Consider the following 57,671-nt stretch of genomic DNA (forward strand, 5'->3'; position numbering starts at 1 on the left):
CACTATACACCAATAATACTATAGGTTTGCCTGCTTGTTTGAGCGCGCGTAACAATTCACGTTGAGGAGCGCGCAAACGTATATCGGTGAGACAAGCAGATTCACCAGACCAGTTATAATCTTCACCTAAGGCTACCACTGCTACATCGGCAGCGCGTGCTGTAGCTACTGCTTTGGCAATATCGGCAGAAGTTGTAGCGGTAAGCGTACAACCTTTGGCATAGCTGAACTGCACCTTACTATCTTTATACACTTCTTGCAATCCTTTGAAAAGAGAAGCGCTAAGTTCACGGTCGCCACGACCTTGCCATTCGCCATTTTGGTTGATAGAATCTTTTACCATAGGTCCTATGAGAGCTACCTTTTTCACCATATCGGGAGTGATAGGCAATACCTCAGCATTATTCTTGAGCAATACCACCGATTTAGTAACGGCTGTGCGTGCTACTTGCAAGAACTCCGGTTTCATAAGGGTTGCTTTGGCGCGGTTCTCATCGAGGAACTTGTAAGGGTCGTCAAACAAGCCTAATACGAATTTCATTTCCAAGATACGGCGTACAGCGGTGTTGATAGCTTCTTCTTTTACTTTGCCCTCTTCAACTGATTTTTTGAGATGCTTGATAAAGTTAGATCCCGTCATATCCATATCGATACCCGCATTGATAGCCAATTCGGCAGCGTGTTTGTTATCGGCAGCAATACCGTGAGGAATGAGTTCGTTGATACCAGTATAATCAGTTACTACAAAGCCTTTGAAGCCCCATTGCTTGCGGAGGATATCCGTCATTAGGTAGCGATTGGCAGTTGCAGGGATACCATTCACCTCGTTGAAGGAAGCCATTACTGTACCCACTCCTGCATCGATAGCTGCTTTATAAGGTGGGAGATAGACATTCCACAGAGTGTGTTGGGAGAGCTCGGCGGTGTTGTAGTCGCGACCTGACTCGGCAGCACCATAGGCAGCAAAGTGTTTTACGCACGCCAAAATAGTATTGGTTTTATTGAGCGAGTGCCAATCGGTGCCGCCTTGAAATCCTTGTACGCGAGCTTTAGCGATTTCACTTCCCAAGAAAGGGTCTTCGCCAGCACCTTCCATCACACGACCCCAGCGCGGATCGCGAGCAATATCTACCATAGGAGCAAACGTCCATTTGATACCATCGGCGGCAGCTTCTTCGGCAGCAATGGCAGCGGTTTGGCTCATTAGGTCTAAATCCCAAGAGCAGGCTTCGGCAAGCGACATAGGGAATATGGTTTTATAACCGTGAATCACGTCGTAACCAAAGAGGATAGGAATGCCTAAACGAGTTTTTTTGACAGCAATATCCTGCATTTTGCGCACACCAGGTACGGTAACAGCGTTGAACACACTGCCCACAAGACCTTTTTCGAGGTAAGGCTGAAAGTCATCGGACATTACGGGACCTGTAACATCCCAATCGGCAGCAAACTGAGTGAGCTGTCCGATTTTTTCTTCTAAGGTCATCAGTGCTAACAAAGAATCTACTTTGCGTTCGATGTTTTTATCGCCACTGAAAGACTCCCATTTCACGGGGGTGTTATCGTCGGTTTTTGACGAATTATTACAAGCTACTACAGCGAATAAGATAGTAGCGGCACAGATTAATTTCTTCATAAAACTTATTTTAAGATGAGTTCGCTATAAACTCACGAATTTACAAAAATTATATATTATGTGGGCGTATACCATACGTCCGGACATGATGTGAGGGCGTATACAATACGCCCCTACATAAAAAGTTTGCGATTGAATTACTGATAAATTCTCACGTAATCGATTTCAAGGCTATCTTCGGTGAAATTATTAGCTACTTGACCTCCCAATGTTCCTCCCATTGCGACGTTTAGGATGAGGAAGAATTTTTGGTTGAATGGCAATTTAGCGTTGTTGTCCATTTCGAAATAGTTCTTGTTATCGACTGCAAAGATAATCTTTTTTTCTGTCCACGTCATCGTATAGATATGAAAATCGTTTGATGTACCTGTCACAGCTGTTTCTTTGTCGTAATCACCTTGATGGTTGCTATCGGTGTCATACCAATGGCAAGCGCCGAGAATATGAGTCTTTTTATTACCTTTTTGCTCGAGCATATCTATTTCACCACATTTAGGCCAGCCCTCGGTAGCAAAGTTGTTGCCCAAGAACCACATTGCAGGCCAAGTACCTTGAGAAGCAGGCAATTTGGCTTTTATTTCCACTTTACCATATTTGAAGCCATACAATCCTTCGGTTTTGAGGCGGGCAGAAGTATAACCACCATTACCATCGGCTTTGGCAGTGATTTTTAGCACACCATTTTCCACTTTCACATTTTCGGGATTTTTGGTATAGGTTTGCAACTCGTTATTACCCCAACCGTTGTTGCCACGACCTAAATCATACGTCCATTTTGTCGCATCGGGGGTACCCGCTTTGTTAAACTCATCAGACCACACGAGATTGGTAAAACTATTTTCGGAAGGTTTGGTAGTGGTGAAAATGTGATACCAAGCAAACTGACTATTAGGTTGCATCACGCGTACGATGAGTTGGGTATCGGTAAGGCTGATGATATCATAAGTGCTTGCACCAACCCACCAGCCGAGCATACCGCCATTGGAGAGCTCGATAGCTGTACCGCGATAGGCTTTGTTGTCATACTTACCTTGGGTAGCGGCTTTGGAAGTAGAAGGGACAAAGGACACTTGTTTTTCGCCTGTAATTGTAGGTACTACATCGGTGCCGTGACATTGGTCTTTAGTTACACCTAACACCTCGGCGTAAGCTCCTGGTATAAACACGTGATTGGCAGTTTGTTTATAGGTAATACCATTGGCTGTACGGGTGAAGATGAAGGAATTTTCGAACATACAAGTACGTGTAGCATCGAACGGTGTTGCTTGCCACCAAGCGGGGTAGCCATATTCGCCATTATCGCCACTTTCTTGAGGTCCTAAGCCTGCATATCCTGCTACATTGGCAGCCCAATACCAAGTTTTAGTATCGCCTACATTCTTACCAGCGAGCATATTTTCGGCTTCAGCATCGGAGAAGGAACTATATACTTCCAATTCTAAAGACACAGAACTCATAGATCCTCCTGCACCTACAGCACTTACTACTGCTGTAAATTTGTTGGTACCTACTTTAGTATAGCGGTGTTGGATTTTACCAGAGGGAGCCATTTCGGTCTTGCCATCGCCAAAATCAATGCGGTAAGAAATGGCGTTTTGGGCGGTTACTACAAAGTTCACCAAGCCCGTGCCATCGCCGTGAGGATGAGTGTTATCAGCCCCCACGATACTAAATGAGGCATTTACATTAGAAGGAGGTGTAAGGTCTCCAAACTCGTGCTTATCTTTACAACTTATAAAGACAAAAGCAACTAATAGGGTTAAAAGATTTAAGGTTTTCATTTTAATTTGTTAATTTGGTGCGAGTTGCACGAGCAATTAATTCAGTGTTATTTCGTCGTAGTAATAAGTGGTATCATCACCTTTTTCACCAAAGTCGAAGAAAACAACTACTTTAGTGTAGGTTGCGCTGGTATCAATGCCAGTAAAATCAAAAGAAAGTTCTTCCCAAGTATTCTTTTTGGTGATACGAGCATCTACTTCTTTAGAAATATTACCCGCAGCATTCTCTAATTTTACTTTTACAACAATACCTGTTTTAGGTGATAGCGCTTTCAATTTAAGGACTTTATGAGCGTTCATATCCAAATTTTCGGAAGTGAAGAACGCACCTGCCCACGTTTGGCTACCTTTGGTACGCACCATTTTTACTACTTTAGTAGATGTATTGCCTGTAGTATTGGGGTTAGCAACTACTTCTACATTTGCCATATCACCAAAGGTAGTAAATTCGGGAGCTGTACCTTCAAAGTTTTCGATTATCACGGTATTCGACTTTTTGTAGAAATACAAGTTATCAATAAATACCGTGCCTTGTCCTACCAATTTGATTTGGTGTACATCGGTGATTACAAATCCTTGTTTGGTATAGTCGGTTAGCGGAATATCGATGCTTGTCCACTTATCGGCAGTGAGGGTCTTTTTGACGAACTTCTCACCGTCAGCACCTGTGCTTTTGCTAATCAAATAGATATCTAAAGCGGTAGCATCGGCAGTCCAAACATCTAAATGTAAGAAGTCCATCGCTGATAGGTTGATTTCTCGGGCAAATTGGATACCTTGATAATTGAGGTGAGCGTATTGCAAGATTTCATCGGTGCCCAACTTAAAGAGGTTGTAGGCAGTAGCTTGCCCCCAATTAGGGTTGAAATCGGTGTCTGCCACATTGGTATATCGTCCACTGAAAAGTGAAACGACCTCTTGTGCTTTGCAGATTGGAGGTTGGGGAGCCGCAGTAGTAGGCTGTTGCAAAGCAATTACTCGTACCGATTTTTGTACTTTGGTAGTTTGTTTGCCAGCACCTTTCACCTCTATGGTAAGGGTGTAAGTACCTGTTTGTTTATAAATGTGTGAAACTGCTTCACCTATATTGCCAGACACTGGTTTTTCATCGGCGCTCTCACCAAAATACACATCATAGGTAATCGCAAAATTTGCTTTAGCCGTTACATTCACTTTTTTAGAAACTGCTTGGTCGTTAGCCACAGTTACTTCTACATTTTCAGGGGCGCGGAACGACACCTCTAAAGGCAAGGTCACTTCGGCTTCCTTGCCAGCGATGTTCACGGCTACGATTTTCACTTGGTAACTACCTTCAGCATAAGTGTGTGTTACCGAACCACCTGCTTTTACTGTAGTGGGAGTTGCAGTACTATCGCCGAAATAGACCTTATAGGAGGTTACTCCCGTAGCTATTGGGGTGATGGTTACAGCTCCTGAGTTATCAGTACTCACCTGAAATTTTGCTGAGACATCGGTAGGAGCCGTGGCATTTTGGACGAAACTGAGGTCGTCCTTATCTTTTTCGCAAGCTACCATTCCAATAAGGAACAGTAGTGCTATTAGGGTTTTGAGTGTTTTCATTTTAATTTAGATAAGAGATAAGAGGTAAGAGGTTCGTCATTAATATCCTTGGTTTTGTTGCCAGTTACCATTAGCAAAGCGTATTTCTTCGTAAGGCACGGGGAATACTTCGTTTTTATTGGCAGTAAAGCCTTGTATTTCGGTACCTTTGCCAGTACGCACTAAGTCGAAAAAGCGCAATCCTTCACCTAAGAACTCTACGCGACGTTCTTTCCATATTGCCTCAGTAAGTGCAGAGCCAGACACGGTAACATTGTGATTTTCATCACCAAAGGCACGTTTGCGCACTTGGTTGAGATAGTCGCGAGCACGTTCATCGCTGATATTACCACGATTGAGCGCTTCGGCAGCCATTAAGAGTACATCGGCATAGCGAATGGCACGATAGTTATTAGGGTTGGTAAGGTTTTGGTCGGGGCTATTGAGGTCGCCTTTGCGAGCAATATATTTTCTATTGAAATAGCCTGTATGTTTATACCCTTCGGCATAAGTAGCGTTGTTCGCTGCTGCCCACGCTACGATATCCAAGATAGCAACATCTTTGCGGAGGTCGCCAGCTTCAAAAGCATCGACAGCTTCTTGTACGGGCACATTGAAACTATAACCAGAATCGAAAGTAGGTCCATTATAGTTGCGGATACTGTTAAACCCTACTGCCACATTCCCTTCACTACATTGCAAACACTCAAAACCAGCACCTTCAGCATCAGAATACTGTACCTCGAACACTGATTCAGCACCATTTTCACCTTCTTTTTCAAAGATAGAGGCATAATCGGTTACGAGAGAATAAGTATTGCTATGTATTACAGTTTCTAATATTTGAGCAGCTTCAGCAAATTTGTTTTGGTATAAATACACCTTGCCGAGCAGTGCTTGAGCCGCTCCTTTGGTAGCACGTCCTACTTGACCATCGGGGGGTGTTGTAGGCAAGTGAGGAATGGCAGCCAAAAGGTCTTTCTCGATAGCAGCATAGACTTCACTCACAGGAGAACGAGGTATTTTTTGTTCGTCGCCGCGTTCAAAACGTTTGTTTTCTTTGAGCGGAATAGCTCCGAACCATTTCACGAGTTCAAAATTGTAATAAGCGTGGAGGAAGTGCGCTTCGGCAATAATCACCTCTTTGCCCTCAAAAGCAGTTTTGTTTTGGAATTCCAAAATATAAGCCGAGCGGTTCACGCCTGCGAACATCCAGTCCCACAAGTTTTTGAGTTGGCTATTGATAGGGGTGTGAATCATCTGATCTATTTGTTGAAAACCAGGTACATCGGAAGCACTTTCACCCCCACAAAGCGTATTATCGGAGGCTATTTCACCCATCAGTACATTTATATACGTAGAATGCAACAGGTCATAGGCTGCAATCAGCGCATTTTGGTAATCTTCTTTAGAATTAAAGTAACTTTCAGAGTTTATCTCGTACTGTTTGGTTTTATCGAGAAAATCATCGGAACAAGCAAGGGCAAAAGCGAGGAGCATTAGCCCTACTGTCCATTTCTGTAGTTTGTATATCGTTTTCATTTGTTTATGTTTTTATATGTTATAGAACAGCCCACAAACTTCAGCTTACGCTGATAGTTTTTTCGCCCACGAATCGCACGAATTTACACGAATTTCAGCTTACGCTGATGAGATTGGTGGCTTCGCTGTTAGATGGAACGACTTTTTAGAATGAGGTATTAAATCCTAAGATAAACTGACGAGCTTGTGGATAGAAGCCGTAATCAATACCTCCACCAATAGCATCGCCAGAGGTCGCTGAAGGGTCATATCCTTTGTATTTAGTGAATGTAAAGGCGTTGTTTACTGAAAAATACACGCGGAAACTCTTCATTTTCACACTCTCTAATACCGATGTAGGAATAGAATAGCCTAACTGTATGTTTTGAATGCGCAAGAAAGAGGCATCCTCAACAAAGAAACTTGAGAACAAATTATTGGTAGTCGCCCCTGTGGTTACGCGAGGCACGCTATTGCTGGTACCCTCACCGCGCCAACGATCGAGGTACAAACGCTGACGATTTACGTTAGGTTGTGAACGCTCGTAGTTGCGCACCATCTCTTTATCGAGCTCGGCATACATATAGGTGGAAAGGTCAAAGTTTTTATACTTAGCATTGAGGTTCAAGCCCATATAGTAAGTAGCGGTAGGTTTACCCAAATAAGTACGGTCTTTAAAATCGATTACTCCATCGCCATTTACATCTTTATAACGAATGTCACCAGGTTTGGCAGGCGCCCCTAAAGCGAGTTGTGAAGGGTGCGCATCTACCTCAGCTTGGTTCTGGAAGATACCATCGGCTTGCAAACCATAGAAGTAGCCAATAGGTTGCCCTACTTCCATACGTGCAGGTGCTAACTGACCCACGCTGAAAGCTCCTCCTTCAGGAATCACATCACCATTGATTGACACCACTTTGCCGTCTAAACGGGTGATATTGTAGTTGAAGCCCCAAGAGAAAGGTTTGGTTACATCACTTCTATAACCTAACGCTACCTCAAAGCCCTTATTCTCAGTATTTCCTGCATTCACAGTAGGGTTTGAAGCTCCTGGAGCTGCTGTACCTATAATTCCTGATACTGGAAAATTAGAGATGAGCAAATCGTTGCGTTTTTCTATAAAGTAATCAAACACTAACGACAAGCGGTTGCCGAGCGTATTGAAATCAAAACCAACGTCTAACTTTTCGGCTACTTCCCATTTGGCACTTGGGTTAGGCAATTTGCCCACAGCAGTACCGCGCACTATTTGTCCGTTGAACACATACACGGCTTCCCCATTTAAAATCGCCTTATAAAGATTCTTACCGGCATTGTTACCGAGTGTACCATAACTACCGCGCAATTTGAGGAAGTCTATCCATTTGCTATCTTTCAAGAAGCCTTCATCGGAGACTTTCCAACCGGCAGTTACTGATGAAAATAGGTCGGCACGATTATCTTTAGGAAAATCGGAAGAAGCATCACGGCGCAACATTGCTGATAGGAGGTATTTGCTCTTATAATCGTATTGCAAACGACCAAAGAAAGAGGTAAGGCGCGAATCGTTTACATAGGAATTGTTCGTTTTGCTACTGTTCGTACCAGTGGTGAGACCAATATCGGCAAAATCCCAAGAGTTGTTAGGCACATCGTAGCCTGTAGCACTCAAGCCGCTGCCCCAATTGCGTTGTGCACTAGTACCTAGAGTGAGTGAAGTGTTGTGGTTTTTCCAGAAAGTTTTGTTGTAAGTAGCGAAAGTTTCCCACGTATAAGCGTGAGTTTCATTCTTATCTTGCGTTACTGTACTACGGCTACGGTTGAAAATCTTACCTGTACCAAAGAAGCTCAGCGGTTGGAAATCTTTTTTCTCATCGTTATAGGTTTTAAAACCGATGCGTGAAGTAAGGTCTAAACCTTCGATAAGATTATAACTCAACTGAAAGTTACCTTCCAAGCCATTGCCATCGTACTGATTATAGGTATTTTTAATCTGTGCTAAAGGGTTGATTACCTCATTGCCCAAGAAGCCTGTTAAATCCTCATCGTCTAATTTATAAGTAGGTGAGAAGTTCAAAGCGTTGAAGAGCACTGCACCCAAACCGTTTTCCTCAATGGTTTTGCGCTTGTTGTTGTAATAGTTGGCAGTGAAGTTCATTTTGAGTTTAGAAGTGATATCGGCACCCAAACTCACTTTCACATTATTGCGTTTGAAGTTAGATTTTTCAGGAGCGACAATACCGTCCTGAGTGAGGTGAGAAGCACCAAAATAATAACTGAATTTCTCACCACCGCCAGAGATGCTGGCAGTTACATCGGAAATTGTCGTATTCTTGAAGACCTCATCTTGCCAATTGACACCTTTACCTAAAGCAGCTAAATTGCCAAAAGGTAATGGCTGACCGTTGGCGGCATAACTTTCGTTGAGCAAAGCAGCATACTCGGTAGCATTCATATAATCCAACTTTTTGGTAGTTTGCTGGATACCTGCATACGAACTGATTTTCACTTCTAAAGGTGTATTTTTACGTCCACCCTTAGTAGTTACAAGCACTACCCCATTGGCTCCTTTGATACCATAGATAGCTGCTTGTGCATCTTTTAGTACAGTAAGACTCTCGATATCCTCAGGATTGATACTATTGAGTGCCCCTTCATAACCATCGATAATTACCAAAGGCTCGTTGCTACCATTAGAACTCACCCCGCGAATGAGAATGTTGATTTTACCCCCTGGAGAGCCTGAAGCCTTGTTTACACTCACCCCTGAGGTAGTACCTTGCAGGGCAGTAGCGGCATCTACCGGTTTGAGGTCGTCGATAGTTTTCGCATCCACTACTGATACAGAACCCGTTACGTCCTTTACCTTTTGAGTGCCATATCCAATAAGCACCACTTCACCGAGGGTTTGAGTATCCTCTTCCAAAATGATATTTAGCGGATTGCCATTGGCTACCATTTTCTCTTGGGTAGTGTAGCCTACATAAGAGAAAACTAACAACTGACCTTTTTTGACGTTTTCTAAGGTGAAATTCCCGTCAAAATCGGTAGAGACACCGTGTGAAGTGCCTTTGACCACTACTGAAACCCCTATCATAGGAGTACCTGTAGCGTCTTTCACATTTCCTTTTATGCGATAAGTTTGAGCCATTGCCAAACTTGTACATAAAAACAGTAGAATAGGTAAGAAAAATGTTTTCATATATATTGCTTTTTCTTTCTTTTGGTTTATGTTTTAATTACAGCGCAAATATAAACGCAATTTTTCAACACACAAAAGATTTTACCTATACAAAAAATATACAAGGGTTATTTTTTTAGGTTTGTATAGTTGATTATTGATAAGTTTCATTTTTTAATTGATTGTAATATAGTACGTTTATAAATATTCTACAAAGTGAATGTAAAGGTAAAAAACAAGTAAAAGTATCTGTTAAAAAACGGGGTTGTATAGGTAATGTATAGGTGATAGAATGTTAAATAGCCTTTGCCAAAGTCTAAGGACTTTGGCAAAGTGTAGTGATAATTTTAGAGTTTTAAAATATAATCGGTGAGGTTTTGATTGCGTTCTAAAAGCATCTTTTTGCGGAGGCGATAACGCTTGATCTCTATACTTTGGGTAGAGATGTTTAGCAATGGGGCTATTTCTTTGCTAGAAAGGTTCAATCGCAGGTAAATACAGAGTTTGATGTCATTGGGGGTTAAATCGGGGTGGAGGGCTTTGAGGCGGGTGAGAAAATCACGGTCGGTTTGGTTAAAAATATCTTGAAAATGTTCCCAGTCGCCTTCACTGTTGATATTGTCGTCCACAATATGCAACACTTCTTTGCTATTACCACTGCTCAAAAGCGCTTCTTTGATACTCATCAGCAGTTCGTTTTTGCGCACTATGCTCATAGTAGTTGCTGCCAATTCACGGTTTTTGCTCTCTACTTCACTTTGGAGTTTATCATTGCGGAGTTGCATCACGGTGCGGTCGTTCTCTAATTGTATCAGGGCGAGTTCTTTTTCTTTTTCTTGCTCTACTTTTTTCTTATGACGCTTGTAATGCACTCTATACACGCGATGCACCACCAAGAGCAATCCGCATAGAAGTGCAATGTAAAAGGCTATCATCACATTGGTGGCATACCAAGGTTTGCGAATTACGAAATGAAAAGAGGCGGTGTTAGGTGATATGGCATCTCCCACTTTGGCTCTTACCAAAAAAGTATAGTCGCCAGCAGGCAGGTTTTCAAAACGCACAGTAGCCTCTTCACTCCAATCGCTCCAATGCTCATAAAGTCCTTTGAGTTTATATTGGTATACCGATGGAAACATACCACAATAAGCAGGCACGCTATAACTAAAAGTGAAGTTGTTTTCGGTATGATTGAATTCTATTTCTTTGGTATCTAAGGCTATAGCACGCAAAGCCCCCTCTACCCTACTGCTAGCAATGTGTTCTATATGCACCTCGTAGGGGGTATGGGTTACTTGGTTGAATACAAAACTCATAAAGCCCGTGCTAGTACCCAACAGACAGTCGCCTTCGCGGTATTCATAAAGATTTTCATAGCCTACAAGGTCTTTGCGGAAGGATGCTGAGAGAGGCATTTTTTTCAGTTGAGGAACATTGTCGAGTTTGCCTTGTGCTATCTTCACGATATTGTGCTGAGTAAATGCCCACAAGCCCTCGTCCTTGCCTTGCACAAGCGTACCCGATAGGTAACTATCTTGGTGGAAGAGCTGCTGTGTAAGGGCTTCATCTTGTACAAATTTATGCGTTGTAGTGTTGTATTTAAACAAACCTTTTTCGGTGAAATACCAAATCTCATTGCGGTATTTGGCAATTGCCGACTTGCGCCCCATTGGGGCAGAAGTTTCTTTGTGTACTTGGGTTACTTTGGTAAAATCATCATTCAGTTGCAAGCGGAAAACCCCTTTGTACTCGTGGCTCACCAATAGTTCGGTAGGTGAGATAAACTCAAAAAACCTACTCGACACGTTGAATCCCTCTATTTTATTGCGATACTGCCAACGCCCATCTTTCTTTTCAAGCAAATGCAAGCCTTCGTAATTGCCTTGCAAGAGCCAATTAGAATATCCTGCTATAGGTTTTACATCCCACGTACCCAATAGGTTACATATAGAGGTAGCTTGGTGATTCTCTATAATAAACGTACCCGAATTATGACCGCAGAACAGTGTATTTTCCACTACTTTTAGTTGCCATACCTGTCCGTTAGTTCCCTCAACAAGACTGAATTTACTATTCGATTGCAAGGGGAAGGGGGTGTAGAACAATCCTTGATTGGTACCCAAATACAAGGTTCCTTGATGTACGATGGAGGTGTAGACTGCCCCGAGTATCCCCTCATAATCTTTATACAAACGGAAAGGTGAAAAGAAATTCACCATACTGATACCATTGTCTAATCCCAGCCATACATTGTGTTCTTTGTCCTCAAAAATAGAGAGTACTGTGTTGTTTTGCAAGCCTTCTTTTTGTTGCAAATGTTCCAAAAGCTCGCCCTTAGCAGAAATTCTATACACGCCTTTGGCAATAGTTCCTAACACCAATGAGCCGTCGCTTAGTCGTTCGCAACTATATATATTGAGGGTGTTAATCAATTGAGAAGCGCTTACTTTCCACGCTTCAATTTGGGTAGGAGTACCTTCGTAAATTCCTTTGTCTTGGGTAACGAATAGAAAGTGTTCTTTTTGAGGAAGTAGATTGATGAGGATATGTTCGCGAAAGAGAGGATGATCGGTAACTAATACTTCTTCACCATTGACGAGCTTGAATAAGCCTTCTTTCATCTTTTGGAAATAGATATGTTCACCTATTTTGAAGATTTTAGGTAGGTGATGAGTAGCGCTAATTATCTTAAAACGCTGTTGTTGAGTGTCGTAAATAAAGATTTTATGCAGCGATTGGAACAATACCCAGCGATCGGAAAAGATGATTTTCCATATTTCTTCATCTTCTATATCGGTGGGGTTTAATTGGCGGCTTAAAGAGGTGTATTGCAGTTCGTTGAATTTGTTAGGTTGCCAATAGCCAAATTCGGCAAAACCTCCCGTATAAAGGGTGTTGCCTTTGGCACTTACGGCACGAGCAATGGCTCCGTTGGGCAAAGGGTAACGCTGCCACACTACCCCATTGAACTCCAAAAGACCTATGTTATTAGCAAAATATATCTTCTTATTGTCAGCTTGACATATTTTCCAATTCTGGCTTTCCCCCTTATATTCTGAGGGGGTATAGTTATAGATAGGAGGTAACAATTGTGCGTGTATCATCATTCCCCACCAACCTATCAAAATACATAGAAAAACACGCATACGCATAAGGTATAGAGTTTTAGTTGCTGGCAAAGGTAGAAAGTAATTTGTTAATTAACAAATTAGAGACTAGAAAAAAGGATAAATAACCTTTGTCAAAGGTAAGAGCCGCACGGGCAATTAAAAACTTTGGCAAAGATCGTAGCACGATGGGCAGAAAGTAAGAAGTTGTGGTTATTGCACCTTAAAGTTTAGTTTTTTGAGTCCTTGTTGTACTTCGGGGCAACTCATAAAGAGTTTCCATACGAAACCTGTGCGGTGGTTTTCTATCATTGGGGCAATAGTGAGCTGGTCGATTGCGAGATAGCGTTTAGGATACCAAACTGCTTGCTCGCTGAAAGCATCGTAGAAGCCGTATTTACCCCATATCACATCTCCTAAATCGTAATAGAAATGTTTGAGGGCTGCCATAGATTCTTGAGGTGTATAAGGGAAGCTGGAAAGGGCGGCAGTAGGCACAATTACCCCTAAATCGTTAGTTGGTTGGTGGGCTGAGTAGCCTTTTACTGAATAGCTGGCGGTAAGTCCCCAGCAGTTTGCTCCATAACCTTTATAACCTTTGGGGTTTTCTACACAATATTTGTAGTTGATAAGGGTGTGATTGCGGTTCAAATCCCAGTAATTGGCGTAATCATCGCTGAGTCCTTTGGGGTTCAAGCCTATGTACGAATAATGTGCCCAAAATAGAGGACCTCCGTATTGCTCTGCGCCGTTGTGTTTGAGAATCAATGGCAGATTGTAAGTTACCTGAGAGCTTTTGATAGCTCCTCCACGTGCCCAACCGTTGTGATAAGCCGAAGCAGGAATGGTGTGCGTAGGCGAAGATGCTGCCAAAATATAGGTAATCAGGCATTCGTTATAACCTTTGAGCGGGAAATTCATCTGCCAATCGTAATCAGGACTCCAATGCCAATAGAGTACCTCTTGTCCGTTGAGATACCAATCCCATTCCATTTCGCGCCACAATCTATCAATGCGCTGGGCTAAGGATTTTTCGGTATCGTTGCCATCTTTGAAATACTGACGCACGCAGAGCAAGCCCTGCATCAAGAAAGCACTTTCTACAAGGTCGCCCCCATTGTCTTTTTGCCCGAAAGGTTTGGTTTTACCGGTACGACCATCAATCCAGTGCGACCATACCCCGTGATAGCGGTCGGCTTTCTCCAAGAAAGTTACGATTTTAGTAAATCTTTCTACTGCCTCAGCACGAGGGATAAAACCGCGTTCTACGCCTACCAATAGCCCTGCAATCCCAAAGCCCGAACCTCCCGTAGTGATGATATGAGCATCATCGGAAGGGACATCTATATGATTGCGTTCAGGGGCTAAACCCGAATTAGGTTCTGCTCCCTCCCACATATAGTTGAGGTGCGCACGCTGGATATAATCTAAGAAAGCTTCATCGGAAGCAAATTCCATTGGGCGGTTCTTTTCGGTAGGTGGCTGAGGAGTAGGGTTTTCTACCATCTTTTTATTGTCCTTGCTACAACCGCAAGAAACAAAGAGCAGGAGGAAAGCTAAAAGTGAAAAGTGAATCGTGAAAAGTTTGTTTTTGTTCATAATAATATTTTTAAGATTTTAGTAAAAAACTTGTTTTTTGTAAAGAAAGTAGCTGAAAAAGTTCTATTTATGTGGGCGTTTGCAAAACGCCCGTACATAACATACTTCAAAAATTATTAATAATCAGAGTAGTCAACTTTGCCAAAGGTACAAGCCGTACGGGCAAGAAACTTTGGCAAAGTGTAGTGACAGATTTTAGTGAATCGTGAAAAGTTTGTTTCTGTCTATAAGAGCATTATTTCTTTTTAAAAGTCCATTGCAAGAAGTCTGGGGTGTTGAAAGCGGGATGCCAAGCGTTGTGATTTGCCCCGTAGAACTCTATATATTCGGCTTTTTTGCCGGTAGTTTTCAGGGCTTTATAGGCTTCACGCGAATAGGTTACCGGTATCACATCATCGATATCACCGTGATAGAAACGGAATTTTGTTTTCCCTTTGAACTCGCGCATACGCTCTATATTGGTCGCCCCGCATATAGAAACGGCTTTGGCAAAGGTATTGGGGAAGCGATACACCATATCCAAAGTAGCAATCGCCCCCATTGAAATGCCCATAATATACACTCGTTTAGGGTCGATAGGGTAAGTAGCTAAAGTCTCATCTAAAAGTTCCTTCACCAAGCGCAAGTGTTTGGTGATAGGCACTTCTTTAGGCAGTGGATTAGCCGTATTCTTATACCCTTGATCGGGGCGTTTTTCAAGCGACCAATACGCACCCTCAGGACATTGAGGGAATAGCACAAAGCAAGGGTATTTATCTCGGTTCGCAGGATTGCTAAACACTGTACCCCCATTGCGCAACTGACTTACATTGTCGCTCCCCCTCTCCCCTGCCCCGTGCAAGAAAAGCACTAAAGGGTATTTCTTGCCTTCTTTTAGTTGCTCGGGCTGCAAGAAACGATAAGGCATTGTGTCCTGCTGTGCGGTAATGTAACGCTTTTTAGCAAAGGCTTCATTTTGAGCAGAAAGAGGGAACGAAAGAAAGAAAAGTAACAAACATAGTTCTAAAAGTTTTGTATTCAGTCCTCGAACCACCAAAGAGGGACAAGCCGCAAAGGAGATTGGAGAAAAAGGGTTATTTTTTATGTAAATATCATTCTTTTTATTCATTATACAAGGCTTTTATCTGTTCATCGGTAAGGGCTTGATTGTAGAAACCAAAGTTGTCTAACTTGCCAGGGAAGGATTGTGCCCAATTTTGTGCTTTGTCTGACGATTGAGGAGGATCGGTTTGGAAACCAAAAGTTCCTAATACCAAATCACCCATATTGTTGTAGACAATTCGTCCCCAACCTGTAAGGGCACGCGTAAAAACAATTTCGCCATTTTTGAAAATGTGTAACACTTCTGTTTTGTGATTGTAACGGAAGGTCATAAACACCCAATCACCAATAGTACCAGGGATTTTGGTCTCTACCCAATTTTCTTTAGTACCATTGAAGAGGTGCATTTTAAAACGTCCTTCGCCAGCAGTATTGTTGCCATCTAAGAAAATATCGAGGTTACCCCAGAACTTTTTAGTATTAGGAATTGAAAAGACACCTGTACCTTTATTCACTTGAGGGGAATTCATCCAGAAAGCTACTGTAAAACTACCGAGGTTAGCTATCGTATCTTTCAGAGATATATCGCCAGCAAAGCGCGCCGTGCGAGGAGAGATAAACACATAAGTACCTTCACCCCCTTGGTAGGCTTTGCCTTTTTTGCCTTCTGTATAGGTAACATTGCCCTTAGGAAGTGTAGGAACCTTGTATCTACTCACATTTTTTGCATTACTCTCAAAGGTAAACAAGAGCTTTTGAGGGTTGTACTGAGGGATTACCTCCTCAGGATAATCGAAAGGCGGGTCTTGGTCTAAATCTTGATAGCAGCTGGTAAAAGCTATAAGACCTGCCATAAAGCTGATATAAAATATATACTTTTTCATTTTTAGATAAGAGATAAGAGGTAAGAGGTAAAAGATGACGTGATGTTACCTGACAGCTGACACCTAATACCTGAAACCTGTTAGCTAATTAATAATTAGGGTTTTGGATAAGCACTCCGTTGGAACGGTCGATTTGCGCTTGAGGCAAGGGCAAGAGGCGGTGTTTGGTTTGATAAGCGGTTTTGCCCGCGTTATGCAGGGTTTCCACATCTATATTCCAGCGCACTAAATCGTAGAAACGATCGAATTCCATAGCGAGCTCTACACGGCGTTCGTGGCGAATGGCAGTGCGCAAATCACTTTGGACAGTGGTTGTAACGGCAGGTAGGATTGCGTTGTTGCCTGCCCGTGCTCTTGCACGCACTTGCTCTAAATAGACGAGTGCTTGGGCACTGTTGCCGAGTTCGTTAGCAGCTTCAGCAGCCATTAAAAGCACATCGGAATAGCGAATAAGGCGGATATTGAACCAATGTCCGCTTTTGCTATAGGTACTGCGCAAAGCGGGATTGGTATAGGCTTTTTTGTTGTAATACTTGTTTACCACATTGCTTGCCGCTATAGGTTTCTCATTATAAGGCGTATTAGGTTGCATAGTAGCAGCTTCGGCTTCACTTTTGGCAAAATAGAGCAAGGTTTCATTTTTGCGAGGGTCGCCTGCTTCAAAAGCATCGGCTAAAAGCTGGGTAGGGCAATTCCACCCCCAACCTAAGTTCCATTGTCCCGAACCGCGCACTCCTTGTACTTGTGCAAACTGACTACCTACCTCATTAGAATCAGGGTATTGCGCATTGGCAGTACATTGTAGTTCCAAGATAGACTCGGGGCAGTTCTCGCCTTCTTCTCTAAACACTTTATTGAAAGGGGTACTGAGGTTGTACAAACCACTGTTAATTACATCGGTGCTAGCAGTGTACATCGCTTGCCAATTAGAGCGCATCATATAAGTTTTGGCGTGTAGCGCGCGTGCTGCCCCCCAAGTGAGGCGCCCTACGTACACGGCACCCCAAGTGCGGGGCAAAACAGCTTCGGCAGCTGTAAGATCGGCATCGATGAGTTCATAGATTTTATCAACGCTTGCCTTAGGTTTATTAGCATCCTCATCTTTATAGATGCGGAAATTGATAAGAGGCACTTCGCCAAAAGCACGCACCAAGTTGAAATAAGCAAAAGCGCGGAAGAAATGAGCCTCTCCCCTATTGATTTTATCGGCATCGGTGAGCGCACTTTGGTCGGCTTTAGCTATTTTGTCGAGCACGGTATTCGCGAGGTGTACTACTGCTAAATTATCTACATAATAACTATTGATATTGCCATTGGAGGCTACATAGTTGAAATCGTCGAACATTGCAGCCATACCTGCCCCATCGCTGGCAATAGAGCCTTTTTCGGCATCTTCACTACGAAAGCTGTGAATAGCTAAAGCTGTATTCCCTGAGGTTATAGAGAATCCGCGCAATTTGGCGTACAATGTAAAAACATCGGCTTCATAAGCGCCCGATACGCCATTTTGGTCGCCATCAACCCATTCGCCTTGTGGCTCTTGGTCGAATTTGTTGCAATGGGTAAAGAGAGCGAGACTCGCTGCCATCCATCCTATTGCTATGATATGATATATATTCTTTTTCATAATTATCAATTGTTAATTGTTAATTAAAACGTGAGGTTCACCCCGTAGGTAACAATCATTGGCATAGGGTAAGTACCATTATCAATACCAAAAGCTAAGGCACTACCGCCAATTTCGGGCACATAGCCCGTGTTCTTATGCCAAGTTTTGAGATTTTGCACATTGGCATAGAAGCGCAATTTCTGTACTTTGAAACGTTGTACTACTTCCTGTGGCAAGCTATAGCCCAACTGCACATTGCGGAAGCGGAAAAAGCTACCATCTTCTATATAATACGATGAATTTTGCTGATTGATAGCCCTGCTACTATCTAATATAGGTTCCCAATTAGAAGTACCTTTGCCGTGCCAACGGTTCAAACGGTGAGCTTGGTAGTTGAGGGCAGCATAGTTGCTCTCCCCCCAACCGCGGTAGATTTCGTTGCCATAAGCTCCCATAAACTCGGCAGTGAGGTCAAAACCTTTGTAGCCGAGATTTACACTAAATCCATAAGTGAAATCGGGGGTAGGGTTGCCTATCATCGTGCGGTCTTTACTATCGATTACACCATCGCCGTTTATATCTTCAAATTTGAGATCCCCAGGTTTTACAGTAGCTATATTGTTAGCAGGCGAAGTATCGATATCTTCATAAGTTTGATACACGCCTTTCACCTTATAACCATAGAAGTGACCAATAGGGTAACCTGCCAAAGTACGCGCTACAGAATTGTGTTCGTAGAGCGCATCATTATCTCCCCTACCGAGTGATAACACCTTGTTGTCGATAGTGGTAAGGTTAGCACTTACACCATAGCTAAAACCACTTTCCTTGCGTTGGTCTTGCCAAGAGGCTGAAAACTCCCAACCTTTGTTTTCAATCTCACCAAGGTTTTCCAAAGAGTTCTTAGCGCCCGCAATACCGCTGAGCAGCACGATGAGGTCTTTAGTTTTCTTGTGATAATACACAGGTTCTACGCTGAGGCGATTGCCCAAGAAGCGGAATTCGGCACCAGCTTCCCACGCATAAGTTTTTTCCCAACCTAAATTTTGCACTAAATAAGCAGGTGCATAGCCCGTGATGATACGGTCGCCAAAGACGGCACTGCCCGAAGATTGCAAGATAGGATAAGTAGGGTAGTTTCTACCGCCTGTATTTTGGTTACCCAAAACGCCCCAAGAGCCTTTGAGTTTGAGGTAATCTACCACTTTTTGGTTTTTCATAAAAGCTTCTTCACTCACTACCCAGCCAGCCCCGAAGGAATAGAAATTATCCCACGTATTGCCCAAGCGATGGAATACTGAAGCTCCATCACGGCGGAAAGAAGCGTTAAACAAATAGCGATTGCCATAACTATACAAACCGCGCACTAAATACGACATTGTAAAACGGTGATGCTGACTGCTGCCATTGGATAGATTGGTACCGCTGATAGAAGAAATCCACCATTTATCGGGGTTTTCGGGGATACCGAACACAATATCGTTTACGTGTTGGTTTCTGCCAGCAGAAAGTTCACTACGCTCAGTATAGTTCGTGGTAAGTCCGCCAGTGAGGGTGATATTGTGGTCGCCCATTTGCCTTTTGAAGGTGAGGATGTAATCCTGTTGCGTATCGACAGTAGTAGATTTAGATTGCTTGATCTCCTCGCGTTCGGTAAGTCTTTCTCTTTTTTGGGTATCAGGGTTGTAGACCCGAATGATGGGTGAGAACTCACGATTTTCACCTATGCGGTAATCCATAGAAAGAGTTGCTTTGAAAGTGAAATACTTCAAAAAATCCAACTCACCATATACATTGCCCGCCAAACGATGATTCAAACCTTTGTTGTGATTGGCACGTGTTTCTACATCGATAAGCGGATTCCACACTTGGGCACGCTGGAAGTTAGGCATTATATTTAGCAAACCCGATTGAGTGTCGTAAGGGGCTACAATAGGAGCTGCTTTTAGGGCTGTACCGACCCCTTTGGCATCGATAGGGAGGGTGCGAGAACCATTGGCTTGGAAGCCAAAGCGCAGATAATCAGTTACATTGTAGTCGCTGCTGAGGTTGAGGGTGTATTTGGTGAGTTTTTCGTGCTTGATAGAACCCTCTTCATCAGTATAGCCTGCTCCCATATAGAAGCGCCCTTTCTCACCAGAAGTGGCAATGCTCACATTGTGGTTGTACACCCACGCACGCTGAAAGATTTGGTCTTGCCAATCGGTATTGGCTTGATAGTGTGTATAATCAAAAGGGGCGGCACCTTTGTTAGCCAAATCCTCGTTGTAGAGCGTTTTGAAGCCTTCGGCATCGGTCATTGCAACGCGGTCTTCCACAGATTTAAGCCCTACAGAAGAATTGAGATTCACGATGGTTTGTCCTTTTTTGGCTTTTTTGGTGGTAATGATAATCACCCCATTAGCCCCGCGAACCCCAAAGATAGCAAGCGAAGAGGGGTCTTTGAGGATTTCCATAGACTCGATATCCTGCGGGTTGAGGTAGTTGATATTATCGGTAAAGAGCCCATCGACTACATAGAGAGGAGTATAGCCATTGATAGAGTTTGTACCGCGGATACGAATTTCGGGGTCTTGTCCTGCACGCCCTGTATTGACGATTTGTACCCCAGCGACCTTTCCTTGAATAGAAGCCAAGGGGTTAGCTGAAGGTCTATCGGCAAAGGCATCGGTTTTGAGGCTAGCGATAGAGCCCGTGAGGTCTCGTTTTTGAGCTGCCCCATAGCCTATAACAACCACTTCCTTGAGTTGTTGTGTATCATCTTTGAGAGCAATCTCTAAGTAGTGGCGTCCAGCTACTACTTTCACATTTTGGGTTTCCATACCTATGTAGCTAATTTCTAACACATCACCCGGTGAAACTTTATCGAGTGTAAAGTTTCCATCGAGGTCGGTTGAAACGCCGCGGGTCGTACCCTTCACAATTACATTAGCTCCTGGAATAGGGTTTTTAGTCCCTGCTTCAAATACTTTCCCTCTCACTATATTAGGTTGTGCATAAGCAGCAAGAGAGAGAAAGGTTATCAGGAAGAAAAACAACAGTTTTTTCATTTCCGTACGTTTATTAAAGAATTTATGTCGCAAAGTTCCTTATTCTTTCTTTTATATGCAAAAAAACAGGTTCGCTTTCACTACTACAATGTTAAAATAATTTGTTAAAGGACTACGTCATTACTACTACAACGTTTTGTAACTAATTTATAATCTTTTGGTTAAGGAGGGGATTTTTAGGGTAAGAGATAAGAAGTAAGAGATAAGAAAATGTTAATTGAATTGAGCGAAGAAATCGTAAAGATTATCTTCTTCGGCTAATTGGAGTTTTTTGCGCAATCGGTAGCGGGCAGTTTCTACCCCTCTAAGAGATACATTTTGCATAGTTGCAATTTCTTTGGATGTATAGTTAAGCCTGATAAGCACTGCCAAACGCAAATCGGTGGGGGTGAGTTGCGGATAGAGTTCTTTGAGTTTTTTGAAGAAATCTTTGTGTATAAGATCAAAGTTTTCTTGGAATACTTGCCATTGGTCTTCTTGAGAGATGTTCTCGCGTATGTGTTGCAAAATTAACCTACTTTTGGCTTTGCTCACTTTTTGGTTATCCATCAATTCTTCGAGTTCTGTAATGAGATTGGTAAGGAACTCGTTGCGGGTGATGTTCATCATAGTAGCTTCGGCTAACGATTTGCTCTTGTAGTCTAACTGAGCCATTAGCATTTGGTTTTGCAATTTAGTTACTTCCTGTTCTCGTGCTTCTAACAAGCGCTGACGGCGCAGGCGTTCACGCAAATACGAACGCTCTTTTTTCTTCATTTTATAGCGCAAATAGAGAGCTGTAACCAATGCTCCTGCACCTATAAATCCCGCCAAATACAATATATAAGCCCATACACTTCTGTACCAAGGAGTGGTTACCGAAAAAGGAAAAGTATAATGAGATAATGTTTCACCTAACTCGTTGAGCATCTTCACTTTTAGTTGGTAATGCCCTGAAGGAAGGTTTTGGTAATTCACTTTAAAATCATTAGTAACTTCTCGCCAGTGCTTGTCGTACCCCTCTAACTGATACCATAAATGACAATACTCTTTACTAAAATTAGGATATTGAAAATCAAATAATAAATTATTTCTACTATAAGGAATAGAAGCGTGAGGAGTGATACTTTCCAGTGTATATTGGTCGGTTGAGCGATTGTAGGTGCGGAAAGTTTTCAAGCTAAGGTTATTAGGAAATTTCACTTGAGGAGTTTTGGGTGTATAACGCGCAATACTGCCATCTAAACAGAAATAAGTATCCCCATCGGGGGTAACAAAAGCGGCAGCACGCTCCTCACTTGCAGGATGTTGCAACTGGCTAAAGGCTATTTTTTCCTCTATTTTATACTGACCATTAGCAAAGGATACTAAGTGATAATCGGTAGGGGTGATGAACCAAAATCGGTTGTCGTTCACGGGTACTATATGGCGAGTGGTTGCGAGTTGTGGCAATTGCTCATTGAGGAGTGTGTAAGGCAGAATGGTTTGCTTGTCGTCGTTGTAGTCATACCACTGTTGCCCATCGGCAAAGATTATTTTACCGCGTAATTTCAGTAATTTGAGGGATTCTTTGGTTTTGAGTTGGTCGTACGTTACTTTGTGTTGTACGCTTTTAAGGTCTTCGGAGAGAGAGAGTTTGCTCACGCCTCTATAGGTGTGGTTCGTCCATATATTACCAAAAGCATCTATTTCCACACGATAGGTAAGATCAAAATAACCATTTACGATATGAGAGGGCACCCAACGACCCGCAGCATCTTTTTTATAAATGGTAAGCACCGAGTAGGACGAGCCTACTAGCACTTCCTGACCGTGGATAACTCCTTTTTTCAAATCCATTCCTCCTACTCCTACATTATCAAGAGGTTGTAACTGATTGTCTTTAAGTTCTGAAACACCTTTGTTATGCCCTACAAACAGCTGGTGGTCATACTGCTTCACAAACCACACTTGATTAGAGAAATTAGGGATTTTGGAGAGATTCCCCTCTTTAAAAGTGTAGACACCTTTGTTAGATGCTAAATAATACACATTGTTTTTCAGTGCCATATCGCTTATGAGCTCTACATCGCCATTGAGGTTTAGATAGCGCAACTTACTTGGGATTTCTATCATTGCCAAGCCATTATCTAAGGCTGCCCATAGGTTGTGCTGGGCATCTTCATAGAGCCCCAAAACAGTGTTGTTATTCAGTCCGTTTTTCTTATGGATATGTCCAAGAATCTTTCCACTATGAGGGTCTATGGCGTATAATCCTTCGGTGAGTGTTCCTAAAATGAGCAGATTGTTAGCAGTGAGCAATGCTCGGTTGATACGAAGTGAGGGGAAGAGGGCATCCATTTCGGTAGGGAATTTGCGCAGTTCGGCGGTAGAGGGGTTATAGTGAAAAAATCCGTTTTTATTGGTTACCAAAAGCAATTCATTTTGGAAAGGAATGATTTCTATCACTATCCCGTTGAGCTGTTCTGCCGAGAGTTCCATACGAAGTTTTTGCTGAGCATCAATGAGATAAAAGCCAGCATTCATACCCTGCATATAGAGTTTGTTGCCGTAGGGAAACATTGCAAAGGGGGCAGGTTGAGAAGTGAATGCTTGTACCTGAGAGCCATCGTACACGAAATAAGAAGAGAAGGTTTGGAAATATATTTTTCCTTGGTATTTGAAGATTTGCCATACTTCGTCGTTGTGAAACGAATAACCTTTGAGCTGGTCTTTCAGCGAAGTATATACCAATCGGTTTTGAGCATTGCGCTGAAAATACCCAAATTCTTCAAAGGAGCCGACATATACGCGCGAGTTAGGGTTGCTACTATCGGCGAATACCGAACGCGCAATTTTCTTTTGTGGCAAGTAGTGCAGTTGCCATACTTGTCCGTCGAAAGTAAGTAGCCCTTGGTTGTTAGCTACATAAAGTACACCATCCTCACACTGAGTTACTTGCCAGTTTTGCATCCCTGCCTTATATTGAGTTTGAGAGTAGTTGTAGATAGGAGGCAGGAGCGAAAGGTTCTGACTTTGGGCAATAGTGCTAAAGAATGTAAGTAATGAGATAATGAAGAGTTTCATATCTATTGCATATTAGTGAGCGACAAAGGTAGTAATAATTTTTTAATTTAGCAATTTTAGGGGATAGGTATTAGGGGTTAGGTGTCAGGGGGGATATAAAAAAACTTTGCCAAAGGTGCGAGCTGTACAGCGGGGAACTTTGGCAAAGTTTGTAAGGGTTTTAATTGTTAGTCTGTTTTTAGTAAGTAAGGGTAAAGGTTTGCGTACGATTATCAATAGATTTAAGTACTATTTGAGTAGGTTTTTGCTCGTTGTTGTACTGATATTCACGTACTAAAGGACTTGTTTTAGGAAAATTCTTTTGTGTAGTATATGCAAAGAATTTCTCATAATAGTAATTCACTTGGCGTGCTCCTACTGAAATAGGTTCTTCGGCTACCCATCTGAAAGCGGGGTGTGCATTGTAGTTTTTACCAGTAGTGTAAGTAGCTGTTTGGGTATAACCATAAGCAACAGTTTTCACTACATTTCCATTGGTATCAAGGGTATAAGTATTAGAAAATGAACCTCCGTGTGCAAAAGATGTGTTTTCTTTTACTACATTGCCTTCGTACTGATAAGTAGTACTTCTCACTGTACCTTGACCATCTTTTACGATAGTAGCTATTTTACCATCGTTGTTATAGGTAAAGGTTTGAGTAACTACATCTGCTAATTGGGTATCGATGATACGTTCTACTTGTTTTTTATCGTTATAAAAAAGCTCAAAGGTATGAGCGCCAAGATTGTTTAGCACTGTTACTTTACTAAGATAAAGAGCATTATCGTAATCGAAGTTTACGGTTTCGGAAGTAGTGCCGTTTACCCAAGTTACTTTAGTAAGGAGTTTGCGAGCATCAACAGTATGGGTAACAGTTTCGGTATTACCAGCACCACGATCAATTACTATAGTTTTAGGATAATCGATATTTACAACGTAAGGGCTTGCTGCTGCGGGTGGTGCAGGAGGAGGCGTTGGGTCGTCGCTGTCTTTTTTGCAGGCTACAACAGTGAGTGCAGCAGCTGCTAATAGTAATAATTTCTTCATTTGTGAAATGTGTTTAAGTTAAAAAAGTAAGAGGCTGTCCTAAAAGTTTTTCTTGTAGGGGCGTTTACAAAACGCCCGTACATAGCATACTTTAAAAGTGATTGATTATCAAGTTTATAGACTTTGACAAAGGTTGTAGCACGACGAGCAATTAAAACTTTGGCGAAGTTTATGATGCAAAAGCGATTTTGAGACTTTTCGGACAGCCTCTGTGGGATGTTTTAGTAAGTGTATTTGATAGTAGCATAAACAGCACTATCTCCTCCACGTTTTTTAATTACTGTTTTAGGTTTATTACTTCCTTGTTTTTCAGTCACTTCATAAGTGAAAGAACCATCAGAAGTCAGTATATTTTTAGATGATTTTACAAATACATCCTGACTTCCATTTCCTAAGGTAAGATTGCTATGTCTTGTAAAGAGTTCTACCACTGTTGCCAAGCGGAAATATTCAAAATTGAAGTCATTTAATACAGTAGTGTCGTAAGAGTAAACGAAGTTACTTCCAAATGGTTCTGAGAGAGCTGTTGGGTTACCATTTTGATAAGTATAAGTATAGGTAGCATTATTTTGGTCTTTTACTACCAAAGAGTTATCTGTATAGGCAAAGGTAGCTGTCCATACCATACCTTCCCAACCTCCTACATCTCCTCTTGAGGTTTTAGAGGTAATGCGACCTTTATCGTCAACTACTACATCATAGTTATCGGACATACGATCGCGAGTACGTTTAAAGCTCACAAGTTTGTTGTTTTGATAGGTAAATTCAAACTCTACTTTATACAAATCAGTACGACCATTTTCTTTAGACTCATAAGTGTACTTCTTGAGGTTCTTACCATTATATTCTAATGTATAAGTTTGTGTAGCATTAGGAGAGACCACAGTCCAACCTTTTAGTACATTATTTTCTACATTAAAAGTAGTGGTACTTGTTTCTTGACCTGTAACTTCAATTTTCTTTACAAAACCTGCAGGTACTGGAGTAGGTACTTCGGTTTGGGCTCCGTTATTGCCGTTGCCATTACCATTTCCGTTGCCACCACCATTTGGAGGCGTTGGGTCGTCGCTGTCTTTTTTGCAGGCTACAACAGTGAGTGCAGCGGCTGCTAATAGTAATAATTTTTTCATTTGTGAAATGTGTTTAAGGGTTTAAAAAAATAGAAATTGTTCAAAAAAAGAGTTATTGAATAGCTTTTTTTTAGTTTCTTAGAGTTTAGTTAGTAAGTATAGAAAATTGTTGCATCAGGGTTAGTACCGTATTTTCTATTTACTTTTTTAGGTTTGTTACCTTGTTTTTCTACAACTTCATAATGCATTACGCCATTACTTGTTAAAAAGTTTTTAGAGGTTCTAACAAAGATGTCATCACTACCTAAAGTAATATCACTATGACGTACAAAAAGTTGTGCTATATATATCCAACGGAAATACTCAAAATTAAGATCGTTAACAAGGGTTTTATCATAAGTAAGAACTCTGTTATTTCTATATGAATCTTGCAATCTTACTACATTACCATCTTCATAAGTGTAAGTATAAGTACTTCCATCTGTAGGATCTTTAACAACTAAAGTATTGGCTGAGTAAGTGAAAGTAGCTGTCCAAGTGTTACCAGCGTCCCAACCATCAGTAGGATTCAATACAAGATGTTTAGAAGTAATGCGGTTTTGATCGTCTACTGTAATATTGAAAACATCTTTTTTGCCATCACGAACTTTTTCAATTTTCGTAAGTTTGTTGTTTTCATACAAGAAGTTGAATTTAGTAACGATATTTCCTCTACTAGCACTATTCTCAGCTGAGGTATAAGTACTTAATTGAGCACCTTTGTACTCTAAAGTATGGGTGTAAATATCTCCATTAGAGATTACTTCAGTCCACTCTTTTAATACATTGTTCTCTACATTGTAAGTAGTAGTTTTAGTACGAGTTCCATCAGTAGATACTTCCTGAATACTTTTTACAAAACCTGCGGGCACTTCTACTGGTTTTTGATTTCCCCCACCATCAGGGGTTGGCGTTGGTTCGTCGCTGTCTTTTTTACAGGCTACAACAGTGAGTGCAGCGGCTGCTAATAGTAATAATTTCTTCATACGTGTGTAAGTTTTATAATTAAACGAGGCAAAAGTAACGTTTATTTTTTATACCGCGTGTTAAATAAAAGTTAAATCTATCGTTTTTTTATATTGAGCGATAAAAAAACTTTGCCAAAGTTACGGGCTGTGTAGGCTCGAAACTTTGGCAAAGTATGTGATTTTGTTACTTGTTATTCTCCTAATTTAAAGATGTATTTGATTCCTGCAAAGGCTTGGATGCTTTGCGATGGGTAATACACCCAATTTTCGTGACGCTGACCAGTGAGGTTGTTGGCTTTTAGGAATACTTGCCAATTCTTATTAAAGGTATAATCGATATGGAAGTTCAAATCTAAGTAACCACTAAGGTTGATTTTCTCGGGCAAGGCACTTCCTATTTGATAATCGAGGTCTTCACGTGCACCGGTATAGAACAAATCTATCCCTGTGAAGAGATTGGGCAGGATTTTGAAATCGGTGTAGAGGGATACGCGTACGTTAGGGAGATTCCAAGCGGTTTTGTCGCGCTGGGTACGGGCTTTGTAGTTGTTGTACTGACCGGTAAAATTGAAAGTAACAATATCCTTCAAATTACCACCTATTCCTGCTAAGAACTCGAAATCGCTCACCTCATCGTACAACAAGTTGAAAGAGTTGTAGTACTGATAAGGGAGAGCTTCAACTCCCAACAAAGGTCGCTCGCTATTGGTGGTGAAGAGAGGCATTTCTTTATACTGGCGGTAACTACCTTTTAAGCGGTATTGCAAATCACTACCTACCTTACCATTTACCCCTACAAAGCCATCTACTTGTACATTGGTAGGTTTAATTTCTTGCATAGGTGCAAGATACGGATTGGCTTTGGTGAGTTTCTCAACAGTGTTTTGCTGCATACCTCCGCGTACTCCTGCGTGCAATATAGCGCTATCGGTAAGGTTGTAAGAAGCTTCTACATCGGGGTAGGCTTTGAACTTACTATCTACTGATTTATTAGCATCTACATACATTAACGACACTCCTAATTTTACATTGAGGTTATCTACTACCAACTGGTAAGAAGGATTTACCCCAAAGAGCATCCAGCGGTTATCCATATCATTGATAAGATTGTACTTACGTGTAAAACTACCATCGTAGTAATCTACGAGTACATTGGCATTGACTTTTTGTTCATCGGTAAGGGGCACTTCAAACGAAGGTTGTGCTTTCACGTTGATTTCCTTGCTTTGGAAATGATCGGAAAGTCCGCGAATAGCGAAATCTAAGCCTTTGAAATAAGGATTTGACCATTGCAAATAAGCAGCTAATCCGTAATCAAAATAGATTTGGTTTACCTCATCTACCTTGCCACGCAATTCGGCATTAGTGAAAGTGTTTTTGCGGATTCCATACCAGTTGTGCAAACGTCTGCCTACATCGGCATTTATGCCCCATAACACATCTTGACTTTGGTAGTCGTAACGCAACTCAGCTGAAGAGTTTGAATAGTTCATCTCAGGAATTACCTCATCGGCATCATCAGAAGATGAGAGGTGGTTGAGCAAGAAAGAAACACGCCCATTGTCGTTCACTTGGTAATTGAGATTCGCATCGGCATAGAAAGTGTTGAGCATTCCTAAACCACCTGCAATATACGAGTTTTGATAATCTTCGCGCACTATTTTCTGCTTGATAGCTGCTGCACGTCCTTTATCAGGTACAAAAGTAGAGGCTACTGGCACAGAATAGATAGTATAGTTTATCTTTTTCTTTTTTATTGTAAGCGAATCTTTAATTTTGGCATCTTCGCGTTTTTTATCGGCATCGGCGATGGTAGGAGCATACGACTTTACCACATCTACCACCTTGGTAGTGAGGCTGTCTTTACGGCTTTGAGCTACTACTGAAGAAGAAGCTAAAGCTAAAAGCATAAGTGCTATATATGTAATTTTGTTCATTTTTTGTTTGTTTTATATTGTTGTTGCTATCGGACGAGTCGGACGGGGCAGATTGCTATTCGTCCCTACTTTACTGATGAGTTGCTTTTTGCAGCTTCGGCTTTTACAGCGGCGAGTTCTTTTTTAGCTTCGGCTACTACTTCAGGGAACTCTTTGAAGTTTTTCAGTACGCTTTCCAAGATGTAAGAGGCTTGGTAAGCATCGTTAAGTCCGCGGAAGTTCTTAGCCATTACGATGAGGCTCTTAGCAGCAAATTCTTTATGTCCGCCGTAATCTTTAGCGATTTTTTGTACGACCTCATTAGAGGCTTTATAATTACCTTCTTTATTTTTGAAATAAGCATCGTAGTACAAGGCTTCGGCAGCGAGACTACCGGTAGCTGTTTTCTGTACTTCTTGGTAATACTTACGCGCCTGATCGTCGTTACCCGCTTGCGTATAAGCACGGGCGAGCACTATGTAAGCATCGTTTTTGATGCGGGTATCGATAGATTTTTCTTCTAATACTTTATTGGCATATTCTATTGCTTTGTCGTACAATTTCTCGTTGTAGCACACGCGCATTAGGTTGCTTTGAGCATAAGTTCTATTCTGTGCAATGGTAGCCGTTTTCTCAAGTTCTTCGAGGTAAGGTTTGGCTTTGAGGTAGCTACCTGCGTCGAGCAATATTTGGCACACGCGAGTAAGGGCTTGTTCGCCATATTCGTTAGAACCGCTTTTAGATACATTTTCATAGTGGGTAAGCGCTTTGGCTTTTTGTCCGCTATTGAAATAGAGTTGCCCCAAGTAGAACTCGGCATTAGTGCGGCGTAGTCCATTAGGGAAATCTTTGAGGTATTTCTCGAAAGCAGCAATAGCTTCTTTGCTGTTGTTTTGCAAATATTGGCGTTCAGCAGCTTCATAAGATGCACCTTCCAACTCAAGGTCGGTTACCTCAACATAACCTAAACTCTTCGCCCAAGCAGCATATTCGCTCACTTTGCCCATATCTACATAGATAAGTTTAGCTGAAGCCACCGCTTGTGAAGCCTCGTTCGTATTAGGATAGTCCTTAGCAATGGTTTTGAAAAGGGTAAGCGCTTTTTGGTCTTCCCCTTTATTGTAATACACTAAACCTTCGCGCAACATTGCACGAGGCACAAGCACATTGCCTTTGTATTCCTTGATAAGTTGCTGATAGTACTGCACTCCTTTTTCGGTAGATCCTTTTGTTACATAGGCATTTGCCAACTCAAACAAGGCATTAGGGCGCAAGTTAGAACCTTTGTAGTTCTTAACAAAACGCTCTAAATCTTCAATTTTGCTAGGCAATCGGTCTACAAAACCGTAACTAATTGCTTTTTGGTAAGCTGCATAATCTTGGTCGGCTGATTTTTCTTCTATCAGCTTGTTGTAGCCCTCCATTGCAGGCCAGTATTTTCCGGTTACGAAATACGAATCGGCTAAGCGAAGCATCGCATCGTGTTTCCAAACATTATCTTTAGGGTTCTGTTTGAGATATTTCTCAAAATTGACGATAGCCGTAGCGTAGTTGTGCTGATTGAATTGTGAGTATGCTAATCCGTAGTAGCCTTTGCTGTATTCTTCGGTTTTGGCAGCTGCTGGATTGTTCACAAACTGAGTGAAGTAAGTTTCAGCTCCTTTGTAATCTTTTAGCTGATAAGCCGATTCTCCTGCCCAATAAGAAGCACGCGCTGAAAGGCTTCCGCTGCCAGCAATAGCTTTGGTGAGATACTGCAAAGCATCGGTGTATTGAAGTTCGTTGAAGAGTTCCAAACCACGATAGAAAGCTACTTTTTTGTAGGTTTCTTTATCTTTAGGGTCATTGGATTTTTCTAACAGACTGATAGCTGCTTGGTAGTTACCTGAGGAAATGTACGAATCTACCAAAAGCGACTGAATTTCTTCTTTGTTGTCGTTAGGATAGGCTTGTGCGTAGGCTTGCAACACGCTAGGCACACTTTCGTAAGGGTTCCCTATTTCATAACTAAGGCGGGCGTAGTTCAAATGTGCATCTTTTTTGATCTGCTTATCGAAATCCATTTGAGAGGCATTGCGGAAAGCGTTGAGTGCCTGCTGCTTTTGGTCGGTTTTGAGGTAACATTCGGCTAAGTGATAATAAGCATTTTGCGCTACATTGTCGTTTCCACCTACAATTTTGTTAAATTGTTCGATAGCAGCCTTGTAGTCGTTATTTTTATAGAAAGCATAGCCTAAATAGTAATAATCGGTATTAGAGAATTTACCTTTTTTACCTTTGTATTTTTGCAAATAAGGGATTGCTTCTTTATATTTTTTCTGATTGAAGTAACTTTCGCCTATAATCTTGTTGAGTTCTGATATTTCTTGAGCGCTCTTGGTTTTGGCGAGTTGTTTTTGTCCTTCTTCTATAGCCTCGTCGTAAAGGGCTTGTTTGAAGTACATATTAGCTTGGAAGTAGGATACATTTTTGCTGAGAGTCGCATCGTCTTGGACTTCGCGGAAGTAACTTTCGGCTTTTGCGTAATCATCGGAGTCATAGGCTATATACCCTAAATAATACTTGGCATTATCGGCATATAGAGGGTTGTTCTGCACCGACTCGAAATAGGGTTTCGACTCGGCTTGTTTGCCCGTATGGAAGAGACAGTAACCTTTTTGGAAGTTGAAACGCGCTTTCTCCTCACTGGATACTCCTAACTCATCAATAGCGTTGTACCACTCCAAAGCCTCGGCATAATTTCCTTGCTGGAAATAGAGGTTAGCCATTTGCAGGTAAGCCTCGCTGCTCATAGGTGACTCGGGGTGATTGACGATAAAGTTGTTCACTAAAGCATCAGCGCCATCTTGGTTGAGCAGTGCCGCAATAGTGGCTACGTAGTACTCACTTTGGGTACGGATAGCCTTATCGGGATTGGCAGTTTGCTCTTTGCGGAAGAGGTTTTGCGCCGGCTCATACAATTTGCGGTTGTAGAGTTCTACCGCTTTTTGGTATTGCGATTGAGGGTTGGTAATGATTTCGGTTTCTTGTGCCCATAAACACTGACCGAAAGTCATCATCAGTGAGAGCACCGAAAAAAGTGTTTTTTTCATAATGTTTTACTGTTTAAATATTAGGAAAAAGGAAATAGATGCGGCAAAGATAGTAATAATTTGGGAATTAGGCAAATTAGGGGGCAGGTGTTAGGTGTTAGGTTTCAGGGGTTAGGGGTTAGCTGAACTATTGCTGAATTTACTTGTCAATTAAAATCTGTAGTTCTGCGCCACTTACATAGTCTTGTCCGTATTGTTCGCTTAGGGCGGTGAATCGCAGGTAGCGAGCTTTTACGGGTTTGGCGAAAATGGCTTTTTGCGGACTACCGTCTTTTAACGGAAAAGTACCTTTGTGGACTTCTTCCCAATGTTGTCCATCGTTACTTACCGACACACTAAAATCCTTTACATCACCGGTTTTGTACTCATCACTACGCGGCAAGTAACTGATGCCCGTTACAAGGATTTCTTTCATCAGGTCAAAATCGACCCAATGAGGGTATTTTGCCACTGTAATGCTATAAGCACTGTGCCATATTGTGCTAGGATCATTGTCAATCAGGTGAGTAGCTTCGCCTAAATCTACCTCTTCACTACTAGCAAAAATTACTTTCATCGGTATGCCTTTGGTTTTCTCTAAGCCTGTAGGGAAAGTTGGTGCGGGAGTACTAGGGGTTACTTGTGCTTGTGCAGCTATTTTTTCATTTTCATCAGTTGCTGAAGTGCTGAATTCTATAGGGCGTATGATAAAACCGAAATGCGTAGGACTTGCCATTACTCTATCGCGAACGAGCGGAGTGGGACCACAGCTGTTGCCGCCTACGCCCGTAGCACCAGTGCTGATTTGCAAATAAGTAGCATCGGACTCAGGTAATTGGTAAGGATGCCCTGCCAAAGTGAGTTGCTGAGGTGAGTGAGCTAAAGCTGAAAAATCCATTGTAGGATTGGCTACCAATAGCACTCCTGTTTTGTTATCATCGTTTTTAAGGGCTACCCAACGCGTATCTTGATGATGCCCCATATCCTGCGGCTTAGGAAAAGAAGAACCACCTTCTGGAAGCGGAAAAGTTACCTCATCATTGTATATTCCTACAAAAGCCCCCGTTTTTCTATCGGAATAGTTGTCTTGAGGTCCTCGACCATAGTAAGTGGTATGTTTGAATTGTTTGGGCAACTTGAGCTGATAGCCTATTTGTGGCAATACAGCTGTAGGTTCGTTCGATGCAATAGCCGCTTGCAGTTCAATAGAGCCATCGGGGTAGACGGTGAACACTTGGTTGGTAACGAAGCGGAAATTGTCGTTATCAAAAGGTCTATCTGTAAACTCCTTGATTTGATGATCGGCAGCACTGGGTTTACCTACGAGTTGCGCCCCATTAGGCGCTTGTGATTGTACGGTGAAAGCAAAGCTATAACTGCCATTGGCGTTTTTGGTTACTTTGTGCGATAAGGCTTTGTGTTTCAAGTTGTGCAATCCTTTGTTAAACCATTGTTGGTACGCCCATACATCGTTGTTTACAAAAGCGCGAAAAGCATTGAGTTGAAAATTGCTATTTTCTACAATAGTCTGTTTGCCGTATTGCAATTTGGCAATGGTGCCTTTTTCTAAATCGAATTGCACGGAGAAGTCTTTACCAACAATTGTATTTTTGCGTTTGCTATATTGTAATTTATCACCTTGAGCTACTGAAGCAATGCTTGGGTAATTACTTGCTGCTTGCAATAAAAATTGCTCTTGGGCTATAGGTTCTTCTTTTTCTGCCGACCAAGGTTGTTGATTTTGATAAAAACTAAAGTTGATATAATACTCAGCCCCAGATTCTAACGGAGAGTGTTCTATAACATAGACGTTCTCCTCTCTGATGATTCTTTCCCAAATAAGAGATTTAGCCAATTGTTGCAAACTGAGGTCATAGAAATGTCCTTCAGGTTCAATGTTTTGTATGCTAAAGTTGCCTTGTTGCACTTCTTTACCATTTTTGAACAATTGCCATTTTCCTTTTCCTTGTTCTATATAGGTGAAATAGTTTTTGTTGCGCAACTGAAAAGCCGTTTTTTGCAAGTTACTTTGGTTTTTATAATCTACAGGAGGGCAATACTGAGGTTTGTAAGCCTCTTTCAATCGTTCTATAGGGAAGCGTTTTACAGCTACATTCTGATACACTTTTTTCACTTCGGCGAGTTGGGGTTTCGGTTTGCGATCGGCGAAAATAATTCCGTTCATCACAAACTGACCGTCGTTAGGGTAATCGCCGAAATCACCTCCATAGCCTTCATAACGCTTGCCATCTTTTGTATAATGATAGATTGATTGGTCTACCCAATCCCAAATAGCACCTCCACAGATGTATTTGCTACTATCAATCGCTTCCCAATAATCGGCGAGATTGCCGAGAGCATTACCCATAGAGTGAGCATATTCCGAGATATGGAAAGGGTATTTGATATTCAGCTCACCAGTAGCAGCTTTCTCTACCCACGCCACTGATGGATATTGATTAGAGCCCATATCCACAATGTCGTTATTGCGTTCGTACTGCACAGGGCGGCTTTTATCAATGGTTTTCAAGTGGTCGTAAGCTACTTTGAAGTTGTTGCCAGGTCCTGCTTCATTACCGAGAGACCATATTACGATAGAAGGCGCGTTGTAAGTCGCTTCAACCATTTCGGTTACACGGGCAACGTGTGCATTTTCCCATTCTTTGGGGTGAGAGAGCGACTCCTTGCCGTAGTAGTACTCGTGAGACTCGATATTGGCTTCATTTTCTAAATAGATACCGTACTTGTCGCAGAGGTAGAACCAGTAAGGATCAGGGGGATAGTGAGAGTTACGCACGTGGTTGATGTTGTTGCGTTTCATCAAGAAGATTTCGTCTTTCATCTGCTCGTGAGTGAGTGTGTGCCCTTGTGCGGGGTGTGTTTCGTGACGATTTACGCCTTTGAGTTTGATTACCTGACCATTGAGATAATAGGCTTTATTTTGGATATCCACCTTTCTAAAACCAAAGTACGATGAAACTGTTTCAACCACTTTGCCTTTTTTATCTAATAATTGAGCAACTAACACATAGCGATAAGGCGCTTCGGCTGACCACATACGCACGTTTTTCCAATCTTTTTGCAAGGAAGTTGTGGTAGCAAAACCTTTGGCATTTGCTTTAGGCAGTTTGGTTATCCACTGTTGTTCAGGAGAATCGCTCACTTCATCTTTGTACAAGTGTTTAGCAGGATAGACTGCATAGTGCAGTGAATAGCCTTCCACAGGTTGATTTGTGAGATTGCGCACTTCGGCTTTTACTTGTAAGTCCCACGTTTTGTAATCAGTATCAGTAAGGATATTCAAATTGAAGATTTGCACTTTAGGGGTTGCACGCAGGGCTACGGTTCTAAAAATCCCCGGTAAGCGGAACATATCTTGAGATTCGAGGAAAGAGCCATCGGAATTGCGGTACACTTCTACCGCTACTTTATTTTTACCTTTTTGAAGGTAGGGGGTAATATCAAAAGAGGCAACATTGCGAGAGTTTTTAGAGAAACCCACGTATTTGCCATTGATCCACAGATAGAAGAAAGAGTCTACCCCATCAAAATCAATAAAGATTTCGCGTCCATCCCAATTGTTAGGCACTTCAAACTCGCGCACATAGGAACCTACCTCATTGCGATATTCATAGGTTGTCCAATCAGTTGGAGGTGTGCGCATTACCCCTTTGCGCCAATCGTCGACCTTGCGTTCGTGGTAGAAAATCACGGGTTGGTTCACATAGATAGGCAAGCCGTATTTGAGAGAGCCATCTTTTTGGATACCATAGACATTCCAATTGGATGGTACGGGAATAGCGTCCCATTTTGAGGTATCGTAATCCGTTTTATAGAAATCTTTAGGGCGCTGGTCGGGGGTTTTGCACCAATGGAATCGCCATTGCCCATTGAGGGATTGCCAATAGGGAGAATACTCGGGCAATACTTGTGTAGCTTGTTTCTCGTTGTTGAACGAAAAGAAGTAGGCTCGCGGATATTCTTTATTAAGGGATAGGTTTTCGGGCGATTGCCACTCATCACCTGTAGGGGCAGCAGGGTTGCCATAAGCGAAGCCTGCTAAGGTTTTGTGTTGGGCAGTAGCTGAAATGGTAGCAGCTAATGTAAAGGCTAAAAAGTAGTTTTTCATTTGTTGTAAATTTTGGGAAAATCTATTGTTTTTTGGGAGGTTGAAAGCCCCCGACCCCCGAAGGGGGACTATCCACAAAGGTGAGTGTATATCAGTTGTGGGGGAGTATCCAAAATGTTTTTTGCGTGGGCGTTTGCAAAATGTTTTATATATGAGCGTTTGCAGCACATACCCAGCTATCGCTGGCTTTCCTACATAACATACTTTAAAAGTAATTGATTATCAAAGCAATCCATTTTGATAAAGTATGATAATTTGCTTTTTTAAACTCCCACGAATTACACGAATTTTCACGAAATTGGGAGTCCATAAAAGTCTTTATTTTTTATTATCTCACTAATTTTCACCTGACGGTGAATTATCTTGTGATTATATTACGATATAACGCTATAAATCAACATTCTGTTACATCGGTAGTAGTGAATAAAACAGCGAACTACTTGTGAGGAGTAGCTCGCTGTTTGTTAAAGTTCAGAAATTAAGTGAAAACTAAATTTATTTTTTAATGAGTTCGTAAGTACCTGTACCCGCTTCTTCGTCAAAAGAGAAATTGATATCGTAAGTACCAGCAGTAACAGGAATATTAGCACCACCACTCTTTAGGTTGCCATCGGAAACATATCCGTAGTTAGTACCCCAAGAGTTATTCAAACGGAATTTAATCTCACCGTTGCTAAGCACTACGTTTTTAGCTTCCCATTGGTCAAGCTGACCGTTATAGCTCATCACCACATCATCAGTATCTCCCCAACCTTTGGCACCATTACCTATGATACCCCAAGAGTATGCTTCCATTTTGTAAGTAAGAGCGGAAAGATTGATAGTAATACGAGTAGCACCAATAACAGAGGCTTCAATATCACTTCCACCAGTTACTAATTTACCTCCTGTGCCACCATAATTGGTACCCCAGTTATTATTAGTACGGAATTTAATTTTACCTGCTTTAAGAGTAGTATAGGCTACCAAATTGCCTCCTTGATTCCACATAGATACATCGGGACCATTCCAACCATTAGGTGTAGCATCACCTACAACTCCCCAAATAGAAGGAGAGAGAAGGGTTTGGTAAGAATTGATACTAATAGTATTTTCAGAGACACCTTTAGTTACTTGTTGTTCACCTACTAATACAGTAGAGGTAATTTTCACATCGGCGGCTTGCCCTACAGGGAGTTTCAAAGTACGAGCGATTCTATTGAGTTCGGCTACGGTATAGGTTACTTTATTAGAAGTAATTTTTTTAGTATCCGATTTAGAACCATACGAAAAAACCGTTTGATACTTCACTGGAGTATTCACACTTAGATTAGCATTATAGGTAATAGTAAGTGCTTCTTGGCTCGCGTTAGCTTCTTGTAAAACAAGGGTATTGCTTGATACTTGTGTAGTAAGTGTTACAGCACTTGTATCGAGAGTTGTTTTATCTTCTTTTTCACAGCCTGCTAATAATACTAACGATAGCAAGGCTAATTTAGTTATTTTTTTCATTGCTTATTCGGTTTTTAGTATCCAGTATTTTGTTTGATTACACCTCCTGATGACAATACTACGTTAGCAGGTATAGGATAGAGTTTGCGGAAGTTATCAACAGCTGCACCAGCTGCTACACCACCTTTGAAAGGCCATAAATACGTACCTTCTACAAATTGGTTATAACGAATCAAATCGGTACGGCGGAATCCTTCCCAATAAAGTTCACGAGCACGTTCATTAAGTATTTCATCGGTAGTAACAGCACCAAGTGTAGTTACTCCTGCACGAGAGCGCAATAGGTTTACATAAGTAAGTGCATTAGCTGTATTATTACCACTGCGCATAGCAGCTTCAGCATAGTTCAAGTATATTTCGGCTAAGCGTATAAGAGCTACATCGGTATCTACAAAGTCACCTGCAGGGTCTTTACCTTTTGCACCTGCTGAAGTGATGTTTTTGTACTTAGTAATAGCATAACCATGTTTGAAATTAGAGATAGAACTAATTTCGTATTCTTGACCATTGGTGAAGAACATTGCACGTGCATCTGTCCAAGCAGTAGGAGGGTTGTTTGTTCCGTTGAATTTTTGCACTAAAGATTTAGTAGTGCGAATACCAGCCCAACCGCTACCTACACCATAGTTTTGAGCTGACATAGCGCCTCCTATAGATGCATGTACTAAGAAAGTACTACCTGCCCAAGTTTTTGAGCTCAAACCATCGAAATTAGCGGTAAAGATATTTTCGTTTTGAGCGCCATTGGTATCGTTATCGGCTAAGAAAAGGTTTTTGTAATTAGGAGCTAAGCTATAACCAGAGTTGATTACCTTTGTAGCGTATTCCATACAATCAGCCCAACGAGGGGTACCTGTATACACTTCGGCATTGAGATATAGGCGAGATAACAAAGCCCAAGCAGCCGCTTTATCCACACGACCATATTCATTAGTTTTAGGAGCCTTGAGGTCGTTTTCGATAGCTTTGAGTTCACTTTCTATAAAAGCAAACACCTCTGCACGACTTTTGCGATCGGAAGTAGTAAGGTTATCTTTTACTTCGGTTATAATAGGTGTTGCCCCAAATAAATCCATTAAGTAATAATAGGCATAAGCACGAATAAAACGGGCTTCGGCAACTCCGTAGGTTTTCATTTCCTCAAACTGGCTATTTTGGTTAATTGAGATAAATGAATTAGCAAATGAAACGGTTTGTGCCAATCGGTAGTACATACCTTCAATGATACCATTGCTGGCAGTCCAGTTCATATTGTGAAAATCGGGCACACCTGGGTCGCTCCACGCTACTACGGCTTCATCTGTAGGGAGTTCTTGCATATAGAACAAGAGACGAGTGAACTGACTTGTTCCTTCATCTATCCCTTGTATATCAGGAGATCCCGAAGGTCCTTGTTGCCCTGTAAGAGCTAAAGAAGCGTATACTTTTGCTAAGGCTTGTTCTGCTTCATCTAAGTTTGATTTTACTGAATTTTCAGTTTTGCTATCGGGGTCGATAGAAGGGTCTTGGTCTAAGTCTTTCAAACAACTGCTAAGTGATAAAGCTGCTGCCAATCCCCATATTTTGATATAATTACTTTTCATACGCTTAGAAATTTAAGTTAATACCAAATAGGTAAGTTTTAGGACGTGGGTATACGTTGTTATCGATACCTGAAGTTGCTCTGTTATTAGCATCCACAGATAATACTTCTGGATCTAATCCTTTGTATTTAGTAAGGGTAAGTACATTTTGCATAGTAGCATAGAGACGTACTTTTAGTTTGTTAGCTTCAGGGAAATTGTAACCTAAGGTGATATTGTCAATCTTGAAGAAAGACGCATCGTGTAAATACATATCGCTAAGCATTGTTTGCGTTTTACGCTGACTTAACAAAGTGTCGTAGTAAGAGCTTGGTGTATTGCGCAAAATGTTATCGGAATACACGCGGTCAAGCGATGCATTGGCAGATGATACGTTGTCGTACACATAGTTACCAAGGCTTGCACGGGTAGCGATATTCAAATCCCACTGTTTGTAAGTGAGGTTGGTAGTAAGTCCCATAGTGATATCGGCATAAGGAGATTTGCCCATATAACGGTCGTTTTCATCTATTTTGCCATCATTGTTTCTATCTACATAAGCTCCTTCAATAGGCATACCATCAGCTCCGTACACTTGCTCATAGAGGTAGAAAGTGTAAGGGGCATAGCCTTCTTGGTGGCGTTGTACCGTATTACCAGTACCTCCACTAATACCTCCTACGTTTTGAAGGTTGGTAAGTTTGGTAATTTCGTTCTTATTGTAGGCGATGTTGTAAGTGAGAGTCCAATTGATATTTTTTTCATCATTGCGCACAGGCACTACGCTCACAATTGCTTCAATCCCTTTGTTTTCCATATCTCCAATATTGCTAGCAATACGGCTACCATAGTTAGTAAATGGAGCTACGTTAGCTTCGGCGATAAGGTCTTTGGTAAGCTTGCGATATACATCCACACTACCGAAGAGGCGATTGCCAAAGAAACCATAGTCGATACCCGCATTGAGAGTATTACCAATTTCCCATTTGAGATGTTTGTTCACACTTTCAGGACGTGCTGTTGCAATATAGCGGTTGCCTATTTGATAATAAGCACCATCGTTGATACTACCTACATAACGAGTAAGGAATAGATAATCGCCGAGACCATTTACGTTCCCTACTTCACCATAACCGAGGCGAAGTTTAAGTTCGTTTACTTTTTCTTTATCTTTTAAGAAAGATTCGTTTTTCACATTCCAAGCGAAAGCTACAGAAGGGAAGTAGCCCCAACGGTCGTCTGGGTTCAATTTAGAAGAAGCATCGGCACGGAGGGTGGCTGTAAGCATATAGCGGTCGTTGAAACTATAGTTAGCACGACCAAAGAAAGAGATAAGTACATTTCGGCTCTTGTCGTTCACTGGAGTTTCAACATTATTTTGCCCTGTGAAGTATTCAGTTTTATTTGATTCTTTACTGAAATAAAAACGTTGGTAAGAGTGTCCCACCATAAATGAAAGGTTATGTTTACCAATTTCTTTCATATAGTTTGCATAGGCATCAAACAGGGCATTAGAGGCAATGTGTGTATAATGATCGTGTACCCCATTGAAAGTACTTGATGAAGAAGGCATACGAGGATCGGTAATATCATCACCATTACTCTTAGTATAATCGATACCTGTGTTGATAGTAGCCGTAATATCTTTGAAGAAAGGCAAAGTATAATCTACTTTCACGTTAGAAATCAAACGATTTACAGTAGAGGTATTATCACGCAAATAAAGCAATGCTAATGGGTTAGAAGGAGCATTATTGTTTTTGTTGCCATTTTCTAACCAAGTGTGATAACCTGCATATTTATCAGGACCTCCATAAATTGATTGGGTAGGATCATACTCAATAGCAGCACCTATAGCACCTTTATCGGCAAAGCGGTTTTTGATAAAAGAGCCTGATACGTTGAACTCAGTACGCAATGATTTATCAAAGAACTGAGGTGTTAAAGACAATTTAGCGGTTGCACGTTGGAATTTATCAGTTTTGAGAATACCATCGGCATAAGTATGTCCTACAGAAAGGCGGTAAGGAACCACAGATTTGATAGAACCAGAAACTCCTACAGTGGTATTGGTAGTAGGTGCTATTTGGTAGATTTCTTTTTGCCAATTAGTATTTGCATTACCTAATAGTGCTTTTTGATCAGCAGTACCAGTTTGGTTTACTAAGGCACGAAACTCATCGGTAGATAGGAGGTTTACATAATCGGACACTTGGCTGAAAGAGATACTAGAATTTACCGCTACTTGTGTATCTTGGTTCATCTTTCCTTTTTTGGTGGTAATCATAATTACCCCATTGGCAGCACGTGAACCATAGATAGCTGTAGATGAAGCGTCTTTTAGCACGGTCATACTCTCAATATCTTCGGGGTTGATAGAGTTCAAAATACTACGTGACCCCCCAACAGCTCCATCGTTCATTGGTATACCATCTACTACTACAAGTGGATTAGAGTTCAAAGTAAGAGATCCTGTACCGCGCACGCGGATGTTTTGCCCATCACCAGGAGCACCACCAGCGGAGGTAATTTGCACCCCTGCTACTTTACCTTGTAACAATTGGTCGGCAGAGAGGTTTTGCCCTTTGTTGAAGTCTTTGGTAGTTACCAAGTTTACAGAACCTGTAACATCTTGTTTTCTAGCTACTCCATACCCGATAACTACTACGTCGCCGAGTTGTTGTACATCTTCTTGAAGAACGATGTTCATAGTTCCTGCTTTAGCAGCTACTTCTTGAGATTTGAAACCTACAGATGAGAATACGAGAGTAGCCCCTTTCTCTACTTTTAGTTCAAAATTACCGTCGAAATCGGCGGCAGTACCGTGAGAGGTACCTTTTACGAGCACACTAGCACCCATTAAGGGTTCGCCAGCGCCATCTTTCACTGTTCCTTTTACAGTGATTTGTTGTGCATAACCGAAAGCTACACACAAGAAAAACACTACTGCATAAAGTAGTTTGTTCATTTTTACTTTCATACGCTTTTCTAATTTGAAAATTTGTCGATTTGTCGATGCTAATCAAGAATTAATTTGACTTATCAACTTTGCCAAAGTTTCACACTTTGGCAAAGTGTGGTGATATATTTGTTGATTTGCAAATCGACTTACTGACTCATTATTTAATTTCTTTAATGCTAATAGCATAGCCGCCACCTTGAGCAGCTGTGAGTTTTAATTTGGTTTTAGCATTTACTTTTTGTTTGGTAATAGTATATGCCTTAGGATTGGTTTTCCAGTTGGCATCTTTGGCATCGGCATAGATGGTAGCCTCATACTTCTTGCCTTTATCGAGGAAGTTGAGCAAGAGTTCTGAAGTATGACCACCTTCGTGAGCGGTACAACCTACGTACCAATCGTTGCTGTGTTTATCTTTACGAGCAATGGTGATGTAACGTCCTGGTTCAGCTTCAAGGTATACACTTTTTTGCCAATCTACGGGTACATCTTTGATGAATTGGAAAGCATCAGCGTACTTTTCGTAGTTCTCTGGCAAGTCGGCTGCCATTTGTAACGGACTGTACATTGTTACATACAATGCTAATTGGCGTGCCAAAGTGGTGCGTATCTGACTGTTGTTGTTAGGATTTACATACTTCATTTCGGTCTCGAAGATACCAGGGGTATAGTCCATAGGGCCTCCTTGCAAACGAGTGAAAGGCAAGATAGTGGTGTGGAATACTTTGTTACCACCAAAAGCCTCATACTCAGTACCGCGAGCTGATTCGTTACCTATCATATTAGGGTAAGTACGGCAAATACCGGTAGGGCGTACTGCTTCGTGCGCATTTACCATTATTTTGTGTTTAGCAGCTTCTTTAATCGCATAAAGGTAGTGATTGATAGTCGATTGGCTATAGTGGTGTTCACCCACTGGAAGAATATCGCCTACATACCCACTTTTCACTGAGTTATAACCGTATTTGTTCATCAACTCGTAAGCGGCTTTCATATGGCGTTCGTAGTTGCGAGTAGAGCCAGAAGTTTCGTGGTGCATCATCAGTTTTACACCTTTAGAGTGCGCGTAGTCGTTGAGCGCTTTGAGGTCGAAATCGGGGTAAGGGGTTACAAAATCGAACACATAGTCTTTTTTGTTACCAAACCAGTCCTCCCAACCTATATTCCAACCTTCTACAAGCACTTGATCGAATCCGTGTTTCGCTGCAAAATCAATATATTTGCGCACTTCTTCGTTGTTAGCGCCGTGGGTACCATTAGGTTTAGTTTTGCTGTAATCAACGGTATTAAGGTCGATAGTAGGGAGGTCGTTCGTATAACTCCAAGAGTTTTTACCGGTAATCATTTCCCACCAAACACCTACGTATTTTACAGGTTTAATCCAAGAAGTATCGGCGATAGCACAAGGTTCGTTGAGATTGAGAATCAATCGAGAAGCTAAGATTTTACGTGCATCGTCGCTCACCATAATCGTACGCCAAGGGCTGTGGCAAGGAGCCATTAGGTAACCTTTATCACCTTTAGCATCAGGAGTGAGCCAAGATTGGAAGACGAAAGTTTTGTCGTCGAGATTGAGGTTCATCAAGGAGTAATCAACCAAAGCAGCTTCGTGAAGATTGATATACAAGCCGTCTTTGGTTTTCATCATTAGAGAAGTTTGTACGCCAGTAGGTGAAAAAGCAAACTGCGATACGTTTTCGGTAACAGCTTCTTTCATCAATCCGCGAATTTCGGAGAGTTTACTTTCCGTATAGTCGTATTCTTGGGTGTCGTAGTCCCCAGGAATCCACCAAGCGGTGTGGTCTCCAGCCATCGCAAACTGCGAGAGTTCTTCCTCTATTACAAAATAGGTGAGCTCTTTTTGTGAAGGGAACTCATAGCGGAATCCCACTCCTTCGTTGTACACGCGAAAACGAATGTTCATTTTGCGGTTGGTATTATTTTGCTCTAAAGAAACAAGAAGCTCATTGTAGTGGTTAAGGATTTCGCTTTCTTCCCCCCATACAGGTTTCCAAGTTTCTTTGAAAGTAGATTTTTTAGTATCTACTACTTTAAAGTTATTGGTTAAAGGCTCGGCTTTTTTAAGAGTGAAGCCCAAAGTACTTTCGTTTATCACTGGTTTATTTTTGTAGGTAACCTTATATGAAGGAGTTCCGTCGCTTTTCAGTGAAAAAGAGAGCATCACACTGCCATCTGGAGAGCTTTGTTGCTGTGCCATAGTGAGATGGGCAGCAAAAATGCTCATCAAAAAAATTATTTTTCTCATCTTTTTATTCCTTTATAGTGTTAAAATCGGGCTCAAAGTTACGAATATTTTCTTAATAAGCAAATTTTCTTCACTTTTTTTTAACATAAAAAAATAATATTCAGATGTTAGTAATTATATATTAGGGGGTTATAGTTGTTTGATCACAAGTGCGGTGTTGCTACCACCAAAGCCTGAGGCTGTTTTGAGGATGTAATTCACTTTTTTATGCTGGGTTTCTCTCAACACATTAATAGGATGAGAAACACCGAGAGTTTCAAAATTAAGACTTTTTAGAAGGGTTTTGTAATGAGCTAATTCAATGGTAAGTAGGGTTTCGAGCAGACCTGAAGTACCTAAGGTGTGACCAAAGTAACCTTTGTAGCTGTTGAGAGGCGCTGAAAGGAGATTGGCTCGCATAAAGGCGATGCTTTCCATCTCGTCGTTATAGAGGGTACCAGTGCCGTGAGCATTGATGAGGTCTATTTGCTTGGGGTCTATTTTTGCCTCATCGAGAGCGTTTTGGATACTCAAATACAATCCTTCGCCAGTGCGTGAAGGCCCTGAAATATGATTGGCATCGTTGATAGAACTGCTCCCCAAGAGCTGAGCTTTAGCAGCTTGCGCTTCCTTGCTCACATACACCGCAGCGGTTGCCTCACCCAAGGTAATGCCATCGCGAGTAGCATCGTAAGGCTTGCAAGGTTTAGCACTCATTGCTTGAAAGGACTGAAAACCCGAAAGCACAAACTCACTTATCTCGTCGCCAGCCAATACCACAGCACTGTCGTAACTATCTGTTTTTAGCAGACTATCGGCTACTGAGAGCGCCATTGCTCCTGATACACAAGCATTAGAGACAACAATAGGCGTTGTAGAGATCCCTATTGCATTGGCTATTTTTTGAGCTGTAGCCGAAAGTAAAGGGGTAGGATTTCCTTTGGCAAGTGCTGAAATATTACCTTTAGTAGTGGAAAGAATTAGAGCAGTGCGAGGGGTAATTTTGATATAACGAAGTATAGGAGCAACTGCCAAAAGGAGCATTTTTTCCAATCGCGAAAAACCTTCAAGCCCCACGAGTTGCTGGTATTTGCTCTCCAAAGCTCCATCGCCTATTTTAGAAAGACAAACATTGGTGAGTTGCCCATAGATAGGATAACGAGCGATACCCGATTGTTCTCTCAGCACCAAATGAGCGGTGGTAGGGAGGTCGAGTCCTAAAGGTGTTACGATATTATAGTGATGGAAATACATTTGGCGATTTAGTGCGATCCGCACGAGCTATTTGATTTGTAAATGAACTATAGCGTTTTTAGCAAGCGGGATGAGGTGATAGAAATAGATTTTTGTCTCGGGAGTCGTAGCTTCTATAAGGTAATGTGCTCCCTGAAAGTAGTTATGTTGCACAGTAGCTCGCCAATCGGTGGGATGAGGGGCAAGCACAATTTGATGAGGTCTAAAGAGTTTGCCTTGATAGGTAGTTACTTCTCCAAAGAGAGAAGCAGTATAAGCATCGGTATCTTGAGCGTAGATATTGAGGGTATCGCCAAAGTGCAACAATTCACCTTTGCGCATTATTGCTGTTTTATCAGAATAAGAAAGGGCATCTTTACCGTCGTGAGTTGCTACTATACAGCTGATATTCTGCTCTTTTAGATAAGCAAAAAGGGTGCGCTGCAAGTCGTTTTTCCTAAAATTATCTACCTGACTAAAGGGTTCATCGAGTAACAACAATTGGGGTTCTTGTGCTAATGCCATTGCCAATGCTACACGCTGTTTTTCGCCACCACTGAGGTTTAGGGCTTTTAGGGGAGCAAAGCGTTCCATACCTACTAAGGTGAGGAGTTCCATTACACGTTCTTTTTTATAATCCAAATCGAGATTGGAAATAAACTTACCAACATTCTCAGCAACAGTGTGGTAAGGTCCTAAGCCAAAATCTTGAGCGAGGTATTTCATCGTTTTGAAACCTGGCACTAACTGACGTGAGGGTCCCCAGACGCGTTCGTTGTGAAAGAGCACAGAGCCTTCTTGTACGTCTACAAGTCCGTAGATAACTTTGAGGAGGGTACTCTTGCCACATCCGCTTTCGCCCATCAAGGAAAGGTGTTCACCTTGTGAGAGTTCAAAAGAGATATTTTTCAGTAATTCGGGTTGCCCATTGTAGGCAAAAGAAACGTTTTTAAGGAAAAGCATTTTTTAAGGTAACAAGTAACAAGTAACAGGTAACAAGTGTTGTGACACGTTTGTTAGTCTGTTAATTTAATTAAAGAGCGCTTTTGAATTGTTCTAAGAATCGAGCGTCGTTCTCGTAGAACATACGGATATCCCCTATTTGGTAAAGCAACATTGCGATGCGTTCTACCCCCATACCAAAAGCAAAACCACTGTACTGTTCGCTATCGATACCGCAGTTTTTAAGCACATTAGGGTCGGTCATACCACAACCCATAATTTCGAGCCAACCAGTTCCTTTGGTAATGCGGTAATCTACCTCGTTGTTAAGCCCCCAGTAGATATCTACTTCGGCACTAGGCTCGGTGAAAGGGAAGTAGGACGGGCGTAAGCGGATACGAGATTTGCCAAACATTTCTTTAGTGAAGTACAAAAGTGTTTGTTTGAGGTCGGCAAAAGATACGTTTTTATCGATATACAAGCCTTCTACTTGGTGGAACAAGCAGTGAGAGCGAGCAGAAATAGCCTCGTTGCGGAACACGCGCCCTGGGGAGATTGTACGGATAGGCGGCTGGTGGTTTTCCATATAGCGTATCTGTACAGAACTGGTGTGAGTGCGCAAAAGGATATCGGGGTTAGTTTGTATAAAGAAAGTGTCCTGCATATCACGTGCAGGGTGATATTCGGGGAGATTGAGGGCAGTGAAGTTGTGCCAATCGTCTTCCATTTCAGGTCCATCGGAAACATCGAAACCTATATTCGCAAATATTTTTACAATTTCATTCTTCACCAATGAAATAGGATGGCGAGCGCCAATGGGAGCAGGAGCAGCAGGGCGGCTCAAATCACCATAAATACCATTGCTCTCGTTGCGTTCTTCGAGACGGTCACGCCATTCTTGTACTTTAGCTTCAGCTTTTTGTTTGAGTTCATTCACTACCTGCCCAAAGGTCTTTTTTTCTTCATTAGGCACTTCTTTAAAAGCTGCAAAAAAATCGTTTAACAAGCCTTTTTTACCGAGGTATTGAATGCGAAATTGTTCGAGTTCTTCTTTAGTTTTCGCTGTAAAATCTTCAATTTTAGCGATATGTTCTTTTATTTTATCAATCATCATAAAAGCGGAGTGGGTTCATTTAGTTTTTCTCAAGAGGCAAAAGTACAAATAATTTATAAATTAGCAAATTTGTAAATTCCCAAATTTATCAATTAAAAATCTGTTCTAATATTTTAAAGGTGATGAGATAGGTAGGTTTTACGCCCGTAGTACCCAATCCGCCAGAAGCGAGAGTGCTACCAGTTTCGAGAGGGTTATCGGAAGCATAGTAAGCATAACGCACTTTCACATCTTCGCGTATGCTTTTCCGTATTTTAGAAGCTGATTGTATAGCTTTTTGGTAATGAACACCTTCCATTTCCAAGCCTACGGCATTCCACGTAGAGTGCAAGAAGAATTTCAGGATATCCTTATTTTGGAGAGACGTTCCTAACACTGTAACCATCGTGCCTTCAAACACTTTAAGACCATTCCCTTCAAAATCGGCTTTAGAGAACTCGTTGTGGAAAGGATAGTTATCGGCAGTACCTTCAAAAATATGAGAAGTAGGAATCATCAAATCGCCTTTTTCGCCTTCCAAAATACCTGCTTTTCCCATAATAGAAATAGAAATCACATCGAGAAAATGCGTCTTACCACCTTTGTGATAAGGTTTTAGCAACTCGTCGATGGTTTCGTAAGCCTGTTCGCCAAAAGCGTAGTCCATCACAAAGATTACAGGTTTTTGGTTTTCCTCAAGGTGATGCACTTTGTAAGGCGTATCGGCAAAATCTATTTTGGCAGTATCAAAGAGTTGGACATCGATATTGGTACCTGAAGTATCGTCTACCGAAATCATTCCGTGTTTGTGAGCATAGTCTTTCACCTTTTTGCGCAGAGGTTCACTCTCGGGCAAGCTAAGCAGCTCAAAAAGTTCGATACGTGATTTTACTTTCACTTCGCCTGCAAGAGCTTCTTCGGCAAACAAGCTATTCATCACGCTGTGCATATTAGCACTGATGATGTGCAAGGGGCGGTTTAAGAGTCCGTTTTTAAGGAGGATATGTTTGATATTTTCCGCCCATATTTCGCCGTGGAGGTGGTGACCGATGCGTTCGCGCAATACGGTACTGAAAGTAATCACGCGTTTATCGTCGTTCACACGCTCATTGAACGCCAATTTACCCAACCAGTAGATGATGTGAATAAATCGATCGGGGAAAGCGGGGGTAGCCAATGCTTTGTAAGCAGTGAGTACCTCTTCAAAGGTGCGCCCCAACAAGTTACCGATGTGTATGAAAGTAGCCTCACGCTCGGCAAGGGTGAGTTTATTTTTTTGAATATTAGATTCGAGTTTTGCCCAATCGTGAGAAATTTTATTATCGTCTAAGAAAATACGATCGGCGATTTTGTGAGATTCTATAAAGAGGAAAGTGAGGTGCGTAAGCACATCGTAGATATCGGAACGACCGCGAGTAATTTCGATATTCATTTGCTCGGGATCAATGCGATAGCAATTGCGGCGGCGTTTAGGGGGGATAATAGGTTTGAAATGCGACTGGCGATACCCTTCATCGGCGATGAGATTGATGTACTTACATTGCTCAATACCCTCGGGAAGACGGTCGAGTACATAGATAAGTCCGCTGAGTTCAGATTTACTTTCAGCGATAGTGCCATAGATTTCGGGGCGTAGAACGAGTAAAGACTCGCGGAGTGCCTCGCCTGAGATACCCATAGGTTTATAGAAACCTCTTGAGAAGAGGTGTCTCATTGTTACATACATACGCTCAATGGCGTTTGTGGATTCTTGTGCTCTACTTTTCATATTATTCGTCGTATAATTCATCTACTATTTCGTAGACGAGTTCGGGTTCAAAGCCGCGGTATAGGAGAAAGTTGGCTAATTTAGCTTTGGCTTTATAAGGATTTTTTTCTTTGATAGTTGCTTGTTTTTTTTCGGCTAATAGATTGAGGGTATCATAGTAGTCTTCGTCAGTAATTTCACTCAATCCAGCTTCGATATTATAATCGGTGAGCCCTCGAGCTTTGAGTTCTCGCTGTATGCGGAGTTTTCCCCACTTTTTGTTATAGAATTTACCTCGGGTAAAACTTCGGGCGTAGCGTTCTTCATTGAGGAATCCATAATGAATAAGGTGAACAACGATATCGTCTATAGCTAAAGGAATCATACCCATAGCACGGAGTTTGGCAACTACCTCGCGGTGGCAACGCTCCTGATAGGCACAATAGGCTTCGAGACGAGCTTTAGCTTCTTGGACGGTGTAAGTCTTTTCCAATTAACAATTAATAATTTGCAAAAAAACCATCCTTTTGGGATGGCTTTTTAATTATTAAACTAAATTTGTTTATTATGACAACAGCTCCTTATTAGAAGATAGCTGCTAGGTCTTTTTTGTATTTAGCGAGCAAAGCACGAGTAAGACCGAGGTTTGCTTTTGAAGAATCTACTGCTAAGTAGATGAAGTAGCCACCACTTGCAGCGATATCGATAATGTGGATTTGATTAGTAAGAGTAATAAGGATATCCTCAATTTTTTCTTTAGAAGCCAAACCAAGTATTTGGAGGGCGTTTTGTTTTGCCTTTACAACTTCGAGGTTATAAGCAGAAGCTAAGTTAGGGTCAAAACTAGGATCTACTGATTCTGCTCCATAAGAAACACCTGAACGCACTTCAGTAACTGAAACAGCGATAAATCCAGGAACATTGGTTTTCATATCCTGAATGAATTTGTCTAAAACATTTATCATTGTCTTGTAAGTTTTTTTTATTAATTATTAAATGAAATATTGTAAGTGAGGCATCGAGCGGATTTGAACCGCTGTATAAGGTTTTGCAGACCTCCGCCTAACCCCTCGGCCACGATGCCTTTTATTGTTCAGGGCGCAAAGATAGAATTATTTTTTTTTAACTACCAAATCTTTTGCGCTTTATTTTTACAATTACTTGAGCTACATCCCCTCCTATAGGAGGATTAACCTTGGCGATTTTTAGTTTTAGTTTCTGAACCTGTGGAAGTTCTGAGAAAATTCTATCGGAGATGCGACCTGCTACATTTTCTAACAATTTCGCACGGATAGCCATTTCTTCTTTTACTATTTTGTTCAGATGTACATAATCTACGGTATCAATGAGCTCATCGGTTTGGATTGCTTTTTTTAAATCGGCGTATACTTTTAAATCAACGCGATAGTCGCTACCAATAACACCTTCTTCGGCAAGGCAGCCGTGACAAGCATAGACGCGTATGTTTTTAAGAATAATTTCTTCCATTTATTATCGTTGTGCACACTTACAGTTACTAACCCCTTGGAACAAGTCGAGACCTAAAGTCAACATATGTGTACCAGAGTTATAGCCTATGAGTTCGTTGAGGGTAACTTGATAAGAATAAGCAGCATAGAACATTCCGAATTTAGCACCTGCCATAGGGCCTATGTTGAGAGGGCGGAAAAGCTGGTCGTTGAGAGAACGATAGTTCAATCCTACCCAATAGTAATCTTCTATATCAAGCCAACGGAATTTGATATTAAAATCGGTTGTAGAACGCCCATCACTTTCGTAGTGTTGGAAGAGGACAGAAGGTTCGATTTCAAATCGGCTATTTTTGTCACGTTTGTAGCGGTAACCAGTATACACCATATAGTTACGGAGTGCTTTAGGTTCTTCTTTGTAGAAACGCTCGATATCTTTGTTGAGAATGTTGAGAGCTGTAAGGTTGATCCACCATTTTTTATAGCGATAAAGGACAGCCACATCGAAGTTATGGTTTACAGTGAAGCGGTCGTTTGTAAGCGCTTGGTCGTTACCAGATATAGTTCTATCAAACTTATCGATTTCAATTTTAAAAGTATTCAAAGCATAAGAAATACCGAAAGAGATGAAGTGGTTGTCGTAACGGTCGAGAGTAAGGTGGTGAGCGAAGGTAGCTTTACCCCCCATTTGCTTAGTAAAACCATTGCGGTCGTTATAGAGCATCACCCCTGCCCCACTGCGTTCACCGAGACGCATATCACCTCCAAGTGATTGATAGTCGGGAGCGCCTTTTACACCTACCCACTGAGTAACCGCAGAGAGACGGATGCGCACGAAGTCACCAATACCAGCGTAGGTAGGAGCGATTAGGAACTCGCTATCTGCCAAATACTGATTTTGTTGTGGTAAATTTAGCTCTTGAGAGAAGGCTTTTGGAGCAAAAGCACATACTGCTAAAACAAACAAAACTATTTTTTTCATTGTTGATAAAATTAAACTATTAGATTGCTATAATACTCAATTTCTGATTTTATGAGACACCTATTTAGTATATAAGTACAACTCACAAAATTTTCAGCAAAGATATTTATTTTTTTTGTGTTACGCTACTATTTGAGTAAAAAAAAACGAATATTTAACGTATTTAGATTTTTTTTAACATTTTTAAAGTATGTTTTTTATTGCATATTTTTTAATAAAAATCCTATTTTATTGGATATAATCTAATGTTTTCGTGTTTTTTGTTACTGTTTATTCAATTTTTTGTGGATTTTATTGATTTTTTAACCAATTGAGAAAAGAATACCCTTTTACGTGAGTTGTGACGAATATTTTAACACTGAAACAAGAGGTAAGAAGCAAAAAAATAAAAGAACTAAAATTTGCTATTTTGCTAATTTTCGCATACTTTTGCCAAAAATTATTCATTTAAATAAAAAAAGCAATATGAAAAGATTTACTTTTGTATGGGCGCTCATAGCGCTATTTTTTATAGGCTGTAAAAACAACAACAGCAATAATCCTTTTAGTGGTTCGGCAAGTGGACAACAAGAGGCTAATGAGGTGATTGAATATTACAACAACGCCTTAGAACTCTATAAAACATATAACAACTCGTACATCAACCAAGGGGTGAATTATATAGAGAAAGCTCAAGAGTTTGTAGAAAAAAAAGCAACAGGTGCTTTGGCTATTAAGCCTATCAAACCTATTTTTATGATGATCAGCCCTATGAAAGAAAACAAGGAAGCACCGAAGGGTTTTGGCGACAAGCAAGAAACCATTAAAAAAGCAATGGAAGAGATGAAACGCAGCGCTCAAGCAATGCGCAATTTAATAGATGCTACTACATCGTACTTAGATGCAGAAGATTACAAAGATGACAATGGCAAAAAACTGAAAGACCACCAAAAAGAAGCTGAAGCTCAAGCCTTGGCTTTTAGAGAAAATGCTAAAACACTTCTCAACACAATGAGCCCCATCGTAAATCAAGCTGAAGAGAGCAGTTTAGAAGACCACCCTCTAAAAGAACACATCATTTCGTCTAAAAAATTAGTAGCTCAAACAGAAGAATTTATAGATGAAGTAGAAACTCAAGCTGAAAGCGAGCGCTTAGACGATGCTAAATTGCAAAACTTGTACACTGCTATTGAAGAACAAGTTGCCAAAAATGAAAAGTTAGAAATCAGCAACAAAGAATATGCAAGCAGAAAAAGCAGTTTTGATTTTTTCAACAAAAGTGTGAGAGAGTATTTAGGTGCAGCACGCAAATTGATACGTAATGCGAAAGAAGCAAAGGAATTTTCGGAAAGAGATTACCAAGAGCTCAACTCTAATTACAACCAATTGATTAACGCTTATAACAATTTTGTGGATTGATATCCAGAATTCTAAAATAATTTCAGAAATGACAGCAACGGATTTAAAAAACAATTATCGCAATATTCGCATTGTAGTTCTATGCTTTGCAATCTATATTCTATTGAAATGGTTTTCTCCTTTTTTGATAGTACTCGATTATGATTTTATACAAATACTCATCCCTTTTATCATTTCGGGTATTGTAATATTTCCTATTGTGGTGATAGGATACAAATTATTAGGCGACAAAGGAAATTACCTTCAGGTATTGGGTATAAAAGGTAATATTAAAGAAGGCTTGGTTGCTGGAGGTGTGTTGTTTTTGGCAGCTTGGGTCTTTTCTCTTTTTCCTTTAAGCTTTTTACAAAATTTGATGTATGTAAAAAGTCTTTTTTACATTTTTATAAACATTTTTGTTGTTGAACTATGCACACGAGCATTCTTCTTTAGGAAAATTAGCTCTTATACAAAATGGGGGTTCTTTCGCATAATTTTATTTTATATAGCTATCTATTTGGCTGTAGCTATTGTAACGATTTCTGTAATTTTGCTTTTTAACAAGGACATCCTATCGGGAATAAGCAGTTATTTCAAATTAATGCAAATATTCTCTATAGACGTACTATTACAAGAAATTTTGTCGGTTATAGGGATTTTTTTGATGTTACTTTTAACGGAAATTTTCCTTTTTTGGCTTTATATGGAATGGAATTTCAACTTTTGGGTAGTTGTATTTGCACATTTAGTATTGACTTTGGCTAACGATTTAACTTTTGAGTTTTTAAGTATTGAAATTCCCATTTCAATACTATTAATTGCCACTGGTGTGATAGGGACTGTTCTATATAAACAAAGAAAAGGTTTACCTTTAGAAGTAAAACGATTTTGGTAGTAGCACGACAAGCAATTGTAACACAATAGGTAATTGCAGCTCTTTATCTTTTCTTTCCCATAAAAAAGAGTCCATAACAACGTTCATTTCCTTCTAATTGTAGAAAATCTTTCAGTTGAAACATAAAACCAGGGGTACCCCAATAACAGCCTACCGCGTGGGCAGTGCAGGTGAGATACATATTCTGTACTGTCATCGCTGTAGCAGCAATTTCTTCCCATTCGGCTACTTTACCACTAAAATGAACACTGATAGTAACTACGGCATAAGATTTAGCTACTTTTTTCGCTATTTCATTCATTTTTATCTCAGAAAAGCTCTCTGCCGGTACATTTTCTTTGTATAAACGCACTAATTCTTCTCCCAAACGCACTTTCTCATCACCTTTATACACTTTTAATCGCCAAGGTTTAGTGCGTTTGTGGTTAGGAGCTTCATCTGCAGAACTAATAATCTCTTGTAAGACTTCTTCGGGTATAGGGCTATCACTATATTCGGGTGGATAGACGCTTTTGCGAGAGGTAATGATATGCTTGAGTGTTTGGGCTTCTGTCATAATATTAAAAAAATAATGTTTCACGGGGCAAAGATAGTAAATAAAGACGAATTACGAATTACTAAAAAAGGAGGTAACAAGGTTGTAACTTCAAAAAATAATCGTACATTTGTAGCCTGATTAACCATTTAGAGTTCTAAACGAATGAAGAAACTACTTTCTTTTGCCACTTTGTGGGTGGCTTTATCACTACACGCACAACAACCTGTGGATTATATCAATCCACTGATTGGTACTTCTAACTTTGGTGCTACGCACCCTGGCGCAATTGCTCCCCGCGGTATGCTTAGCATTTCACCTTTCAACGTGGCTTTCGATACTACGGGAGTGAAAGCTCCGCTTGAAAAAGATAGTCGATGGCTTTCAAATCCTTATGTAAATGAAAATAAATTCTTCACGGGGCTTACTCACGTGAACCTCAGCGGGGTGGGCTGTCCTGAATTAGGGGTGATTATCGCGATGCCTACCACTGGTAAATTGGAGGTAAATCATCTAAAATACGGCTCTACTTACCAAAAAGAAATCTCCAAAGCTGGTTATTACAGCAATTTCCTTACTAAATACAACATCAAAACCGAAGCTACTGCTACCACCCGCGCAGGCATTACTCGCTATCACTTCCCTAAAGGAGAAGCTAATTTGCTCATCAATCTCGGACTCGGACTCACCAACGAAAAGGGCGCGATGCTGAAATTCGTATCGCCTACCGAGGTGGAAGGAATGCGTATGGTAGGGACTTTCTGCTATAACAGTCCAGAGCTGGCTTATCCGGTGTATTTTGTAGCTAAAGTGAACAAAGTAGCCCCTTCTTATGGCGTTTGGCATACGCCTGAAAAACACCAAGGGGTAGAAGCCCAATGGATGTGGTACAACGGCGACACCCGCCTCAAAGAACAATTCGCTCGCGAGGTAGTAGGTGATAGTATAGGGGCGTATTTCCGTTATAAATTTGATAAAGAGGAAGTCGTGGAACTCAAGATGGGTATCTCATACGTGAGCATAGCCAATGCCCGTGAAAACCTTGAAAAAGAAATAGGCAACCGCACTTTCGACGAGGTGTATGCCACCACACGCCAAACGTGGAACGATGCCCTCCGCGCTACCGTAGAAGGCGGTACCGACGACCAAAAAACCATATTCTACACGGCTCTGTATCACGCGCTTATTCACCCCAATCTCCTCAACGATGTGAATGGTGATTACCCTGAGAGCAAGACTAACAAAATAGGCAAAAATCACCAGCGTTATACGGTGTTCTCGCTTTGGGATACCTATCGCAATTACCACCAATTGCTCACCCTGCTCTACCCCGAACAGCAACTGCAAATGGTGCACACGATGCTCGACATCTATAAAGAAAGCGGTTGGCTACCCAAATGGGAACTCAATTCTACCGAAACCTTTACGATGGTAGGTGACCCTGCGAGCATAGTATTAGCAGATACTTACCTGCGCGGTCTCACCGATTTTGATATACAAACAGCTTACGAGGCGATGCTAAAAGGGGCAAATACGCTTGAAAACAACCCTATACGCCCAGGAGTGAAAGAGTATTGGAAATTGGGCTACCTGAGTGTAGATGGAGGGGTAAGAGGACCTGTATCTACTACCCAAGAGTATAATGCTGCTGACTTTGCTATTGCGCAAATCGCTAAAAAATTAGGCAAAAAAGCCGATTACGAGAAGTTTAATAAACAAGCCTATTCGTATAGGAAATTATTCGACAAAGAAACCCATTTATTGCGTCCGCGTCACGCCAATGGCAAGTGGTATGCGCCTTTCAACCCCGAAAGTGGAGCTAACTTTGAAGAAAATGTAGGCTATATAGAGGGCAATGCGTGGCAATACGTATATATGGTAACCCACGATGTAAAAGGAATGATCAAGCTAATGGGCGGTGAAAAACCTTTTGAAAAGCAACTCGACCATATTTTCGACAGTAAACAGTACGATATGGCAAACGAACCCGATATTGCCTATCCGTATCTCTACAACTTCCTTAAAGGCAAAGAGTGGAAAACCCAACAGAAGATAGACCAACTCATCAATGAGTATTTTCAAAACAAACCTGCGGGACTCCCAGGTAATGAAGATACAGGGGTAATGTCGGCTTGGCTCATTTATGGAATGGCAGGTTTCTATCCTATTACTCCTGCTGAGCCTAACTATACTTTCACCTCGCCTAAGTTTACTAAAATCACCCTCAAACGCAATCCGCAGTACTATCCTGCTGGTGATTTGGTAATAGAAAGTAATGCTTCGCCTGAGAACATTTACATTAAGAACATTTACATCGACGACAAACCTTACAAATCCTATTTTATCAGTCACGAGACACTGAAAAATGCTAAGAAAATACGGTTTGAGTTAGGTAAGAGATAAGAGATAAGAGGTAAGAAAAACCACCGCTGGCGCGAGCTTGTAGCTCGTGCCAATAAATTAGTAAATTGACAAATCAATAAAATGAGTATAATTACAGATTTTAGTAACAGACGAATGTATTTTTGGCGTGGATACTACTTTGGAAAAGAGGGTATTTGGTGTCAGGATTTTGATAAAGAAAAAGCATTTTGTGTGTTAAAAGACTCTTTGTACAAGGATTATATGGTTAGAGCAATAGCTGATAACGGAAAAACGATAGCTGTTTCTCGTAATATTGGCACTAATGAACCATTACTTATGGTTGATGTTGATAAAAAAACTATAAAAAATACCATTTCTAATCATACTTTTATCTATCCTTGTCTTGATAGAGAAGGCAGCAAAGTGTTTTCAGTAACTAAAAGCGATATTTATAAGAATATTTATGGAAACCCTTTTTGTGTAGATGCCGAAACGGGTAAAGTAATAGCTACTCTCGACGAAAAAACACAATGGGGTAACACTGCTTATCATCCTGAGAGCAAT

General features: G+C 41.2%; 35 protein-coding genes and 1 tRNA gene (2 of these 36 cut by a window edge). 4 read left to right on the top strand and 32 right to left on the bottom strand.

Annotated elements, in window-relative coordinates; translation table 11 throughout:
* From DR017_RS07595 to DR017_RS07745, 31 genes are all read right to left on the bottom strand, one after another.
* On the bottom strand, window positions 1-1,636 hold the 5' portion of the coding sequence (locus DR017_RS07595; protein ID WP_002677986.1) for a glycoside hydrolase family 3 N-terminal domain-containing protein. Its footprint begins 650 nt before the window's first position; 1,636 of the gene's 2,286 nt are visible here — the first part of the coding sequence; the start codon lies at window positions 1,634-1,636; its stop codon lies beyond the left edge, outside the window.
* A 137-nt stretch (window positions 1,637-1,773) separates the two neighbouring features.
* Complete coding sequence (locus DR017_RS07600) at window positions 1,774-3,417, bottom strand: family 16 glycosylhydrolase (protein WP_040360772.1); 1,644 nt, start codon at window positions 3,415-3,417, stop codon at window positions 1,774-1,776.
* Window positions 3,418-3,453: 36 nt separating this feature from the next.
* Window positions 3,454-4,998: a hypothetical protein gene (locus DR017_RS07605; RefSeq protein ID WP_002677695.1), complete on the bottom strand. Its 1,545-nt coding sequence runs from the start codon at window positions 4,996-4,998 to the stop codon at window positions 3,454-3,456.
* A 39-nt stretch (window positions 4,999-5,037) separates the two neighbouring features.
* A complete protein-coding gene (locus tag DR017_RS07610) occupies window positions 5,038-6,519 on the bottom strand; it encodes a RagB/SusD family nutrient uptake outer membrane protein (protein ID WP_002677725.1) in 1,482 nt (493 codons plus the stop codon).
* A 145-nt stretch (window positions 6,520-6,664) separates the two neighbouring features.
* Complete coding sequence (locus DR017_RS07615) at window positions 6,665-9,679, bottom strand: SusC/RagA family TonB-linked outer membrane protein (RefSeq protein WP_002677965.1); 3,015 nt, start codon at window positions 9,677-9,679, stop codon at window positions 6,665-6,667.
* A gap of 326 nt (window positions 9,680-10,005) precedes the next feature.
* Window positions 10,006-12,810, bottom strand: coding sequence for a triple tyrosine motif-containing protein (locus tag DR017_RS07620; protein ID WP_002677752.1), 2,805 nt, complete (start codon window positions 12,808-12,810; stop codon window positions 10,006-10,008).
* 168 nt (window positions 12,811-12,978) lie between these two features.
* Window positions 12,979-14,364 carry a glucoamylase family protein gene (locus tag DR017_RS07625; protein WP_002677792.1) on the bottom strand — a complete coding sequence of 462 codons (1,386 nt, stop codon included), beginning with the start codon at window positions 14,362-14,364 and terminating at the stop codon, window positions 12,979-12,981.
* 235 nt (window positions 14,365-14,599) lie between these two features.
* Window positions 14,600-15,472 (bottom strand): carboxylesterase family protein, encoded by an 873-nt coding sequence (locus tag DR017_RS07630; protein ID WP_002677809.1) that lies wholly within the window; start codon window positions 15,470-15,472, stop codon window positions 14,600-14,602.
* Window positions 15,465-16,289, bottom strand: a complete 825-nt coding sequence (locus DR017_RS07635) for a LamG domain-containing protein (RefSeq protein WP_002677780.1) — start codon at window positions 16,287-16,289, stop codon at window positions 15,465-15,467. Before DR017_RS07635 ends, DR017_RS07630 begins: the two co-directional genes overlap by 8 nt.
* Window positions 16,290-16,377: 88 nt before the next feature.
* A complete protein-coding gene (locus DR017_RS07640; RefSeq protein WP_002677979.1) occupies window positions 16,378-17,916 on the bottom strand; it encodes a RagB/SusD family nutrient uptake outer membrane protein in 1,539 nt (512 codons plus the stop codon).
* 23 nt (window positions 17,917-17,939) lie between these two features.
* Window positions 17,940-20,948 carry a SusC/RagA family TonB-linked outer membrane protein gene (locus DR017_RS07645; RefSeq protein ID WP_002677667.1) on the bottom strand — a complete coding sequence of 1,003 codons (3,009 nt, stop codon included), beginning with the start codon at window positions 20,946-20,948 and terminating at the stop codon, window positions 17,940-17,942.
* Between the two features lie 213 nt (window positions 20,949-21,161).
* Window positions 21,162-23,993, bottom strand: a complete 2,832-nt coding sequence (locus tag DR017_RS07650) for a triple tyrosine motif-containing protein (protein ID WP_002677902.1) — start codon at window positions 23,991-23,993, stop codon at window positions 21,162-21,164.
* 178 nt (window positions 23,994-24,171) lie between these two features.
* Window positions 24,172-25,020 carry a hypothetical protein gene (locus DR017_RS07655; protein ID WP_002677639.1) on the bottom strand — a complete coding sequence of 283 codons (849 nt, stop codon included), beginning with the start codon at window positions 25,018-25,020 and terminating at the stop codon, window positions 24,172-24,174.
* 221 nt (window positions 25,021-25,241) lie between these two features.
* Window positions 25,242-26,150 carry a hypothetical protein gene (locus tag DR017_RS07660; RefSeq protein ID WP_002677959.1) on the bottom strand — a complete coding sequence of 303 codons (909 nt, stop codon included), beginning with the start codon at window positions 26,148-26,150 and terminating at the stop codon, window positions 25,242-25,244.
* An 89-nt stretch (window positions 26,151-26,239) separates the two neighbouring features.
* On the bottom strand, window positions 26,240-27,115 hold the full coding sequence (locus DR017_RS07665; protein ID WP_002677852.1) for a hypothetical protein: 876 nt from the start codon (window positions 27,113-27,115) through the stop codon (window positions 26,240-26,242).
* 173 nt (window positions 27,116-27,288) lie between these two features.
* Window positions 27,289-29,034, bottom strand: a complete 1,746-nt coding sequence (locus DR017_RS07670; protein ID WP_002677697.1) for a TonB-dependent receptor — start codon at window positions 29,032-29,034, stop codon at window positions 27,289-27,291.
* 65 nt (window positions 29,035-29,099) lie between these two features.
* On the bottom strand, window positions 29,100-32,105 hold the full coding sequence (locus tag DR017_RS07675; RefSeq protein ID WP_002677967.1) for a tetratricopeptide repeat protein: 3,006 nt from the start codon (window positions 32,103-32,105) through the stop codon (window positions 29,100-29,102).
* A 139-nt stretch (window positions 32,106-32,244) separates the two neighbouring features.
* Window positions 32,245-36,213, bottom strand: coding sequence for a glycoside hydrolase family 2 TIM barrel-domain containing protein (locus DR017_RS07680; protein WP_002677834.1), 3,969 nt, complete (start codon window positions 36,211-36,213; stop codon window positions 32,245-32,247).
* Between the two features lie 495 nt (window positions 36,214-36,708).
* Entirely contained in the window at window positions 36,709-37,704 is a 996-nt protein-coding gene (locus DR017_RS07685; protein ID WP_002677982.1) for a SusE domain-containing protein, read from the bottom strand.
* A 14-nt stretch (window positions 37,705-37,718) separates the two neighbouring features.
* A complete protein-coding gene (locus DR017_RS07690) occupies window positions 37,719-39,287 on the bottom strand; it encodes a RagB/SusD family nutrient uptake outer membrane protein (RefSeq protein WP_002677925.1) in 1,569 nt (522 codons plus the stop codon).
* Window positions 39,288-39,291: 4 nt separating this feature from the next.
* Window positions 39,292-42,246 carry a SusC/RagA family TonB-linked outer membrane protein gene (locus tag DR017_RS07695; protein WP_002677684.1) on the bottom strand — a complete coding sequence of 985 codons (2,955 nt, stop codon included), beginning with the start codon at window positions 42,244-42,246 and terminating at the stop codon, window positions 39,292-39,294.
* Window positions 42,247-42,385: 139 nt separating this feature from the next.
* Window positions 42,386-44,491: a glycoside hydrolase family 97 protein gene (locus DR017_RS07700; RefSeq protein WP_002677819.1), complete on the bottom strand. Its 2,106-nt coding sequence runs from the start codon at window positions 44,489-44,491 to the stop codon at window positions 42,386-42,388.
* 129 nt (window positions 44,492-44,620) lie between these two features.
* Window positions 44,621-45,724, bottom strand: a complete 1,104-nt coding sequence (locus DR017_RS07705) for a beta-ketoacyl synthase N-terminal-like domain-containing protein (RefSeq protein WP_002677721.1) — start codon at window positions 45,722-45,724, stop codon at window positions 44,621-44,623.
* A 27-nt stretch (window positions 45,725-45,751) separates the two neighbouring features.
* Window positions 45,752-46,666: an ABC transporter ATP-binding protein gene (locus tag DR017_RS07710; protein ID WP_002677855.1), complete on the bottom strand. Its 915-nt coding sequence runs from the start codon at window positions 46,664-46,666 to the stop codon at window positions 45,752-45,754.
* Between the two features lie 70 nt (window positions 46,667-46,736).
* Window positions 46,737-47,759, bottom strand: a complete 1,023-nt coding sequence (gene pheS, locus DR017_RS07715; protein WP_040360770.1) for a phenylalanine--tRNA ligase subunit alpha — start codon at window positions 47,757-47,759, stop codon at window positions 46,737-46,739.
* Window positions 47,760-47,847: 88 nt separating this feature from the next.
* Window positions 47,848-49,506, bottom strand: a complete 1,659-nt coding sequence (locus DR017_RS07720) for a DUF6909 family protein (protein WP_040360760.1) — start codon at window positions 49,504-49,506, stop codon at window positions 47,848-47,850.
* A 1-nt stretch (window position 49,507) separates the two neighbouring features.
* Window positions 49,508-49,978 (bottom strand): regulatory protein RecX, encoded by a 471-nt coding sequence (locus DR017_RS07725; protein ID WP_002677698.1) that lies wholly within the window; start codon window positions 49,976-49,978, stop codon window positions 49,508-49,510.
* Window positions 49,979-50,069: 91 nt separating this feature from the next.
* On the bottom strand, window positions 50,070-50,450 hold the full coding sequence (locus DR017_RS07730) for a hypothetical protein (protein WP_002677716.1): 381 nt from the start codon (window positions 50,448-50,450) through the stop codon (window positions 50,070-50,072).
* Between the two features lie 48 nt (window positions 50,451-50,498).
* A tRNA-Cys gene (locus DR017_RS07735) sits at window positions 50,499-50,569 on the bottom strand.
* 38 nt (window positions 50,570-50,607) lie between these two features.
* Window positions 50,608-50,973 (bottom strand): dihydroneopterin aldolase, encoded by a 366-nt coding sequence (gene folB / locus DR017_RS07740; protein WP_002677893.1) that lies wholly within the window; start codon window positions 50,971-50,973, stop codon window positions 50,608-50,610.
* Window positions 50,974-50,976: 3 nt separating this feature from the next.
* Complete coding sequence (locus tag DR017_RS07745) at window positions 50,977-51,936, bottom strand: PorP/SprF family type IX secretion system membrane protein (RefSeq protein WP_002677988.1); 960 nt, start codon at window positions 51,934-51,936, stop codon at window positions 50,977-50,979.
* A gap of 465 nt (window positions 51,937-52,401) precedes the next feature.
* Between DR017_RS07745 and DR017_RS07750 the strand changes: the two genes are divergently transcribed.
* A complete protein-coding gene (locus tag DR017_RS07750) occupies window positions 52,402-53,334 on the top strand; it encodes a YiiG family protein (RefSeq protein WP_002677757.1) in 933 nt (310 codons plus the stop codon).
* Window positions 53,324-54,208, top strand: coding sequence for a hypothetical protein (locus DR017_RS07755; protein ID WP_256587556.1), 885 nt, complete (start codon window positions 53,324-53,326; stop codon window positions 54,206-54,208). Before DR017_RS07750 ends, DR017_RS07755 begins: the two co-directional genes overlap by 11 nt.
* A gap of 43 nt (window positions 54,209-54,251) precedes the next feature.
* On the opposite strand, the gene DR017_RS07760 is transcribed toward DR017_RS07755, so the two are convergent.
* A complete protein-coding gene (locus DR017_RS07760; protein WP_002677869.1) occupies window positions 54,252-54,764 on the bottom strand; it encodes a nitroreductase family protein in 513 nt (170 codons plus the stop codon).
* Between the two features lie 144 nt (window positions 54,765-54,908).
* Here DR017_RS07760 and DR017_RS07765 point away from each other — a divergent pair, with 144 nt between their 5' ends.
* Together DR017_RS07765 and DR017_RS14340 are read left to right on the top strand one after the other, a co-directional pair.
* Entirely contained in the window at window positions 54,909-57,146 is a 2,238-nt protein-coding gene (locus DR017_RS07765; protein WP_002677786.1) for a GH92 family glycosyl hydrolase, read from the top strand.
* An 81-nt stretch (window positions 57,147-57,227) separates the two neighbouring features.
* Window positions 57,228-57,671: the 5' portion of a hypothetical protein gene (locus DR017_RS14340; RefSeq protein WP_232501543.1), read on the top strand. 165 nt of this gene lie beyond the right edge of the window; 444 of the gene's 609 nt are visible here — the first part of the coding sequence; it begins with the start codon at window positions 57,228-57,230; the stop codon falls past the right edge of the window.

Source organism: Capnocytophaga sputigena, from assembly GCF_900446695.1.
GTDB classification, from domain to species: domain Bacteria; phylum Bacteroidota; class Bacteroidia; order Flavobacteriales; family Flavobacteriaceae; genus Capnocytophaga; species Capnocytophaga sputigena.

What these genes read in the sequence shown, in the direction of transcription:
- DR017_RS07600 (WP_040360772.1), bottom strand. Translation starts at nt 3,417, where the DNA reads ATGAAAACCTTAAATCTTTTAACCCTATTAGTTGCTTTTGTCTTTATA.
- DR017_RS07605 (WP_002677695.1), bottom strand. Translation starts at nt 4,998, where the DNA reads ATGAAAACACTCAAAACCCTAATAGCACTACTGTTCCTTATTGGAATG.
- DR017_RS07610 (WP_002677725.1), bottom strand. Translation starts at nt 6,519, where the DNA reads ATGAAAACGATATACAAACTACAGAAATGGACAGTAGGGCTAATGCTC.
- DR017_RS07615 (WP_002677965.1), bottom strand. Translation starts at nt 9,679, where the DNA reads ATGAAAACATTTTTCTTACCTATTCTACTGTTTTTATGTACAAGTTTG.
- DR017_RS07620 (WP_002677752.1), bottom strand. Translation starts at nt 12,810, where the DNA reads ATGCGTATGCGTGTTTTTCTATGTATTTTGATAGGTTGGTGGGGAATG.
- DR017_RS07625 (WP_002677792.1), bottom strand. Translation starts at nt 14,364, where the DNA reads ATGAACAAAAACAAACTTTTCACGATTCACTTTTCACTTTTAGCTTTC.
- DR017_RS07630 (WP_002677809.1), bottom strand. Translation starts at nt 15,472, where the DNA reads ATGAATAAAAAGAATGATATTTACATAAAAAATAACCCTTTTTCTCCA.
- DR017_RS07635 (WP_002677780.1), bottom strand. Translation starts at nt 16,289, where the DNA reads ATGAAAAAGTATATATTTTATATCAGCTTTATGGCAGGTCTTATAGCT.
- DR017_RS07640 (WP_002677979.1), bottom strand. Translation starts at nt 17,916, where the DNA reads ATGAAAAAGAATATATATCATATCATAGCAATAGGATGGATGGCAGCG.
- DR017_RS07645 (WP_002677667.1), bottom strand. Translation starts at nt 20,948, where the DNA reads ATGAAAAAACTGTTGTTTTTCTTCCTGATAACCTTTCTCTCTCTTGCT.
- DR017_RS07650 (WP_002677902.1), bottom strand. Translation starts at nt 23,993, where the DNA reads ATGAAACTCTTCATTATCTCATTACTTACATTCTTTAGCACTATTGCC.
- DR017_RS07655 (WP_002677639.1), bottom strand. Translation starts at nt 25,020, where the DNA reads ATGAAGAAATTATTACTATTAGCAGCTGCTGCACTCACTGTTGTAGCC.
- DR017_RS07660 (WP_002677959.1), bottom strand. Translation starts at nt 26,150, where the DNA reads ATGAAAAAATTATTACTATTAGCAGCCGCTGCACTCACTGTTGTAGCC.
- DR017_RS07665 (WP_002677852.1), bottom strand. Translation starts at nt 27,115, where the DNA reads ATGAAGAAATTATTACTATTAGCAGCCGCTGCACTCACTGTTGTAGCC.
- DR017_RS07670 (WP_002677697.1), bottom strand. Translation starts at nt 29,034, where the DNA reads ATGAACAAAATTACATATATAGCACTTATGCTTTTAGCTTTAGCTTCT.
- DR017_RS07675 (WP_002677967.1), bottom strand. Translation starts at nt 32,105, where the DNA reads ATGAAAAAAACACTTTTTTCGGTGCTCTCACTGATGATGACTTTCGGT.
- DR017_RS07680 (WP_002677834.1), bottom strand. Translation starts at nt 36,213, where the DNA reads ATGAAAAACTACTTTTTAGCCTTTACATTAGCTGCTACCATTTCAGCT.
- DR017_RS07685 (WP_002677982.1), bottom strand. Translation starts at nt 37,704, where the DNA reads ATGAAAAAAATAACTAAATTAGCCTTGCTATCGTTAGTATTATTAGCA.
- DR017_RS07690 (WP_002677925.1), bottom strand. Translation starts at nt 39,287, where the DNA reads ATGAAAAGTAATTATATCAAAATATGGGGATTGGCAGCAGCTTTATCA.
- DR017_RS07695 (WP_002677684.1), bottom strand. Translation starts at nt 42,246, where the DNA reads ATGAAAGTAAAAATGAACAAACTACTTTATGCAGTAGTGTTTTTCTTG.
- DR017_RS07700 (WP_002677819.1), bottom strand. Translation starts at nt 44,491, where the DNA reads ATGAGAAAAATAATTTTTTTGATGAGCATTTTTGCTGCCCATCTCACT.
- DR017_RS07705 (WP_002677721.1), bottom strand. Translation starts at nt 45,724, where the DNA reads ATGTATTTCCATCACTATAATATCGTAACACCTTTAGGACTCGACCTC.
- DR017_RS07710 (WP_002677855.1), bottom strand. Translation starts at nt 46,666, where the DNA reads ATGCTTTTCCTTAAAAACGTTTCTTTTGCCTACAATGGGCAACCCGAA.
- pheS (WP_040360770.1), bottom strand. Translation starts at nt 47,759, where the DNA reads ATGATGATTGATAAAATAAAAGAACATATCGCTAAAATTGAAGATTTT.
- DR017_RS07720 (WP_040360760.1), bottom strand. Translation starts at nt 49,506, where the DNA reads ATGAAAAGTAGAGCACAAGAATCCACAAACGCCATTGAGCGTATGTAT.
- DR017_RS07730 (WP_002677716.1), bottom strand. Translation starts at nt 50,450, where the DNA reads ATGATAAATGTTTTAGACAAATTCATTCAGGATATGAAAACCAATGTT.
- folB (WP_002677893.1), bottom strand. Translation starts at nt 50,973, where the DNA reads ATGGAAGAAATTATTCTTAAAAACATACGCGTCTATGCTTGTCACGGC.
- DR017_RS07745 (WP_002677988.1), bottom strand. Translation starts at nt 51,936, where the DNA reads ATGAAAAAAATAGTTTTGTTTGTTTTAGCAGTATGTGCTTTTGCTCCA.
- DR017_RS07750 (WP_002677757.1), top strand. Translation starts at nt 52,402, where the DNA reads ATGAAAAGATTTACTTTTGTATGGGCGCTCATAGCGCTATTTTTTATA.
- DR017_RS07760 (WP_002677869.1), bottom strand. Translation starts at nt 54,764, where the DNA reads ATGACAGAAGCCCAAACACTCAAGCATATCATTACCTCTCGCAAAAGC.
- DR017_RS07765 (WP_002677786.1), top strand. Translation starts at nt 54,909, where the DNA reads ATGAAGAAACTACTTTCTTTTGCCACTTTGTGGGTGGCTTTATCACTA.